Raw genomic sequence first — 57,671 nt, 5'->3', positions numbered from 1 at the left:
GCTGGCGGTGACGTACATCGTGGTGTCGTCGAAGAAGCGGCCGGGACGCGAAGCCGTGGTCGAGCCGGGGGTCTCCGACGGCCCGGTCACGGACACGGCGGCCGTCCAGGACGCGGAGGCCGGCGCCGGCGCCGAGACAGGCGCCGATGCCGATGCCGATGCGGAGGGCGAGGAGAAGGCGGCGCCGGCCGAGAAGAGCTGAACCGTTCGTGGTACGACGCCGAGGGCGCCCGGAGGTCTTCCGGGCGCCCTCGGCGTGTGCGCGGGGTCAGCGCCGGGCAGCCAGCGACAGCGTCCGCCGTGCCATCGCCACCACCGCCGCGTCGATGAAGCGCCCGTCGGGCAGGGCCTGGGCGCCCTCGTTCGCCGAGGCCGCCTTGAGGACCGTCTCCGCGTGTTCGATCTCGGCCCGCGTGGGCAGGTAGGCCCGCTCGATCACCGGCAGCTGGCGGGGGTGGATCGCGGAGCGGCCCAGGAACCCGAGAGCCCGGCCGTGGGCGCAGGAGGCGGCCAGGCCGTCGAGGTCACGGATGTCCGGGTAGACGGTCTGCGACGGCGGGGGCAGGCCCGCCGCACGGGCGGCGACGATCACCCGCGAGCGCGGCCAGTCCAGACCCGCGTCGGCCCGCACCCCGAGGTCGGCGCGGAGGTCGGCCTCGCCCAGGGCGATGCCCCGCAGGGCGGGGTGGGCGGTGGCGATGGCGTAGGCGTGCTCGATGCCGAGGGCCGACTCCAGGAGCGCGTGGAGCGGGACCGGTGTGGCAACGGCGACCCGCCGTACCTCGCCCGGGGCCGTCACCTTCGGCAGCCGCACGCCGGACAGGCCCGGCAGACCGGCCAGGGCGTGGAGGTCGCCGGCGGCCCAGACGCTGTCCAGGGCGTTGACGCGCACGTGCACCGGGACCGGCTGGGACTCCGCCAGGAGTTCCGCGGTGGCCGCGCGGGCGTACTCCTTGCGGTCCGGGGCGACCGCGTCCTCCAGGTCGACCACCACCACGTCGGCGCCCGCCACCAGGGCCTTGGCCACCACGTGCGGGCGGTCGCCGGGGACGTAGAGCCAGGTGAGCGGGAAGGGGGTCACAGGGCGCCCTCCGCGCGCAGCGCCGCGACGGCGGCCGGGGTGAGGCCGAGTTCGGCGAGCACGGCGTCGGTGTCGGCGCCGTGCGGGCGGCCGGCCCAGCGGATCGCGCCGGGCGTGGCGGAGAGCCGGAAGAGGACGTTCTGCATGCGCAGCGGGCCCAGTTCCGGGTCGTCGACGGTGGTGACCGTGCCCAGGGCCCGGTACTGGGGGTCCACGAGGACGTCCCGGACGTCCTGCACCGGGGCCACCGCGGCCTCCGCCTTCTCGAAGGCCGCGAGCACCTCGGCGCGGGTGCGGCCGGCGATCCAGGAGCCGACCGCCTCGTCCAGCACGTCGGCGTGGGCGGCCCGGTCCGCGCCGGTGGCGAACCACGGCTCCTCGATCAGCTCCGGGCGGCCCACCAGCCGGAGCACCCGCTCGGCGACCGACTGGGCGGAGGTGGAGACGGCGACCCAGGTGCCGTCGGCGGTGCGGTAGGTGTTGCGCGGGGCGTTGTTCGCGGACCGGTTGCCGGTGCGCTCCTGGACGTAGCCGAGCTGGTCGTACCAGGTGGCGTGGGGGCCGAGGACCGACAGGATCGGTTCGATGATCGCCATGTCGACCGTCTGTCCCGTGCCGGTGCGCTCGCGGGCGGCCAGCGCCGTCAGCACGGCGTAGGCGGTCGCCAGGCCGGCGATCGAGTCGGCGAGACCGAAGGGCGGCAGCGTCGGGGGCGCGTCCGGTTCGCCGGTGACCGCGGCGAAGCCGCTCATCGCCTCGGCGAGGGTGCCGAAGCCGGGGCGGTGCGCGTAGGGGCCGAACTGGCCGAACGCGGTCACCCGGGCCAGGACCAGCCGGGGGTTGGCCGCGGACAGCTCCGGCCAGCCGAGGCCCCATCTCTCCAGGGTTCCGGGGCGGAAGTTCTCGATCACCACGTCGGTGGTGGCGGCCAGCCGCAGCAGGGTGGCGCGGCCGCCGGGTGTGGACAGGTCGAGGGTGATGGCCCGCTTGTTGCGGCCGAGCACCTTCCACCACAGGCCGACGCCGTCCTTGGCGGGGCCGTGGCCCCGGGACGGGTCGGGCCGCCGGGGATGCTCCACCTTGATCACCTCGGCGCCGTAGTCACCGAGCAGCGTCGCCGCCATCGGCCCGGCGAAGAGAGTCGCGAGGTCCAGCACCCGCAGCCCGTCCAGGGCCGGGGACGTCCGTGCCGACGGGCCCGTCCCGGCCGTCGTGTTCGTCGTGTTCGTCGTGTTCATGCGCTGTACTGGGCCTCGATCTCCGGGCGGTAGGGCATCGACGCCGACGCGCCTTCCCGCTGGACGGAGATCGCCGCCGCTGCCGCCGCCCAGGACAGGGCCTCCCGTACCGGCTTCTCCTCGGCGCGGGCCACCGCGAAAGCGCCGACGAACGTGTCGCCCGCGCCCGTGGAGTCCACGGCCCGCACGGGGGGCGCGGGGACGACGAGCGGTTCGGCGCCCCGGGTCAGGTACAGGCAGCCCGTGGCGCCCAGGGTGACCACGACCTCCGGCACCAGGTCCAGCAGGGCGGCCGCCGCCTCGCGCGGGTCGGTGCGGCCGGTGAGGGTGACCGCCTCGTACTCGTTCGGCACCAACAGGTCGATCGCCGCCAGGAGTCCGGGCGGCAGCGGCTGGACGGGGGACGGGGTGAGCACCGTGCGGACGCCGTGCCGGCGGGCCGCCTCGGCGCCCGCGACGACCGCCGCCGGGGGGATCTCCAGTTGCAGCAGCAGGGCGTCGGCGGTCGCGATCACTCCCTCGTCGCCGGGGCAGAGGTGGTCGACCGTGCCGTTCGCGCCGGGGATGACGACGATCGCGTTGCCGCCCTCGTCGTCCACCACGATGTGCGCGGTGCCGGACGGCCCCTCGACCGTGCGCAGGAAGTCGGTGTCCACGCCGGAGTGTTCGAGGGTGTCGCGCAGCCGCGCGCCGAAGGCGTCGTTGCCGACCGCGCCGATCATCGAGACGGTGGCGCCGGCGCGGGCCGCGGCGATCGCCTGGTTGGCGCCCTTGCCGCCGGGGATCGTACGGAACTCCCGTCCCGTCACGGTCTCCCCGCGCTGCGGGGCCTTGGCGACGTACGTGACGAGGTCCATGTTCGTGCTGCCGAGGACGGCGATGTGGGTCATGGTCGGGTCGCCTCCAGGTGGGTGAGGTGGGCGAGGGCGTCGAAGCCGGTGCCGTCGAAGTCCGCGACGGTCGTGGCGAGCCGGTTCTTCAGCGGGGCCCGCCAGCGGTCGGGGAGCGCGCCGGGGGAGCCGGCGAGCAGGCCGGCGATGCTCCCGGCGGTGGCGCCGTTGGAATCGGTGTCCCAGCCGCCCGACACGGCACGGCAGACGGAGCCGGTGAAGTCGCCGCCGGCGTGGGTGAGGGCGGCGACGGTCAGGGCGGTGTTGGGGACGGCGTGGACCCAGTGGTGGGTGGGGCCGTAGACGGCGTGGAGTTCGTCCACGACGTCGTCGAAGTCGTCCGTGGCGCCGGCCAGCCGGACGGCGTGGTCGATCGCCTTCGCCAGGCGGGAGCGGGCCGGGACCACCGCGCGGCCGGTGCGCAGGCAGGCGTGGACGTCGTGCGTGCCGGTGGCGGCCGTGGCGATGGCGGCGGCCGTGAACATCGCCGCGTAGACGCCGTTCGCGGTGTGGGTGAGGACCGCGTCGCGGTGGGCCTGTTCGGCGGCGGCTGCCGGGTCGCCCGGGTTGCTCCAGCCGTGCATGTCGGCGCGGATCAGCGCGCCGATCCACTCGCGGAACGGGTTGCGGTGGCGGGCCGTGTGCGGGGGTTCGATGCCCGTGAGGAGGTTGCGGTGGGCGACGCGCTCGGCGGTGAAGGTGCGGCCGGGCGGGAGTTCCTCCAGCCAGAGCCGGGCCACGTCGTCGGTGGTGAAGGCCCTCCCGTGGCGCTGGAGCAGGAGGAGGTTGAGCAGGGGGTAGTTCAGGTCGTCGTCCTCGGGCATGCCGTCGATGTTCTCGGCGAGCGAGGTGGCGGCCGAGCGGCGGTTCCACGGGTGGGCGGCCAGCAGGTCGCCGGGGACCCCCCGGGCGGTGAACCAGGTGGAAAGGGGCCAGTTCCCGGTCGCCCGGGCGAGGGCGCGGATGCCGTCGAGCGAGAGTTTCTCGACCGGTTTGCCGAGCAGACAGCCGATGGCCCGCCCGAGCCAGGCGGCCTCCAGGGCGCGGGGGTCCGGTGCGGTGGCGGACCGCCCGGCGGGCCAGTCGGGGCAGCGGGACCTGATGCGGGCCAGATCGGTCGGCTCGTCGTCGGCGAAGCGGCTGGGCAGATCGGCGAGTTCGTCCAGCAGGTCCTCCGCCAGCAGGCGCAGGTAGCGGGAGACGCGGTGCGGGGACGCGCCCGCGCGCTCCGGGGCGTCCGGGCCGCCCGCCGCCCGCCAGCGCGCCTCGACCGCCTTCGGCTCGCGCCCGTCCAGGCGGGCCTGGCGCAGCTCGTGGCCCAGCAGGTCCTCCGGCTGGACCCAGGTCAGTCGGAGCACGGCCGGCCTCCGAGCGCGCTGAACGCCTCCTCGTGGGCGCGCCGGCGGCGGACGTCCCGGTCGAAGATCTCGCACGTGACCCCGGTGAGCGTCCGGGCCGGCGCCCACAGGTCCAGCCGGCTGGCGTCGGCGACCGTCTTCGCCCACTCCTCGGGGGCCGGTGAGCCGAGCGCGCCCGCGAGGGCGCCGGCCATCGTCGCGATCGAGTCGCAGTCACGGCCGTAGTTGACCGAGCCGAGCACGGCCTGCCGGTAGTCGCCGCCGGAGACGACCAGCATGCCCAGCGCGACCGGGAGTTCCTCGATGGAGTGCAGCCGGGACGGGCGGCGGGCGGCGAGGGAGGGGGCGCGGTAGTCCGGGCCGACGGTGTCGTAGGGCTCCACCGCCGCGCGCAGCGGACCGAGCGCCGACTCGAAGTCCCGGTGCCCGGCGGCGACTTCGCACACCCTCTCGATCGCCGTGCGGGTGCCGTCCTTGGCCAGCGACAGGCAGGCGTCCACCACCGAGCCGGGGGTCGCGCCGGGGGCGGTGGCGGCGGCCACCGCCGCGGCGAACACACCGGCCGCCTCCCGGCCGTACGACGACTGGTGCGCGCCCGTGACGTCCAGCGCCTCGGCGTACGCGGCGGCCGGGTTGGCCGCGTTGACCAGGCCGACCGGGGCCATGTACATCGCGGCGCCGCAGTTGACGATGTTGCCGGTGCCCGCCTCCCGGGGGTCGGCGTGACCGTAGGCGAGCCTGGCCACCAGCCACTTCTCGGCGAGGAAGAGGCGGTGCAGCGGCAGGGCCTCGGCCTGAAGCTCGGGGATCCAGCGGGGCGTGGTCATCAGGTCCGGGACCAGGTGCTCGGCGATCGCGTACGCGTCGAGGTGGTCGCGGACGCGGTCGTAGACGCGGATGAGCGCGTGCGTCATCAAGGTGTCGTCCGTGACGTGGCCGTCACCCTTGTGGTACGGCGCGATGGGGCGGGCGGTGCGCCAGGCGTCGCCGTGCCAGGGGCCGACGATGCCGCGCACGCGGCCGCCGTGCCGCTCGGCGATCTGGTCGGGGGAGTAGCCCTCGACCGGGCCGCCGAGGGCGTCGCCTACGGCGGCCCCCACCAGCGCGGCGGTGACGCGGTCGGCGAGCCCGTTCGGGGCGGGGCCGCTGCTTTCTTCTTCTTTGGGCGTCATGCCCCGAATCATCCTCCTGGGCGGGCCGGTTGTGCGGCTTCCAGGAGTCCGGCGAGTTCCACCAGGTCGGTGCCGGTGAGACGGGGCAGGGTGCAGCCGGGCAGGACGCGGCAGGCGTCCCGCCAGGTCGCGGGAATGGCCGCGCCGCCGCCGAGGGCGCCGGTGAGCGCGCCGGCGAGGGCGGGCGCGGAGTCGGCGACCCGGGACAGGCAGGCGGCGGCCGGTACGGCCTCGGCGATCCGGCCCCGGGCCGCGGTGGCCAGGGCGAGCGCGACGGGGACGGTCTCGGCGGCGGCGATGCCGTAGCTGTAGACGTGGTCGACGATCTGGTGTTCCAGGAGGGGGACGAGGGCGAACGCGGACCCGCTGTCCTCGGCCAGGGCCAGGGCGTGGCGGACGTTGCGGCCGATCTCGGTGTCCGCCGGGAGTTCGGCGAGCGCGGCGGTCACGCAGGTGTCGGTGTCCGCGTCGGCGAGGGCGAGGGAGAGGGACGCCGCCATGGCCCGCGCGCCGTGCACGCCGTCGCCGTCCTGGGTGTAGCGGGCGTCGAACTCGGCGAGCGCGGCGGCCTGTCGCGGGTCGCCGGGGTGGGCGACGGCGAGGACGCAGGCGCGGACGCAGGCCGCGTCGTCGAAGTAGTGCGGGTTGTCGTGGCCGGTGGCGGGCGGGCGCAGGCCGGTGGCGAGGTTGCCGAGGCCGGCGCGGACGGAGATGCGGGCGCGCAGCGGCAGGACGGCGGACTCGATCTCCGGGGCGCGGTCCGCCGCGGCGGCGACCTCGGAGGCGACGGCGGTCCAGGTGAGGTCGATGGCGGCGCGCATACGGCGGGCCCGGCTGAGGTCGCCGAGGGCGTCGTCGTCGCCGGCGCGCAGGACCGCCTCCGCGGCGAACGCCGCCCACTCGGCGTCGTCGGAGGGGCCGAGGCGGAGGGGTTCGGGGGGCTGGTTGAGGGCGATCGGCACCGGGAGGGTGGTGGTGGCGTTCTGCTCGGCGAAGGTGTCCAGCTCCCGGGTGAGGCGGCGGGTCCACTCGGGCATGCGGACGGCGCGGTGCCGGGCGGCGGGCCAGCCGGCGGCGTCTCCGGCGGCGAGGCCGAGGAGGAGGCCCTCGATACGGCGCGCTGTCACGGCCGGCCCTCGCCGTCCGGTTGCCCCGCGTGCCCGGTACCCACGAGGGGGCTCCGCTCCCCGGACCCCCGGTCCGCCGCCCGCCCGCCGTCCGGCGCGGCCGGCCGAGAGGCGGGGGGAGGGGGCGGGAGGAGTCCGGTGGGCCGGGCGGCGTCGGGCACGGGGAGGAGTTCGGCCGGCTGGACGGCGTCGGGCAGGGGGAGGGGCCCGGCCGGCTCCAGCGCACCCTCGGCCGCTGCCCGCTCCCCCTTCACCACGGCCGCCGGCCGGACCGCCGCCAAGGGCGCTGCCACGGCCGCCGGGATCACCTCCCGTTTCCCCGCCGCCCCGGCCGCCGTCCCTGCCGTGCCCGCCTGCGCCGCCGTCAGCAGGAGGTCCGCCACGTCCAGTACGTGGTGGCCGGTGATGGACGGCAGGCAGCGGCCCCGGGCCGGGCCGATCGCGGACGACCAGTGCGGCGGGATCGCCGGGAGGCCCTGGGTGGCGCCGGACAGGGCGCCCGCCACCGCCGCCGTCGTGTCCGCGTCACGGCCCATGTTGACGGCCGTCAGGACCGCCTCCCGGAAGTCGCCGTCGGCCGCGGCGTACGCGCCGAAGGCGAGGGCGACCGCTTCCGGGGCCAGGTCGGTCCAGGGGTAGCCGCCGATGACGACCGCGGAGCGCACCGCGCGTTCGCCGCGGTGCGCCACCGACACCGCGCGCCGCAGGGAGCGGGCCGTCCAGGAGTCGTCCGGGATCACCGCGAGGGCGGCGGCGATCACCACCGGGACCGCCGCGCCGGTCATCGCCGCCGCCACGCCCGCCGCGACCGCCTGGCCACCGTAGATGCCCTCCCCCTCGTGGCTGACGGAGCCGTCGACGGCCACCAGCCGGGCCGCTTCGGCGGGACGCCCGGCGGCGAAGACCCCGAAGGGCGCCGCCCGCATGGCCAGCCCGTCGCTCCAGGCGTGCCGGTGCTGCGCCGAGATGGGGGCGGCGAGGCCGCGGCGGAGGTTCTCCAGCGTGCCGCGCTCGCTGAAGCCCGCGCCGCGGAAGTGCCCCTCCGCCCGGTCGGCGATCCACTCGTGCCAGGCCGCCTCGACATGCTCCGGGGTGAGCGCCGAGCCGTGCCGGGCCAGCAGCAGACCGGAGAAGATCGCGTACTCGGTGTCGTCCGTGCCGTACGGCTGCTCGCTGACGTATCCGGTGATCCGGCCCCAGCGGGCGCGGATCTCGGAGGGCCTGAGGTTCTCCGCCGGTGCGCCCAGCGCGTCCCCGACGGCCAGGCCCAGCAGCGCACCGCGGGCCCGTTCGCGGAGTCCGGCGGCGTCACCGGGCGCCGGGGCCCGGGGAGTGCGGGCGATCGATGCCATGGGCGGCCTCCTTCGGCGGGTCCCACGGGACCCTCTGCGGATGTGTCCCACGGGAGGCGGCCGCGTGAGCCGGGGGCGGGGCTCTGTCACCCGGTCAGCATCTGAGATAGCAATCGCACATATGAGCGCTCACGGAAGAAGTCGCAGGTTAGCCCAGCCTTTCCTTGCTGGCGCTAGGGAAATGAAGAGCGTAGGTTCTGTGTTGTCGAAATATAGAACTCGTCCAAAGTTAGCTTTGGCTTAGCTTCCCTGGGGGTCCCGGATGGCCATTCTCGACACCGAGGCCGCGCTGCACGAGGCGCACCGCGACAACCACACGCACCGCGACGTGAACGGCGGATGGCTGCGCCCCGCCGTCTTCGGCGCCATGGACGGTCTCGTCTCCAACCTGGCCCTGATGACGGGCGTGGCCGGCGGATCCGTGAGCCAGCACACCATCATCATCACCGGTTTCGCGGGGCTCGCGGCCGGCGCCTTCTCCATGGCGGCCGGCGAGTACACCTCCGTCGCCTCCCAGCGGGAACTCGTCGAGGCGGAACTCGACGTCGAGCGCCGCGAGCTGCGCCGGCACCCGCAGGACGAGGAGGACGAGCTGGCCGCGCTGTACGTGGCCCGCGGGGTCGAGCCCGGACTGGCCCGGCAGGTCGCCCGGCAGCTCTCCGCGGACCCCGAGCAGGCCCTGGAGATCCACGCCCGCGAGGAACTGGGCATCGACCCCGGGGACCTGCCCTCGCCGCTGGTCGCCGCCGTCTCGTCCTTCGGCTCGTTCGCGCTCGGCGCCCTGCTGCCCCTCCTGCCGTACCTGCTCGGCGCGACCGCGCTGTGGCCCGCCGTCCTGCTGGCCCTCGCCGGTCTCTTCGGGTGCGGTGCCGTCGTGGCCAAGGTGACCGCGCGCAGCTGGTGGTTCAGCGGCCTGCGGCAGCTCGCGCTCGGTGGCGCGGCGGCCGGTGTGACGTACGTCCTGGGCACTCTGTTCGGAACGGCCGTAGGATAGCTCGACCGGTACCTATGCGATGGGCCGCATAACTACCCGTTACTCGCTGGTTTCGAGCGCGTGACCACCGGGCATGAGCCGTAAGCGCTGTGGGCAATGACGCCTGCCGCACCCCCGCGGGGCGGGCGACGACGCCCTCCCCGGACCCCCTCCGGACCGCCGGACGCCGATCCGACCGATCGCGTCCGCAACGGTCCCCCCGTAAGCCGTCGGCCGCCTCCGCGCGGCCCCCGCCGCCACCGCACGGCACCGCCGTCCCGGCACGGCGCCGCGCCGCCCCCGCACGGCACCCGCCGCGTCCGAGCGGCACCCGGCTCGCGACTGCGGCGTCCGCATGCTGGAACGGTGTTTCCGGTTCCCGAGAACCGCTCCATCATGTAACCTGCACGAAATTTTGATCTCATCGCAGATCTCACGCAGAGGGCCAACGTCGTCCCTCGGCACCTGCCACATGCCACATGACGACGACGGGAGAGCCGATGCGTACGCCGCGCCAGCCGTCCCAGCATTCCGCGAATGGCCAGAACTGGTCGTTCATGGATGCTCGCCCTGCTGCGCAGGGTATGTACGACCCCCGCAACGAACACGACGCGTGCGGCGTCGGTTTCGTCGCCACCCTCACCGGCGAGGCGTCCCACACCCTGGTCGAGCAGGCCCTCACCGTCCTGCGCAACCTGGAGCACCGTGGTGCCACCGGTTCCGAGCCCGACTCCGGCGACGGCGCGGGCATCCTCTCGCAGGTGCCGGACGCCTTCCTCCGCGAAGTGACCGGTTTCGACCTTCCCGCGGCCGGCTCCTATGCCGTAGGCATCGCCTTCCTGCCGGAGGACGGGACCGAGGACGCCGTCTCACACATCGAGACGATCGCCGCCGACGAGGGACTGACCGTCCTCGGCTGGCGCGAGGTCCCGGTCGCCCCCGAGCTGCTGGGCGCCACCGCCCGCTCCACCATGCCGGTCTTCCGGCAGGTCTTCGTCACCGCGGGCGCCAGCGAGGGCATCGCGCTGGACCGCAAGGCGTTCGTGCTGCGCAAGCGCGCCGAACGCGAGGCCGGGGTCTACTTCCCGTCCCTGTCCGCCCGGACGATCGTCTACAAGGGCATGCTGACCACCGGCCAGCTGGAGCCCTTCTTCCCGGACCTGTCCGACCGCCGCTTCGCCTCCGCGATCGCGCTCGTGCACTCCCGGTTCTCCACGAACACCTTCCCGTCGTGGCCGCTCGCGCACCCGTACCGCTTCGTCGCGCACAACGGTGAGATCAACACCGTCAAGGGCAACCGCAACTGGATGCGCGCCCGCGAGTCCCAGCTCGTCTCCGACCTGTTCGGTTCCGACGAGAAGAACATCGAGCGGATCTTCCCCGTCTGTACCCCGGACGCCTCCGACTCCGCCTCCTTCGACGAGGTCCTGGAGCTGCTGCACCTCGGCGGCCGTTCGCTGCCGCACTCCGTGCTGATGATGATCCCGGAGGCGTGGGAGAACCACGCCTCCATGGACCCGGCCCGGCGCGCCTTCTACCAGTTCCACTCCACGCTCATGGAGCCCTGGGACGGCCCCGCCTGCGTCACCTTCACCGACGGCACCCAGGTCGGCGCCGTGCTCGACCGCAACGGCCTGCGCCCCGGCCGCTACTGGGTCACCGACGACGGCCTCGTCGTCCTCGGCTCCGAGGTCGGCGTCCTCGACATCGACCCGGCCAGGGTCGTCCGCAAGGGCCGCCTCCAGCCCGGCAGGATGTTCCTCGTCGACACCGCCGAGCACCGCATCATCGAGGACGACGAGATCAAGGCGTCCCTCGCCGCGGAGAAGCCGTACACCGAGTGGCTGGAGGCCGGCGAGATCGAGCTGGGCGACCTGCCCGAGCGCGAGCACATCGTCCACACCCACGCCTCGGTCACCCGCCGCCAGCAGACCTTCGGCTACACCGAGGAGGAGCTGCGCGTCATCCTCGCCCCGATGGCCCGCACCGGCGCCGAGCCGATCGGCTCCATGGGCACGGACTCGCCGATCGCGGCCCTGTCCGAGCGCCCGCGGCTGCTCTTCGACTACTTCACCCAGCTGTTCGCGCAGGTCACCAACCCGCCGCTGGACGCGATCCGCGAGGAGCTGGTCACCTCCCTGCGCTCGTCGCTGGGCCCGCAGGGCAACCTGCTGGAGCCGACCGCCGCCTCCTGCCGGTCCGTCGTGCTGCCCTTCCCGGTCATCGACAACGACGAGCTGGCCAAGCTCATCCACATCAACGCCGACGGCGACATGCCCGGCTTCAAGGCCGCCACGCTGTCCGGCCTGTACCGGGTCTCCGGCGGCGGTGAGGCCCTCGCCGCCCGCATCGAGGAGATCTGCGCCGAGGCCGACGCGGCCATCGGGAACGGCGCCCGTCTGATCGTCCTGTCCGACCGGCACTCCGACGCCGAGCACGCGCCGATCCCGTCGCTGCTGCTCACCGCGGCCGTCCACCACCACCTCATCCGCACCAAGCAGCGCACCCAGGTGGGCCTGCTGGTCGAGGCCGGCGACGTCCGCGAGGTCCACCACGTCGCCCTGCTCATCGGCTACGGCGCCGCCGCCGTCAACCCGTACCTGGCGATGGAGTCGGTGGAGGACCTGCTGCGCGCGGGCACCTTCATCAACGGCATCGAGCCCGAGAAGGCCATCCGCAACCTGATCTACGCCCTGGGCAAGGGCGTCCTGAAGGTCATGTCCAAGATGGGCATCTCCACCGTCGCCTCCTACCGCGGCGCCCAGGTCTTCGAGGCCGTCGGCCTGGACGAGACCTTCGTGGAGGAGTACTTCAACGGCACCGCCACCAAGATCGGCGGCGTCGGCATCGACGTCATCGCCCAGGAGGTCGCCGCCCGCCACGCCAAGGCCTACCCGGCCTCCGGCATCGCCCCGGCGCACCGCGCGCTGGAGATCGGCGGCGAGTACCAGTGGCGCCGCGAGGGCGAGCCGCACCTGTTCGACCCCGAGACGGTCTTCCGCCTGCAGCACTCCACCCGCACCGGCCGGTACGACATCTTCAAGAAGTACACCGGTCGGGTGAACGAGCAGTCCGAGCGCCTGATGACGCTGCGCGGCCTGTTCGGCTTCAAGTCCGGCCGGCAGCCGATCCCCCTCGACGAGGTCGAGCCGGCGAGCGAGATCGTCAAGCGGTTCTCGACGGGCGCGATGTCGTACGGCTCCATCTCCAAGGAGGCGCACGAGACCCTCGCCATCGCCATGAACCAGCTGGGCGGCAAGTCCAACACCGGTGAGGGCGGCGAGGACCCGGAGCGCCTGTACGACCCGGCGCGCCGCTCGGCGATCAAGCAGGTCGCCTCCGGCCGCTTCGGCGTGACCTCCGAGTACCTGGTCAACGCGGACGACATCCAGATCAAGATGGCCCAGGGCGCCAAGCCCGGCGAGGGCGGCCAGCTGCCCGGCCACAAGGTGTACCCGTGGGTCGCCAGGACCCGGCACTCCACGCCGGGCGTCGGCCTGATCTCCCCGCCGCCGCACCACGACATCTACTCCATCGAGGACCTGGCCCAGCTGATCCACGACCTGAAGAACGCGAACCCGCAGGCGCGGATCCACGTGAAGCTGGTCTCCGAGGTCGGCGTCGGCACGGTCGCGGCCGGTGTGTCCAAGGCGCACGCGGACGTCGTGCTCATCTCCGGTCACGACGGCGGCACGGGCGCCTCCCCGCTGACCTCCCTGAAGCACGCGGGCGGCCCCTGGGAGCTCGGCCTCGCCGAGACCCAGCAGACCCTGCTGCTCAACGGCCTGCGCGACCGCATCGTCGTGCAGACCGACGGCCAGCTGAAGACCGGCCGCGACGTGGTCATCGCCGCGCTGCTCGGCGCCGAGGAGTTCGGTTTCGCGACCGCGCCGCTCGTCGTCTCCGGCTGCGTGATGATGCGCGTGTGCCACCTGGACACCTGCCCGGTCGGCATCGCCACCCAGAACCCGACGCTGCGCGACCGCTTCGCCGGCAAGGCCGAGTACGTGGTGAACTTCTTCCAGTTCATCGCGGAGGAGGTCCGCGAGCTCCTCGCCGAGCTGGGCTTCCGCTCGATCGAGGAGGCCGTCGGCCACGCCGAGGTGCTGGACGTCGAGCGCGCGGTCGACCACTGGAAGGCGCAGGGCCTGGACCTGGAGCCGCTGTTCCACGTGCCGGACCTGCCCGAGGGCGCGGTCCGCCACCGGCTGGTCGCCCAGGACCACGGCCTGGAGAAGGCCCTGGACAACGAGCTGATCAAGCTCGCCGCCGACGCGCTCGGCGCGTCGGACGCCACCGAGGCACAGCCGGTGCGCGCCCAGGTCGCCATCCGCAACATCAACCGCACGGTCGGCACCATGCTCGGCCACGAGGTGACGAAGAAGTTCGGCGGCGCGGGCCTGCCCGACGACACCATCGACATCACCTTCACCGGCTCGGCCGGCCAGTCCTTCGGCGCCTTCCTGCCGCGCGGTGTCACGCTCCGCCTGGAGGGCGACGCCAACGACTACGTCGGCAAGGGCCTCTCCGGCGGCCGGATCATCGTCCGCCCGGACCGGGCCGCCGACCACCTCGCCGAGTACTCGACCATCGCGGGCAACACCATCGCCTACGGCGCCACCGGCGGCGAGCTGTTCCTGCGCGGCCGTAGCGGTGAGCGGTTCTGCGTCCGCAACTCCGGCGCGCTGGTCGTCTCGGAGGGCGTGGGCGACCACGGCTGCGAGTACATGACCGGCGGTCACGCGGTCGTCCTCGGCCCGACCGGCCGCAACTTCGCGGCGGGCATGTCCGGCGGCGTCGCCTACGTCGTCGACCTCGACCGCGACAACGTCAACGCCGGCAACGCCGGCTCCGTCGAGGCGCTGGACGACACCGACAAGCAGTGGCTGCACGAGGTGGTGCGCCGCCACGCCGAGGAGACCGGCTCGACGGTCGCCGAGAAGCTGCTCGCCGACTGGGACACGGCCGTGGAGCGGTTCAGCAAGATCATCCCCAGCACGTACAAGGCAGTGCTCGCCGCCAAGGACGCCGCCGAGCGAGCCGGTCTCACCGAGACCGAGATCACCGAGAAGATGATGGAGGCGGCGATCAATGGCTGACCCGAAGGGCTTCCTGAACCACGGCCGTGAGGTCGCCAAGACCCGTCCCGTCGAAGAGCGCAAGAAGGACTGGAACGAGGTCTACGTCCCCGGCTCGCTGCTGCCGATCATCAGCAAGCAGGCCAGCCGGTGCATGGACTGCGGCATCCCGTTCTGCCACAACGGCTGTCCGCTGGGGAACCTGATCCCCGAGTGGAACGACTACGCCTACCGCGAGGACTGGGCCGCCGCCCAGGAGCGGCTGCACGCGACCAACAACTTCCCGGAGTTCACCGGCCGCCTCTGCCCGGCCCCCTGCGAGTCGGCGTGCGTGCTGGGCATCAACCAGCCGCCGGTCACCATCAAGAACGTCGAGGTCTCGATCATCGACAAGGCGTGGGAGACCGGGGACGTCGCCCCGCAGATCCCCGAGCGCCTGTCCGGCAAGACGGTCGCGGTCATCGGCTCCGGCCCGGCGGGTCTCGCCGCCGCCCAGCAGCTGACCCGGGCCGGCCACACGGTCGCCGTCTACGAGCGCGCGGACCGCGTCGGAGGCCTCCTGCGGTACGGCATCCCCGAGTTCAAGATGGAGAAGCGGCACATCAACCGCCGCATCGAGCAGATGCGCGCGGAGGGCACCCGCTTCCGCACCGGCGTGGAGATCGGCCGCGACATCAACGCCCGCGACCTGAAGAAGCGGTACGACGCGGTCGTCCTGGCCGTCGGCGCCACGACCGCCCGCGACCTGCCGGTGCCCGGCCGCGAGCTCAAGGGCGTCTACCAGGCCATGGAGTACCTGCCGCTGGCCAACAAGGTCCAGGAGGGCGACTACGTCACCCCGCCGGTCTCGGCCGAGGGCAAGCACGTCGTCGTCATCGGCGGCGGCGACACCGGCGCGGACTGCGTGGGCACCGCCCACCGGCAGGGCGCGGCCTCCGTCACCCAGCTGGAGATCATGCCCCGCCCGAGCGACGAGCGGCACCCGACGAACCAGCCCTGGCCGACCTTCCCGATGCTCTACAAGGTCACCAGCGCCCACGAGGAGGGCGGCGAGCGGGTCTACTCCGTCTCCACCACCCACTTCGAGGGCGACGAGGACGGCAACGTGCAGTGGCTGCACCTCACCGAGGTGGAGTTCATCGACGGCAGGCTCACCCCCAAGCCGGGCACCGAGCGCAAGATCCCGGCCCAGCTGGTGACCCTCGCCATGGGCTTCACCGGCACCGACCGGGACAACGGCCTGGTGGAGCAGTTCGGCCTGGACCTCGACGAACGCGGTAACATCGCCCGCGACGCCGACTTCCAGACCAACGTGCCGGGTGTGTTCGTCGCCGGTGACGCCGGCCGCGGCCAGTCCCTCATCGTGTGGGCGATCGCGGAGGGCCGCTCGGCCGCCCGCGGAGTCGACCGCTTCCTGACCGGAGCCAGCGACCTGCCGGCCCCGATCCGCCCGACGGACCGCGCCCTGGCGGTCTGACGCGCGCACAACGGACCCCAGGTCCCGCACAGACGTCCCGTACAAAGGCGTACGGAACATGAACGGCGCCTGCCCGCCTGTCCCCGACCGGACGACTGGGCAGGCGTCGTCGCATGTACGCCGTACGGGTACGCTCGGGCGCCGGAACAGCCAAGGGGGGATCATGGCCGCGATCAGCCTGCGCAAGGTGGAGGAGACCGCGCCCGCGCTGGCCGGCGCCTACCGGTCGGCGGGGGTGTCGCTGCGCAAGCACGGCCTGGACGGGCTGCGGGCCGCCGTCTACCTCGTCCTCGACCACTCCGGCTCGATGCGGCCGTACTACCAGGACGGCAGCGTGCAGGCGCTCGCCGACCGGGTGCTGGGGCTGTCCGCGCACCTGGACGACGACGGCCGCGTGCCCGTCGTGCTCTTCTCCACGGACATCGACGCGGTCACCGACATCACCCTCGCCGGACACCAGGGCCGGATCGAGCGGATCGTGGCCGGCCTCGGCCACATGGGCAGGACCAGCTACCACCTGGCGATGGACGCCGTCATCGACCACTACCTGGACAGCGGCGCCACCGCCCCCGCCCTCGTCGTCTTCCAGACCGACGGCGGCCCGATCAGCAAGCCCGCCGCCGAACGCTACCTCTGCAAGGCCGCGCGGCTCCCGCTGTTCTGGCAGTTCGTCGGCTTCGGAGACCCGGACAGCCGGCAGTTCGACTTCCTGCGCAAGCTGGACGAACTCCCCGTGCCCGGCAAACGGATCGTGGACAACGCCGGCTTCTTCCACGCCGGCCCGGAGCCGAGCCGGGTCTCCGACGCCGAACTGTACGACCGTCTCGTCGGCGAGTTCCCCAGGTGGCTCGCGGCCGCCCGCGCGGCGGGCGTCGTACCGCCGGACCGCCACGCGCCCGCCTTCTAGCGCCCGGGACGGCTCGGCGAGGCTACGTGTCGCACTCCAGCACCGACCGGCACAACCCGCACCGCGCCCGTACCCGCCCCCGCACCGGCACCCTGATCCGCTGGTGGCAGGTCGGGCACGGGAAGGTCACCCCGAGCCGGCCGCCGCTGTCGGAGGCGAAGGCGTACGGGGCGGCCGGCGGGGCGCCGGAGGCGTGCCGGCGGTCGTGGGCGTAGCGGCGGCGGCCCGCCCACCCGGCCCCGGTCAGCGGCGGCTGCTGCCCGTCCTGGCGGGCCCGGGCCATCCCCTTGACGTAGGCGGTGTAGGCCTGCGGGCTGGTGAACCACACCGAGGGGTCCTCCTGGAACAGCAGGGCCCGCTTGGCCAGGACGTAACCGAACTCCTCCGGGGTGAGGTAGCCGAGTTTCTGTGACGAGACCCCGTCCTCCCGGTAGGCGTCCAGCAGCAGCCAGCCCGCGCCCAGATAGGTCGTCGTCGTGTCCGTGAGGATCTCGTTCTCCGCCGTGCCGGGGAAGGCGAGACCCAGACGGTGCAGGTAGACGTGCGCCACCTCGTGGGCGAGCGCGGCACCGATGTCCCTGCGATGGGTGCGGAACCGGTCGTTCAGCTCCACGAAGTACTCGGGACCCGCCGCGAGTTCGACGTTCGCCGCGTGGGTCATCTCCCGGAAGCCGACGATCAGCCGCGCGTCCGGCAGCCGGAAGTGCCGCACCATCTCCCGGGCCACGCGCTGCGCGCCCAGATGCAGGTCGTCGGTGTCGCAGAAGGCCACGTCGGCCGGGGCCACGCTGGCCGAGAACGTCTCGATGGTGTCGCGGGACAGGCGCCGGTACAGCGCCGTGACGGCGGCCCGCACCGTCTCCAGGTGCGGGTAGCCGTGCTGGACCGGACCGCCGTTCGCCACGTCGGCACCCCCAGAAGCCGCCGGAACTCCCTACCACTGTAGGGCGGGACGGCAGCACGGGAAGCACGTCGTCGGACGGCCGCCGTACGGTCGCCACCCGGACGGCAGGCGGGAGCGGCCCGGTGGGCGTTCGGCGCACGGACGGCAGCCGGGAAGGGGCCTCCGCCAGTGGCCGTCAGCCGGGCAGCACGCCCGAAGCGTCCCGGCGGGTGGCCGGACACCGGGACAGCGGCAGGGAAGGGCCCAGCCCGGCGGCCGTACCCCCGCCGGCAGGCGGAAGCGGCGCGCTCGGTGCCGCCACACCGGCTCCCGCCGCGGGCCCGGTCCGGACGGTGCGCCGCCGTCCGGATCCGGCAGCCAGACCTCCTCCGCGCCCTCCGCGGCACCGGCCCGGGCACGTCCAGCGACCGCTGCGGGCCCACCGCCCGGCAACGCCCCAGGGCCGCCGGTGATCCACTCTCCGGACACCCCATAGGGCCCTGCCCCCGGAACGCATAGGGTGAACCCCCATGACCACCAGCAACACCGGCACCGGTGCCGGCGACCCCCAGGTCCGCCAGGAACTGGAGCGGCTGCGCGACAGCATCGACAACATCGACGCGGCCGTCGTCCACATGCTCGCCGAGCGCTTCAAGTGCACCCAGCAGGTCGGCCGGCTCAAGGCGCTGCACCAGCTGCCGCCCGCCGACCCGGCCCGCGAGGCCCGGCAGATCGAACGGCTGCGCCGCCTCGCCGAGAACGCCAAACTCGACCCGGCCTTCGCCGAGAAGTTCCTGAACTTCATCATCGCCGAGGTGATCCGGCACCACGAACGCATCGCCGAGGACACCCACAACGGACAGCCGGCGCACGAGGACTGAACAGGGCCCCGGCCGGGACACCGCAGGGGTCCGGCCGGGTGAGTGACCACGAGGGCGCGCAGGGGACAAAAGCCGTGTACCGATCCGCCCCTGTGCGCTGTCGGCCCCATCAGGCAGCATGGCCTGCATGTCCGTACTCACGCGCGACGAAGCGCAGCTCCGAGCACAGTTCCTCGACGTCCACCGGTACACCGTCGAACTCGATCTCACGACCGGTGACGAGACCTTCGCATCGCGTACCGCGATCCGCTTCACGGCGCGGTCCGACGGGGACACGTTCGTCGAGCTGAAGCCCGCCGAGCTGCGCGGCGTCACGCTCGACGGACAGCCCCTCGACCCCGAGTCCCTGAGCGAGGACCGGCTGCCGCTGAAGAACCTCACCGCCGGCGAGCACGAGCTGCGCGTCGACGCGGTCATGCGCTACTCCCGCACCGGCGAGGGCATGCACCGCTTCACCGACCCCAGCGACGGCGAGACCTACGTCTACACCCAGATGTTCCTGGACGACGTCCAGCGCATCTTCGCCGTTTTCGACCAGCCCGACCTGAAGGCCGTCTTCGAGGTCTCCGTCAAGGCACCCGAAGGCTGGAGCGTCCTCGCCAACGGCGTCACCGAACACCGCGGCGACGGCCTCTGGCAGGCCGCGCCCACCCCCATGATCTCCACCTACCTCGTCGCCGTCGCCGCCGGCCCCTGGCACTCCGTGCGCACCGAACACCGCGGACTGCCCTTCGGCATCCACTGCCGCCGCTCCCTCGCGCCCCACCTCGACACCGACGCCGACGAGATCCTCGACATCACGCGCGCGTGCTTCGACCGCTACCACGAGAAGTTCGAGGAGCCCTACCCCTTCGACTCCTACGACCAGGCGTTCGTCCCCGAGTTCAACGCGGGCGCCATGGAGAACCCGGGCCTGGTCACCTTCCGCGACGAATTCGTCTACCGCTCCGCCGTCACCGACACCGAGCGGCAGACCCGCGCCATGGTCATCGCCCACGAGATGGCCCACATGTGGTTCGGCGACCTCGTCACCCTCAAGTGGTGGGACGACATCTGGCTGAACGAGTCCTTCGCCGAGTACATGGGCTACCAGACCACCGCCGAGGCCACCCGCTTCACCGACCCCTGGACCGAGTTCGGCGTCACCCGCAAGTCCTGGGGCTACGACGCCGACCAGCGGCCCACCACCCACCCGGTCGCCCCCGAGAACGTCGACGACACGGCCTCCGCCCTGCTCAACTTCGACGGCATCTCCTACGCCAAGGGCGCCTCCGCGCTGCGCCAGCTGGCCGCCTGGCTCGGCGAGAAGGACTTCCTCGCCGGCATCAACACCCACTTCGCCCGGCACAAGTTCGGCAACGCCACCCTCGCCGACTTCATCGACTCCCTCGCCTCCGCCACCGACCGCGACGTGCACGCCTGGGCCGACAGCTGGCTGCGCACCACCGGCGTCGACACCCTCACCCCGCGGATCGCCCCCACCGGCGGCACCTGCGCGCTGACCGCCGACCGCGCCGGCAGCCGCCCGCACCGACTCAGCGCCGGCCTGTACGACCACGACGTCGCCGAGCAGGGCCGGCTGCTGCTGCGCGAGCGCATCGCCCTCGACGTCCCGCAGAGCACGCCGCAGCCCATCGGCAAGCGCCCCGCCCTCGTCCTGCTCAACGACGGCGACCTCACCTACGCCAAGATCCGCTTCGACACCGCCTCCTTCGACACCCTGCGCACCAGCCTGTCCGGCCTGCCCGACCCGCTCACCCGCGCGGTCGTCTGGAACGCCCTCAGGGACGCCGTCCGCGACGGCGAACTCGCGCCCGCCGCCTACCTGGAGACGGCCCGCGCCCACCTGCCCCGCGAGACCGACCTGGCCGTCGCCGAGGGCGTCCTCGCCTTCGCCGCCGGCCAGCTCGCCGACCAGTACCTGACACCCCAGGACCGCCCGGCCGCCCTGGCCACCCTCACCTCGCTCTGCCGCGACCTGCTGCGGCGCACCGAGGACGGCGACCACCCCGGCCTGCGGCTGATCGCCGTCCGGCACCTGATCGACGTCGCCGCCCACCCGGAGACCATCGCCGCCTGGCTCGCCGACGGCACGGTCCCCGGCGGACCCGAACTCGACCCCGAACTGCGCTGGCGCATCCTCGCCCGGCTCGCCGTCCTCGGCGCCACCGACGAGGACGCCCTCGCCACCGAGCTGGCCCGCGACCCGAGCGCCACCGGCCAGGAAGGCGCCGCCCGCTGCCGCGCCGCCCTGCCCGACCCGGAGGCCAAACGCGCCGCCTGGGAGGCGATGTTCGCCGGCGACGACCTGTCCAACTACCTCTTCACGGCCACCGCCCAGGGCTTCTGGCAGCCCGAACAGGCCGAACTGGTACGGGAGTACGTACCGCGCTTCTACACGGACGCGGTCGCCGTCGCCGCCCGCCGCGGCCCCGCCATCGCCGTCGCCGCCGGCCGCTGGTGCTTCCCGGCCCACGCCGTCGACGCGGAGAACGTCCGCCTCGGCGAGGCCTGCCTGCGCGACGCCGACCTCATCCCGGCCCTGCGCCGCACCCTCGCCGACCGTCTGGACGACCTGTCCCGCGCCCTGAAGGTGCGCGGCGCGGACCGGGCGGAGTAGCAGCCGGCCGGCCCGGGCCGGCACCGCCCCTGTGACCCGGGACCGGCCGGTCCCCGCCGACGACGCGGCGGACCGGCCGCCGCCCCCTCCGGCACGCACGGCCGGGGACCGGCGAAGCCCGCGCGGACGGCACCGCGTTCGTGGCGGCCGGCACGACCGGCTGCCCCAGCCGGCCGACGTGGCGCGGTCGGCTGGTGCGCGGCGCCTTCATGGCGCTGTCCTTCGGGGGTGAGGGGCTGTTCCCGTGCGGCGGCCCGCGAGGGCCACCGCACACGCCGCCGGCCACCGGGCGCGGACCGGGGGAAACCGGCCCCCAACCCCTCGCAGGGGTACGGCAGTACACACTTTCGGGTTCCGTTCGCCCGGCTTCCGGGACACAAGGCCCCCTTCCGGTACAAGCTGGAACTCCACCCACACGCCGGAAGCCCCGGGCCCTGGACGCCCGCCGGACGTCCCCCTGCCCGGAGGAGAGCCCATGAGCGCAGGAGAGCCCACGAGCCTGCCGCCCCTCGCCTCCGGCCCCACCGGCCCCGACGCCCTGCGGCCCCTCCTCGACACCGTGCTCGACGCCCTCGCCGCCGGCCACGACGAACGCGGCGGACCGCTGCCCCCCGGCGGACCCGACGCCGTCGCCACCCGCGTCGCCGACGCCCTCGGCGACGTCCTGCCCGACACCGGCGACCCGGACGCCCTGCGCACCCTCGTGCACGCGCTCGCCGCGGGCTCCGCCGACCCCGCCGACCCGCTGTGCGCGGCCCACCTGCACTGCCCGCCGCTCGCCGTGGCCGCCGCCGCCGACCTCGCCGCCAGCGCCCTCAACCCCTCCCTGGACTCCTGGGACCAGGCCCCGGCCGCCTCCGCCCTCGAAGCCGTCGTCACCCGCACCCTCGCCCGCACCGCCGGGCTCGCCGACGCCCTCGTCACCACCGGCGGCACCGAGTCCAACCAGCTCGCCCTGCTGCTCGCCCGCGAAGCACACGGCGGCGTACGCCTCGTGTGCGGCACGAACGCCCACCACTCGCTGCCCCGCGCCGCCTGGCTGCTCGGCCTGCCCGACCCGGTCGTCATCCCCGCACCGGGCGGCACCCTCGACCCGGCCGCCCTCCACCAGACCCTCACCGCGCTCCCCGGCCCCCTGCTCGTCGCCGCCACCGCCGGCACCACCGACGCCGGCCTCATCGACCCGCTGCCCGAGATCGCCGGCCTGTGCACCGCCCACGGCGCCCGGCTGCACATCGACGCGGCCTACGGCGGCGGCCTGCTCTTCAGCGACCGGCACCGCGACAGACTCGCCGGACTCGAAGCCGCCCACACCGTCACCCTCGACCTGCACAAACTCGGCTGGCAGCCCATCGCCGCCGGACTCCTCGCCGTCGCCCGCCCCCACGAACTCACCGCACTCCACCAGCGCGCCGACTACCTCAACGCCGACGACGACACCGACGCCGGACTCCCCGACCTGCTCGGCCGCTCACCGCGCACCAGCCGCCGCCCCGACATCCTGAAGATCGCCGTCACCCTGAAGGCACTGGGCCGCAGCGGACTCGGCGCCCTGGCCGACCAGGTCTGCGCCCGGGCCCGCGAGTTCGCCGCACTGATCCGCGAACACCCCGGCTTCGACCTCTACGACCGCCCCGCCATCAGCACCGTCCTCTTCCGGCCCGCCGAGACCGACGACGACACCGTGGCCGCCGTACGCCGACGCCTCCTCCACGAGGGCCGGGCCGTCCTCGGCCGCGCCCGGCTCGACGGCCGGCTCTGGCTCAAGGCCACCGTCCTCAACCCCCACACCCGGCCGGACGACCTCACCCACCTGCTCAAACTCGTCGAAATCGCCGAAAGAAGCCTCCCCCGATGACCCACCCCCCACACCCCGAACCCACCTCCCCACGCGACCTGGTCGGCGTCGGCATCGGCCCCAGCAACCTCTCCCTCGCCGCGCTCGCCCAGCCGCTCGCCGAACTCGACGCCGTCTTCTACGAACAGCGCCCCGACTTCGACTGGCACCCCGGCCTGCTCGTCGACGGCGCCACCGTGCAAGTCCCGTTCCTCGCCGACCTGGTGACCCTCGCCGACCCCACCAGCCCCTGGAGCTTCCTCAACTACCTCAAGACCCGCGAACGGCTCTTCCCCTTCTACTTCTCCGAGCACCTCCACATCCAGCGCGCCGAGTACGACGCCTACGGCCGCTGGGTCGCCGGGCACCTGCCCGGACTGCGCTTCCGCCACCAGGTCGACGGCGTCCGCTGGAACCCCGAACAGGACGTCTTCGAAGTCGACTTCACCCAGCTCGGCGCCGACGGGGAGGCCGAGGCCCTCGGCCGCACCTACGCCCGCAACGTCGTCCTCGGCATCGGCACCGCCCCCTACGTGCCCGACCCACTCAAACCCCTGGTGGACGCGCCCGGCGTGCCCGTCGTCCACGCCGCCCACTACCTCGAACACCGCGACGGCATCCTCGCCGCCGGACACGTCACCGTCGTCGGCTCCGGGCAGTCCGGCGCCGAGGTCTTCCTGGACCTGCTCCGGCACCGCCCGGCCGGCCAGGAGAAACTGCACTGGATCGGCCGTACCGAGGCGTTCGCGCCCATGGAGTACTCCAAGCTCGGCCTGGAACACTTCACACCCGACTACACGCGCTACTTCCACGCCCTCGCCGAGCCCGTCCGCGACCGGCTGGTCGCCGCCCAGTGGCAGCTGTACAAGGGCATCGACGCCGGAACCCTCGCCGCCATCCACGACGAGCTGTACCGGCGCACCCTGCACGGCGGCTGGCCCGACGCCGTCCTCACCCCCGGCGTCCGCGTCCGCACCGCCGGCCGGATCGCCACCAGCAAGATCGAGCTGCACCTGGAGCACGTCCAGCAGGACAGCCGCTCCCGGCTCACCACCGACGCCGTCGTCCTCGCCACCGGCTACCGAGAACGTCCCCTCGACCGCATCCTCGCCGGACTCGACCCCTACATCCGCCGCGACAGCGGCGAACGCCCGCGCGTCGACGAGGAGTACCGCCTCGTGCTCGACCCCTCGGTCACCGGCTCGGTCTACGTCCAGAACGCCGAACTGCACACCCACGGCGTCGGCGCCCCCGACCTCGGCCTCACCGCCTGGCGCAGCGCCACCATCCTCAACGCGCTCACCGGGAAGGAGCCGTACCCGCTGCCGGCCCGGACCGCCTTCACCTCCTTCGGACTTCAGGAGCCGGCGGCCCGGGTACCGCAGGGCAGGCAACCGCAGCGGCTCACCCCGCTCGTCGAGGGCAGGTGAGCGCCGCCCCGGAAGGGTGACCCCTAGAACACCGGCTTGCCGTCACGCACCAGCTTCCAGTCCACCGACGCGAAGTCCTTCGGGTCCAGAACACCCTTCGCGGTCACCCACTCGGCGATCCGGGTGCGGATCTCCGTCGACTCCGACCACAGCTCCTTGGCGGTGGCGACGTGCGGGAAGGCACCGCCGCCGTTGGCCCGGTAGTTGTTCACCGCCAGCACGAACTGCTGGGCGTCGTCCAGCGCGGCCCCGCCGAAGTTCAGGTTCCTGATCCGCGACCCGGCCGGCTGGGCGATGTCGATGTCGTACGACAGACCCGAGACGTAGTCGTAGTTGTAGTCCGGGCGGCCACCGGCGTTGGTCAGCTTCTCCACGTCCACCGTGGCGTCCGCGGCCGTCTGGACGTAGTACTCCGCCGAGTACTCCAGGTAGGCGCGGACCTGGGCGCCCGTCAGCAGCTTGGCGACCAGCGTGTTGTCGTACACGTACAGGCTCGACAGGTCCCGGATGGTGACGTCACCGGCCGGGATCTGCGAGGTCCGGGAGAACGGCGACGCCTGGGCGATCACCGGCAGCGAGGCGTACGCCGTACCCGCGAGCGCCGCCTTGACCACGTCCTCCTGGACCTTGGTGATCAGGTCGATGATCGGGGCGTCCTTGTAGCGGGCCTCCACGGTCGTCAGGGTCTCGGTCGCCCGGCCCACGACCTGGTTGACGTACGCCACGACCTTCTCGTGCTCGTCGGTGAGCAGCTTCGTGATCTTCGGGTCGTCGGCGACCGTGTTGGAGTTGCGCAGCGAGGCGGAGACCGACTCGACCTCCCAGCGGCCCTTGCTGAACACCAGCTCGATGTCGAAGAGGCTCAGCCGCTCGGCGAAGCACAGCGGCTCGGACAGCACGACCGTCTTCCCGGTCTGCTCGTTGACGACCTTCAGCTCCGGGATCTCCAGGTGCGCGTGCCCGACCAGGATCGCGTCGATGCCCGGCACCTGCTTGGCCACATTGGCCGCCGCGTCCTCCACGTACGGCACCTGGTCGCCGTACGACGACGTGCCCGAGGTACCCGAGTGCGCCGAGACGACGACCACGTCGGCACCCATCGACCTCAGCTTCGGCACCCACTTGGCCGCCTGCTCCTCCAGGCCCGGGAACGCCAGCTTGCCCTGGACGTACGCCTTGTCCCAGATCGCGATGCCCGGGTTGGTCAGGCCGAGGACGGCGACCTTGACCGGCTTGGCGCCCGGCACGTGGAAGGTCTTCATGAAGTACGGCGGGAAGGCGGGCCTCAGCGTCTTCGCGTCCACCGCGTTGGCGCCGAGCAGCGGGAAGTCGAGCTGGTCCTCGAACTTCCGCAGCGTCTCGATGCCGTAGTTGAACTCGTGGTTGCCGAGCGCCGCCGCGTCGTACCCGATCGCGTTCATCGCCTGCGCCATCGGGTGCACCGGGCCGCCCTTGGCGGTGATCGGGTCCACCTTGGCGTAGTAGTAGGTGAGCGGGGTGCCCTGGATGGTGTCACCGGCGTCCAGGAGCAGGGTGTTGCAGCGGCCCTTCTCCTTGCGCACCTGCTCGACCAGGGTGGAGATCCGGGCCAGGCCCATCGCGTTGCCCGCCTTGTCGGCGTACTCGGCGTCCTTGAAGTAGTCCCAGTTGAAGACGTGCCCGTGCAGGTCGGTGGTGCCCATGACGGTCAGGGAGTACCGCTTCTCGGGATGCCCCGGCTTCCCCTTCTCCGCCGCCTCGGCCGCCGGAGCCGCCGCCGCGCCGGCGATCGCCACTCCCGCTCCGGTGGCGGCGGACTTCTTCAGGAACTTCCGGCGGTTCAACGGCATGTCTCGGTCTCCTTGGCGGTGAACAACAACGCGCGTAGATTCTGACCTGGGCATGACTTGCGGCAACAGGTCCGGAAGGTTGCGATCTGGTGACCATCGCTCATAGGAGCGAACCGCCGCACAATTCAACACTTGTCAATAACCCTTCGCCGAAAGTCCGTTGAGTAGTCATACGGCGCCAATTCCCTACCCGCCGGTAAGCCATAGGCTCGACCCATGCGCCGAGCGAAAATCGTTTGCACCCTGGGGCCCGCCACCGACTCGTACGACCAGATCAAGGCACTGGTCGAGGCCGGAATGGACGTCGCCCGGTTCAACCTCAGCCACGGCACCCACGCCGAACACGAGGAGCGGTACCAGCGCGTGCGAAAGGCGGCCGACGAGACCGGCCGCAGCGTCGGAATCCTCGCCGACCTTCAGGGCCCGAAGATCCGGCTCGGCCGCTTCACCGAAGGCCCCGTACTCCTTGAACGCGGCGACACCTTCACCATCACCGTGGAAGAAGGCGCCGACGGCGACCGCCACCGCTGCGGCACCACCCACGCCGGCCTCGCCACCGACGTCACCCCCGGCGAACGCATCCTCGTGGACGACGGCAAGGTCTCCCTGGAGGTCACCGACGTCGACGGCCCCCGCGTACACACCCGCGTGGTCGAGGGCGGCGTCATCTCCGACCACAAGGGCCTGAACCTCCCCGGCGTGGCCGTCTCCGTCCCCGCCCTCTCCAAGAAGGACGAGGACGACCTGCGCTGGGCGCTGCGCACCGGCTTCGACGTCATCGCCCTCTCCTTCGTCCGCAACGGCGACGACGTCGTGGACGTGCACCGGATCATGGCCGACGAGGGCCGCCGCCTCCCCGTGATCGCCAAGATCGAGAAGCCGCAGGCCGTGGCCGACCTCGACGGCATCGTGGCCGCCTTCGACGGGCTGATGGTCGCGCGCGGCGACCTCGGCGTGGAGATGCCGCTGGAACAGGTGCCGATCGTCCAGAAGCGCGCCATCAAGCTCGCCAAGCGCAACGCCAAACCGGTGATCGTCGCCACCCAGATGCTCGACTCGATGATCGAGAACTCCCGGCCCACCCGCGCCGAGGCCTCCGACGTCGCCAACGCCGTCCTCGACGGCACGGACGCGGTCATGCTCTCCGGCGAGACCAGCGTCGGCAAATACCCCGTCGAGACCGTACGCACCATGGCGAAGATCGTCGAGGCGGCCGAGGAGGACATGCTGGCGGCGGGCCTGCCGCCGCTCACCGAACGGAACAAACCGCGCACCCAGGGCGGCGCCGTCGCCCGGGCCGCCGCCGAAATGGGCGACTTCCTCGGCGCGAAGTTCCTGGTCGCGTTCACCCAGTCCGGGGACACCGCCCGCCGCCTGTCCCGCTACCGCTCCCCGATCCCTCTCCTGGCCTTCACCCCGGAGCCGGCCACCCGCTCCCAGCTCAGCCTCACGTGGGGCGCGGAGACCTTCCTCGGTCCGCACGTGGACTCCACCGACGCGATGGTCGACCAGGTGGACGAACTGCTCCTGAAGTACGGCCGCTGCCAGAAGGGTGACGTCGTGGTCATCACGGCCGGCTCCCCGCCCGGCGTCTCCGGCTCCACCAACATGGTCCGGGTCCACCACATCGGCGAGGACGACAGCCCGAAGTGACGACCGGGCGCCTCTCGGGGGGGCCTGTTCAGTGCTTGGGGCCGACGTGGGTGTCCATGAGGGTGACGGAGGCCTTGCGCGCTATGGAGACGGTCACGGCCGCTCGGCTCTGGTTGAGCGTCTTCCACTCGACACCGACTTCGTCGAGAGTGTCGGTGAAGAGGCGGACGATGTCGGCCGAGGTGTTGGTGAAGAAGTAGCGCGGATACTCGTACCGCTTGCGCTCACCGCCGACGAGCCGGGTCGTCCAGTTGGTGATGCGGCAGCCGTCGGAATGGACGAGGCCCCGGATGAACTCCCACGGGTGGCCGTCGACGATGGCCCGCTGCCAGGGCTCCAGGACGATGGGGCGCTCGTGCTTCTTGCCGGGGCCGTGCTGGGGGAAGAGGCAGTGCAGGTGTTTCGAGTAGACCTTCACGTCGCTGCAGCCGGTCCTGCGGACACGGCAGACCCTGTTGTCCGGGAAGACCGTGCGCATCGCTGTCTCACAGGCGTCCATGAGACCCGGCCACACCTCAGTGCAGCTGATCATCAGATTGGGGACGCGGTGCTGTGAGTAGTGGCTGATGTGCCCGTCACCGAGGTACAGCCCGAGCAGGTAGCTGTACGCAGCCTCGTCCAGCTCCCGTCCGTGGCAACGTGGGCAGGGCGGATCGTGACGACCTGGGCATTCACCCCGTTTCGCCCGGTCCAGATGCTTCCAATAGCCGACCGTCCCCACGGGGACGTTCAGCTCGCGGGCCACGTCGGCGTTCTTCGCACCGCCGCGCAGCAGCGTGAGCGCCCTTTGTCGCACGTCTGTGCCATGAATGTTCATGCGACCACTCTGGGTCACCAGAGACGACCGAATGCAGCAGAAAGCGGAGGACCACGCGAACGTGGTCCTCCGCTTTCATTGGTGGTGCCCGGTGTGGGATTCGAACCCACATGCCCAAAGGGCACGGCATTTTGAGTGCCGCGAGTCTGACCAGTTCCTCCAACCGGGCAAGCTGCTGAGCCGTGGGAAGTGTACCGGTTCCCCGCGCGTCCCCGCAGCTAGGTACCCTGCTGGGAGCAGAGCCCCTGCCCCGTACCAAGGAGCCTCAGTGACCGCCCCCGAGTCGCCCCAGCCCGTAGACGTGCCCGACGACGACAAGTCGCACGTGCCTCCGCTGACGACCCGTGTCGTCATCGCCGAGGACGAGGCCCTGATCCGGCTCGACCTCAAAGAGATGCTGGAGGAGGAGGGGTACACCGTCGTCGGCGAGGCCGGGGACGGTGAGCAGGCCGTCGAGCTGGCCCGCGAGCACAAGCCGGACCTGGTCATCCTGGACGTGAAGATGCCCAAGCTGGACGGCATCTCCGCGGCCGAGAAGATCGCCGGTGAGTCCATCGCGCCGGTCCTGATGCTCACCGCCTTCTCGCAGCGCGACCTCGTCGAGCGTGCCCGGGACGCCGGTGCCATGGCCTACCTGGTCAAGCCGTTCAGCAAGAGCGACGTCGTCCCGGCGATCGAGATGGCCGTCTCCCGGTTCACCGAGCTGAAGCAGCTGGAGAAGGAGGTCGCCGACCTCACCCAGCGGCTGGAGACCCGCAAGCTGGTGGACCGCGCGAAGTCCATCCTCCAGACGGAGTACGGGCTGACCGAGCCGGCCGCGTTCCGCTGGATCCAGAAGACGTCCATGGACCGCCGTATGTCGATGCAGCAGGTCGCGGAGGCGGTCATCGCGGACAGCGAGGAGAAGAAGGCGTCCAAGAAGGACTGAGCCCGTCTCGTACGGCGAAGGCCCGCGCCCCGGAGAAGGGGGCGCGGGCCTTCGCCGTGTCCGAGCGGTCAGTCCTCGCCGAGGTAGGCCTTGCGGACGGATTCGTCGTGCAGGAGGTCCTGTCCCGTGCCGGACAGGACGATGTTGCCGACCTCCATGACGTGTCCCTGGTCGGCGAGGGAGAGCGCGGCCTGGGCGTTCTGTTCGACGAGCAGGATGGTCGTGCCCTGGGCCTTCAGCTCGGCGATGGTCGCCATGATCTTCTGCATCATGATCGGCGACAGGCCCATGGACGGCTCGTCCAGCATCAGCAGCTTGGGCTGGGACATCAGTGCCCTGCCCATGGCGAGCATCTGCTGTTCACCGCCGGAGAGGGTGCCCGCGGCCTGCTTGCGCCGCTCCCCGAGGATGGGGAAGAGGTCGTAGGCGCGCTGGATGTCCTTCTCGATGCCGGGTTTGTCGTTGCGCAGGAAGGCGCCGAGGCGGAGGTTGTCCTCGATGCTCATGCGGGGGAAGATGTGCCGGCCCTCGGGGGAGTGGGCGAGGCCGAGGGAGACCACCTGGTGGGCGGGGACCTTCTTCAGTGACCTGCCGTTGAACTTGATCTGTCCGCCGACGGGCTTGAGCAGTCCGGAGAGGGTGCGCAGGGTGGTGGTCTTGCCGGCGCCGTTGGTGCCGATGAGGGTGACGACCTGACCGGCTTCGACCTTGAAGGAGATGCCCTTGACGGCTTCGATCTTGCCGTAGGCGACCCTGAGGTCCTCGACTTCGAGCAGTGCGGTCATCGGTCGTTCTCCTTGCCGGGCGCGGCGTCGGTCGTGGTGTCGGCGCGTGCGCCGGTGGCCTCGTCCGTAATTCCGGCGTGTGCCTCGGCGTGTGCTTCGGCGGCTTCGACCTCGGCCACTTCGTCGGCGCCGGGTGCGTCCTCGAAGGGTTCGCCGAGGTAGGCCGCGACGACGCGTTCGTCGCCCTGGACGGTGGCGCTGTCGCCTTCGATGAGCTTCTCGCCCTGGACGAGTACGGCGACGCGGTCGCAGAGGTTGAAGATGAAGCGCATGTCGTGCTCGATGACGAGGACGGCGATGCCCATGTCGCGGATGGCGAAGACGAGTTCCTCGGTGGCCCGGGTCTCTTGCGGGTTCATGCCGGCGGTGGGTTCGTCGAGGAGGAGCAGGCCGGGTTCGCTGGCGAGGGCGCGGGCGATCTCGAGTTTGCGCTGTTCGCCGTAGGGGAGGTTGCGGGCGAGGTGGTCGGCCTTGTGGTCGAGGCCGACGAACCGGAGCAGTTCCATGGCCCGGTCCTTGGAGGCCTTCTCGGCCTTGTGGAAGCCGGGGCCGCGCAGGACGGCGGACCAGAAGCCTTCTTTGGTGCGGGTGTGCCGGCCGACGAGCACGTTCTCCAGGACCGTCATGTTGGCGAACAGGCGGATGTTCTGGAAGGTGCGGGCGATGCCGGCCGCGGTGACCTTGAAGGATTTGGGCGGCAGGACGTTGCCTTTGTAGCGGACTTCGCCCTCGGTGGGGACGTACAGGCCGGTGAGGCAGTTGAAGAAGGTGGTTTTTCCTGCGCCGTTGGGGCCGATGAGGCCGACGATCTCGCCGGCGCCGACGGTGAGGTCGACGCCGCGTACGGCGGTGAGGCCGCCGAAGCGCATGGTGACGCCGCGGGCGTCGAGGACGGTCTCGCCGGGCGTGGGGGCGCCGGGGGTGGTGTCCTTGGTGGTGGTGTCGGTGGTCATGGTGGTCAGGCCCCCGCCTTCGTCAGGAGGGTGGGTGCTTCCGCCTCTTCGTGGAATTCGAGCTGGCGGCGCCGGTTGGGGATGAGGCCCTCGGGGCGGAACCGCATCAGCAGGATGAGTGCGACGCCGAAGGCGAAGAGCTGGTAGTTGCCGAGGAACTGGAGTTTGTTGGGGATGAGGAAGAGCAGGGCGGCGCCGATCAGGGGGCCGCTGATGGTGCCCATGCCGCCGAGGACGACCGCGGCGAGCAGGAAGGCGGAGTTGGGCGGGATGGGGCCGGCGAACAGGTATTGCTCGGGGGTCACGGTGTAGGTGACGTGGGCCTGGACGGTGCCGGCGAGTCCGGCGAGGGAGGCGCCGACGGCGAAGGCGATGAGCTTGACGCGGAAGCCGTTGATGCCCATGGCGAGGGCGGCGGTCTCGTCCTCGCGGATGGCGACCCAGGCGCGTCCGATGCGGGAGTTGCCGCTGCGGCGGAAGACCAGGACCACGACGGCGGTGATGATGAGCATCAGGAAGAAGTAGTTGGCGAAGCGGCCGATGGTGAAGCCGGCCATGTCGTGCTGGGCGCCGAAGTCGAAGCCGAGGACGTCGAGGTTGGGGATGGAGGAGATGCCGTTGGAGCCGTTGGTGAGGTCGGGCCCGGAGGTGCCGTCGAGGTTGTTGGCGGTGATGCGGAAGATCTCACCGAAGCCGAGGGTGACGATGGCGAGGTAGTCGCCGCGCAGCCGGAGGGTCGGGGCGCCGATGAGCACGCCGAAGACGAGGGAGGCGGCGGCGCCGACGAGTACGGCGGCCCAGAACGGGAAGTGCACGTCGAAGGGTGAGCTGGGGGAGCCGGAGACCAGGGCCGCGGCGTAGGCGCCGACGCCGAGGAAGGCGACGTATCCGAGGTCGAGGAGGCCGGCGAGGCCGACGACGATGTTCAGGCCGAGGGCGACGGTGGCGAAGATGAGGATGTAGACGCCGAGGGTGGCGTACTGGTCGTTGGTCTGGGTGAAGGGGAACAGCGCGGCTGCGACGAAGGCGCCGCAGGTGGTGATGTTGGTGTGCCGGGAGGCGATCTGCGAGGCGTGGGCGATGAGGCCGGCCTTGTTGAGGGCGGCGAAGCCGAAGCCCGCGGTGATCAGGAAGCCGATGAACAGTTCGTCGTACTCGGTGCCGATGCCGTAGGTGAAGACGACGAGGCCGAGGGTGAGCATCGCGACGATGACGAGGATCTCGGCGTACGAGGGCAGGGTGGGGACGGGCCGGGGGGTGCCGGCGGCGAAGACCGCCTTGGTGGTCTCCCACGTGTGGGCGGCGCCGTGCTTGAACTTCTCCCAGCCGGTGTCGTCGGGGTCGATCGGTTCGGGTTCGGGTCGCTGGAAGGGCAGGGCGAGGGCGCCGGCGAAGGCGGCGAGGCTGCCGAGGGCGACGAGGAAGCCGCCGGGTTCGAGGTTGACGAGTCCGCCGAGCTCGGTGCTGATCGCGAGGACCGTGTACCAGCTGGTGGCGAAGGTGGCGAGGGTGGCGAACCGCAGGGCGGCGTCGGGGCCGGCGGGGGCCAGCCATGCCAGGCCGCGGACGCCGTAGGAGGCGAGTGCGTAGAGGGTGGCGAGGAGGGCGCCGATGAGGACGAGGACCTGGAGGCCGCCCGGGTAGCCGTAGACGGTGAGGTCGCCGGGGAAGTCGGCGGTCCAGGTCCAGGCGAGGAAGGTGGAGACGATCGTCAGCGCGCTGCCGCCGAGGGCGAGGGCGCGGGCGGCCTTCTCGGGCAGGGGGAGCAGGCCGGCCGGGGTGTCGGTCTTGCGGGCGCTGGGTGTGTCGGGTGCGGTGGTCTGTGTGGTCATCGGTCTCACGCCCTGTCCGCGACGCGCTCGCCGAGCAGGCCCTGTGGCCTGAACAGCAGTACGAGGATGAGGAGTACGAAGGCCCAGACGTCGGCCCAGGACTGGCTGCCGAACTTGTCCATGCCGGGGATGTCGGCGATGTAGGCGGTGGCCAGGGTTTCGGCGACGCCGAGGACCACGCCGCCGATCATGGCGCCGTAGATGTTGCCGATGCCGCCGAGGACGGCCGCGGTGAAGGCCTTCAGGCCGAGGATGAAGCCCATCCGGAAGTTGATCTCGCCGTACTTCAGGCCGTAGGCGACGGCTCCGACGGCGGCGAAGGCGGCGCCGAGCGCGAAGGCGATGACGATGATGCGGTCGGTGTTGACGCCCATCAGCTTGGCGGTGTCCGGGTCCTGCGCGGTGGCCTGCATGCCGCGGCCGGTGCGGGTCTTCATCACGAAGTAGGCGAGGACGGCCATGCTGATCGGGGCGGCGACGACGAGGAAGATGTCGCCGGTCTGGATGGTGACGTTGCCGATGTCGAAGGGGCCGCCGGAGATCTGCGGGAAGGTGCGCGCGGACTTCGCCTCGGGGTACCAGGCCCATACGGCTTGCTGGAGTGCCAGCGAGAGGCCGATGGCGGTGATCAGGGGGGCGAGACGCGGGGCGTTGCGGAGTGGCCGGTAGGCGAATCGTTCCGCTCCGACGGCGATGGCGACGGCGACGAGGACGGCGCCGATGATCATGAGCGGCAGCGCGATCCACATGGTGGTGCCGCCGGGGAGCCAGAGCCAGACGGTGAGAGCGCCGAACGCTCCCGTCATGAATATCTCGCCGTGGGCGAAGTTGATGAGCTGGACGATGCCGTAGACCATTGTGTAGCCGATGGCGACCAGCCCGTACATGGATCCTAGTAGCAGGCCGTTGACCAGCTGCTGCGGCAGTTCGTTCACCGCATGTCCTCCGAGCGTTCGGAAAGTGCGAGGGATGTGGCCGGATGCGAGTCCGCGCGGGGCGCCAGTGGAACAGCGCCCCGCGCGGCTCGTGGGGGGTTCGGGCGGGGATCAGCCGGTGTAGGTACCGGACTTGACGGGAGCCCAGGCACCGTTCTTCACGGCGTACACGGTGAGCTGCTTGTTGGTGGCGTCACCGTACTCGTCGAAGGAGACCTTGCCGGTCACACCGTCGAAGGCCACGCCCTGCATGGCCTCGGTGACCTTGGCGCGGGCGTCGGAGGGCAGCTTGCCGCCGTTGGCGTCGACGACCTTCTTCACGGCCTCGATGATCGCCCAGGCGGAGTCGTAGGCGTAACCGCCGTACGCCGAGTACTCCTCCTTGTAGCCGGCGTCCTTGTAGTCGGCGACGAACTGCTTGGCGGAGGGCAGGTCCTCGACCGGGGCGCCGACGGAGGTGGCAAGGTCGCCGGTGGCCTCGGAGCCCGCCAGCTTCATGAAGGTGTCGTCCTTGATGCCGTCACCGCCGACCAGCGGGATCTTGGCGCCGGCGGCCTTGATCTGCTTGCTGAGCGGGCCGGCCTGCGGGTACTCGCCGCCGTAGTAGACGACTTCGGCGCCGGAGTTCTTCACCTTGGTGGCGATCGCGGAGAAGTCCTTGGCGTCGGGGTTGATGTGCTCGGTGCCGACGACCTTGCCGCCGAGCTTCTTGAACTCCGTGGTGAAGGTGGCGGCGAGGCCGGAGCCGTAGGTCTTCTTGTCGTCGATGACGAAGACCTTCTTCTTCTTGGCGGTGTTGAAGACGTACTGGGCGGCGAACGGGCCCTGGATGGCGTCCGTGGTCGCGGTGCGGAAGTACGCCTTGTAGGGGCGGACCTTCTTGTTCTGCCAGTCCGGGCCCTGGGTCAGGGCGGGGCCGGTGTTGGCGGGGGAGACCTGGACGAGCTTGGCGTCGTCGAAGACCTTCTGCATCGACTCGGCGACCGAGGAGTTCAGGGGGCCGACGACGCCGAGGACGTCCTGCTCGGAGACGAACTTCGAGGCGTTCTGCTGGCCGGCGGACGGCTGCGCCTGGTCGTCGAGGGATTCGATCTTGAAGGTGATGCCCTTGACGAGCTTCTGCTTGTTGGCGTTGCGGACGGCGAGGTCCGCGGAGTTCTTGATGCCGAGGCCCATGGCGGACAGGTCGCCGGTCAGGGGGGCGTCGACGCCGATGACGACGGTGCTGCCGCCGTTGCCGGAGTCGGATCCCTTGTCGCCGCTGTCGCGCGAGCCGCAGGCGGTGAGGGTGAGCGCTCCCGCCGCCAGCGCGGCGGTGATGGCGATAAGCGAACGTTGACGCACGATCAGTCCTTTCCCCAGGCACAACCGCCTCCCCGTGGAAGCGGCCGAGTCGCGCGCCGCGCTGAATTGGACAATCCGAAGGCGCGGTGACTGGCCGTGACTCTAAGCGTGTGTGGGGAACGTGGAGGAGTGTCTGACCGAGGCTGTGACGCTCTTGTTATGACACGACGTAATGCAGAGCGGTACGCGGTGGGGTGGAAGGTGGAATTCAGGTGGATTCGCACCGTCCGCATTGTGAGAACCCGCAGGACCCGCCTTGATCGATCCAGGTGTCTCAGCCGTTTTGGTGATTACCTCATTTTGTTGCCGCAGGCTACGTGCAGGGCGCGTGAGAGGTCCTGTGCGTAACGGGGGCCCAGGATGAAGCTCTGTGCCTGTATTGCGCGCGTATTACGCAGAGTTACGTCCAGGAAAGGAAGTCCGGCGTTCTTGGGGACTTTCTCGCATTCCGTGACGTGCATCGTGATCGTGACCTTGCGGGCGGAACCCGACTTCGTCCGAAACGGAGCAGATGGCTCCGCATCCAGGGACAGCCCCGCGTACGGCTGGCTCACCCGGACCACGGTGACCGGCGGCCCCGAGGCCACGCTCAGCAGCACGGCGAAGCTGAAACTGCGCGGCGGGGCGCCCGCGGGAGTGGTCCGGGCGTCCAGGTAGGTCATGTCCACCACCTGGGCGGGGTACGGGACTTGGGCGTGCGCGCGGTCCTCGCGCGGGGGCGGCCGGTGCGGCCTGGTGGCGTACAGACAACCGCCGCCCGCCAGGGCGACGGCCGCGGCGGCGAGTGCGACGGCGATCCGCCGCCGGCGGGCGTACCAGGCGGTCAGGGCGGCGCGTGTCCGGCCGGGCGGACGGGAGTTCCGCGGCCGACGGCCGTCCCACGCGCGCGTGCCCTCGCCGGGCTCCGGCGGGCCGATACCGCTCATGTCCAGGGGCCTTCGCTCGGGGTCCCGTGGCGGTAGCGCGCGGTGCAGGCCGCGCGGGCCTGACGGTTGATCAATCGCTGTGCGGCGTCCGCGCCTTGACGCCGCCGCGCGGAGCGCCCGGCCGTCACGACGTCCATGAGGATCTGGTACTGCCCGTGGGACAGGCCCATCGACTGGTAGTCGCCGTAGGTGTCGTCGGCGAGCATCCTGCGGGCCCAGTAGGTGACGAGCCTGGTGCACAGGTCGGCGTCCGAGGCCGGCCGTGCCGTGGCCGAATCCGTGGCCGTGGCCGAACGCGTGGCGCTGGTGGGGGAGGGAGCGGAGCCGTCCGGTCCGGTGCAGCCCGTCGTGCACAGCAGCGCCGGCAGTGCCAGCCCGAACACCAGGAACCCCACCACCCCCGGCCGGGGGCCTCCTCGCCGTCCCATGTCCCGAAGCTAGAGGGAGGGAGGGCGAGGGGCAACGGTCCGGCGGGGGCCGGGGAGGAACGACCCGGCTCAGCTCGCGGTGGGTTCGGCGGGCGCCGCGTCGCCCGGCCGGACGTCGCGCAGCAGGCAGGTCAGCCGGGCGGTGCAGACGCGGCGGCCCTCCTCGTCGCTGATCACGATCTCGTACGTCGCCGTCGACCGGCCCCGGTGCACCGGCGTGGCCACGCCCGTCACCAGGCCGGAACGGACCCCGCGGTGGTGCGTGCAGTTCAGGTCCACCCCGACCGCGATCTTCGAGACGCCGCCGTGCAGCATGGAGCCGACCGAGCCCAGGGTCTCCGCCAGCACCGCTGAGGCGCCGCCGTGCAGCAGGCCGTACGGCTGGGTGTTGCCCTCCACCGGCATGGTCCCGACGACCTTGTCCGCCGAGGCCTCCAGGATCTGCACGCCCATCCGCGTGCCCAGATGCCCGGCCGAGAACAGGGCGGGCAGGTCCACGCCGAGCGCCGTGTACTCGTCGAGGACCTCCTGCGGGAACTTCACGTGCTGCTGCTCGCCCATGGGCCGGCTCCGTTCGTCGTCCACCTTCTGCTCGCTGAGCAAACGCTCAGTCGGTCGCCGATTGTTCCAGACGGCTCCCGGCGGTGCCGGTGTGCTCCTCCAGCCGTACGACGACGGACTTGCTGGCCGGGGTGTTGCTGGTGTCGGCGGTGGCGTCCAACGGCACCAGCACGTTCGTCTCGGGGTAGTACGCGGCCGCGCACCCCCGGGCCGTCGGATACAGCACGACCCGGAAACCGGGCGCCCGCCGCTCCACCCCGTCCCGCCACTCGCTCACCAGATCGACGTACGACCCCTCGGCGACCCCGAGCGACCGGGCGTCCTCGGGGTGCACCAGCACCACCCGGCGCCCGCCCGTGATGCCCCGGTACCGGTCGTCCAGGCCGTAGATCGTGGTGTTGTACTGGTCGTGCGAGCGCAGGGTCTGCAGCAGCAGCCGGCCCTCGGGCAGCGCCGGGTACTCCACCGGCGCCGCCGTGAAGTTCGCCTTGCCCGTGGCGGTCGGGAAGCGCCGCTCGTCGCGCGGGGCGTGCGGCAGCGCGAAGCCGCCGGGCCGGGACACGCGCGGGTTGAAGTCCTCGAAGCCGGGGATCACGCGCGCGATGCGGTCACGGACGGTCGCGTAGTCCTCGGCGAACTCCTCCCACGGCACGACGCTGCGCTCGCCGAGCACCCGGCGCGCGAGACCGCAGACGATGGCCGGCTCGGAGCGCAGGTGCGGGCTCGCGGGGCGCAGACGCCCGCGCGAGGCGTGCACCATGCCCATGGAGTCCTCGACCGTCACGAACTGCTCGCCGCCGTCCCGCACGTCGCGTTCGGTCCGGCCCAGCGTGGGCAGGATCAGCGCCCGCGCGCCCGTGACCACGTGCGAGCGGTTCAGCTTGGTCGACACGTGCACGGTCAGCCGCGCGCGGCGCATCGCGGCCTCGGTGACCTCCGTGTCGGGCGAGGCGGAGACGAAGTTGCCGCCCATGGCGAAGAAGACCTTCGCCTCGCCGTCGCGCAGCGCGCGGATGGCCCGTACGACGTCGTAGCCGTGCGCGCGCGGCGGCGCGAACCCGAACTCCTTCTCCAGGGCGTCCAGGAACGCCGGCGCGGGCCGTTCGAAGATGCCCATGGTGCGGTCGCCCTGCACGTTGCTGTGCCCGCGCACCGGGCACACGCCCGCCCCCGGGCGGCCGATGTCGCCGCGCAGCAGCAGGAAGTTGACCACCTCGCGGATGGTCGCGACGGAGTGCTTGTGCTGGGTGAGGCCCATGGCCCAGCAGACGATGGTCCGCCGCGAGGCGAGGACCATGCCGAGGGCCCGCTCGATCTCCGCGCGCGTGAGGCCGGTCGCGGTCAGCGTCTCCTCCCAGTCGGCGGCACGCGCGGCCTGCGCGAACTCCTCGAAGCCGTGGGTGTACTCGCGGACGAACTCCTCGTCGACCGCGCCCTCGGTCTCCAGGATCAGCTTGTTGAGCAGCCGGAAGAGGGCCTGGTCGCCGCCGATGCGGATCTGCAGGAACAGGTCGGTGAGGGCGGCGCCCCTGAGGAGGCCCTGCGGGGTCTGGGGGTTCTTGAAGCGCTCCAGGCCCGCCTCGGGCAGCGGGTTGACGCTGATGACCTTCGCGCCGTTCGCCTTGGCCTTCTCCAGCGCGGACAGCATCCGCGGGTGGTTCGTGCCCGGGTTCTGGCCCGCGACGATGATCAGGTCGGCCTTGTACAGGTCCTCCAGCAGGACGCTGCCCTTGCCGATCCCGATGGTCTCGCCGAGCGCCGACCCGGACGACTCGTGGCACATGTTCGAGCAGTCCGGCAGGTTGTTCGTGCCCAGCTCGCGCGCGAAGAGCTGGTACAGGAACGCGGCCTCGTTGCTGGTGCGGCCCGAGGTGTAGAAGACGGCCTCGTCCGGGGAGCCGAGGGCGGCGATCTCCTCGGCGACGATGTCGAAGGCCCGCTCCCAGGAGACCGGCTCGTAGTGCGTGCCGCCCTCGGGGAGGTACATGGGGTGCGTGAGCCGGCCCTGCTGGCCCAGCCAGTAGCCGCTGCGGCCGGACAGGTCCGCCACGGAGTGCGCGGCGAAGAACTCGGGCGTGACCCGGCGCAGGGTGGCCTCCTCGGCCACCGCTTTCGCGCCGTTCTCGCAGAACTCCGCCGTGTGCCGGTGGTCCGGCTCCGGCCAGGCGCAGCCCGGGCAGTCGAAGCCGTCCTTCTGGTTCACGCGCAGCAGCGTCAGCGCGGTGCGCTTCACGCCCATCTGCTGCTGGGCGATGCGCAGCGTGTGCCCGACGGCCGGCAGCCCCGCCGCCGCGTGCCGGGGCTCCGCGACCTGCGGCGCGTCCTGGACCGGATCACCCTTGGGCGGCTTCGTCGCCATCGCACGCTCCCCTTCGACTGCGCGTGACAAGTACGCCGACGATCCTCCCACGACCCGCCGACAACGCCGCCGGACGGACCGGACGCGAGGCGGCGGCATCGCTTGCGGGGGGCCTGCGGCGTTTTCCGCGCAGGCCGAGGTGCGCTCTTGCGCGGGCGCTGCCGCGTCGGCTTGGCGGGCTCTGCGGGGGTGTGCGCGCGGGGCCTGCGGCGTTGGCCGGCGGCGGTTCCAGGGGGGTGTTCGCGTGGGCCGGCGGCTCCCGACGGCGCGGGTCGTACGGCATCGGTTCGCGTCGCAGCGCCCGTTGCACGAGCCGAGGTGCGTTCCTGCGCGGGCCCCACGGCACCCGCTCGCGCCGGCTCCACGGCGTCGTTTGCGCGGGGCGACGGCGCCCGCTTGCGCCTGCCCCACCGCGTGCCCTGCACCCTGCCTCACCCCGTACGCGTGCCCTTCACTCGGCCGCCGCGCCTGCTTCTCGCCTGCCCCGGCGAGCCCTGACGCGCCCGCTTGCTGACCCGCGTCCCACCGCGCCCGTCCGCCCGCGCGCCCCGCCGCGTTCGTCTGCGCGGGTCCTCGTCGCCGTGAGCGACCGGGAGGCGACCGGCTGTGGCCCGCGGGAACCGGCCGGTCCGCGCTGTCAGTGGGTCGTGGCAGGATCGGGGACGTGGCAGAGACAGCATCGAAGCAGACCGACAAGACCCCCGGCGGCTCCCGTCCCCGGCTGATGCTCATGGACGGGCACTCGCTGGCCTACCGCGCGTTCTTCGCGCTGCCCGCGGAGAACTTCACGACCGCGACCGGCCAGCCCACGAACGCGATCTACGGTTTCGCGTCGATGCTGGCCAACACACTGCGTGACGAGGCGCCCACGCACTTCGCGGTGGCCTTCGACGTCTCCCGCAAGACCTGGCGCTCCGAGCGGTTCACCGAGTACAAGGCGAACCGCTCCAAGACCCCGGACGAGTTCAAGGGGCAGGTCGAGCTGATCGGCGAGCTGCTCGACGCGATGCACGCGCACCGCTTCGCCGTCGAGGGCTACGAGGCGGACGACATCATCGCCACCCTCGCCACCCAGGCCGAGGCCGAGGGCTTCGAGGTGCTGATCGTCACCGGCGACCGCGACTCCTTCCAGCTGGTCACCGAGCACACCACCGTGCTCTACCCGACCAAGGGCGTCTCGGAGCTGACCCGGTTCACTCCGGAGAAGGTTTTCGAGAAGTACGGATTGACGCCCGCCCAGTACCCGGACTTCGCGGCGCTGCGCGGCGACCCGTCCGACAACCTCCCCGGCATCCCCGGCGTCGGCGAGAAGACCGCCGCGAAGTGGATCAACCAGTTCGGCTCCTTCGCCGAGCTCGTCGAGCGCGTCGAGGAGGTCAAGGGCAAGGCCGGGCAGAACCTCCGCGACCACCTGGAGTCCGTCAAGCTCAACCGCCTCCTCACCGAGCTGGAACGCCAGGTCGAGCTGGAGAAGACGGTCGCCGACCTGGAGCGGGCCCCGTACGACCGCAAGGCCGTCGCGATGGTCCTGGACACCCTGGAGATCCGCAACCCGTCGCTGCGCGAGCGGCTCTTCGCCGTCGACCCCGGCACGGAGGAGGCCGAGGCCGCCCCGGTCGTCGCCGACGGCGTCGAGATCGACGGCGCGATCCTGCGCACCGGCGAGCTGGCCCCCTGGCTCGCCGAGCACGGCGCCGGGCTGCTGGGCGTCGCCACCGTCGACACCTGGGCGCTGGGCGCCGGCTCGGTCGCCGAGGTCGCCCTCGCCGCGGCCGGGGGAGCGGCGGCCTGGTTCGACCCGTCGGAGCTCGACGAGGCCGACGAGAACGCCTTCGCCGCCTGGCTGGCCGACGCGGCCCGCCCCAAGGTGTTCCACAACGCCAAGGGCGCCATGCGCGTCTTCGCCGAGCACGGCTGGAGCGTCGAGGGCGTGCGCATGGACACCGCGCTCGCCGCCTACCTGGTCAAGCCCGGCCGCCGCTCCTTCGACCTGGACGCGCTGTCGCTGGAGTACCTGCACCGCGAGCTGGCCCCCGCCGCGGCGGCCGACGGCCAGCTGGCCTTCGGCGCGGACGAGGGCGCCGAGGCCGAGGCCCTGATGGTCCAGGCCCGCGCCGTCCTGGACCTCGGCACGGCCTTCGAGGGCCGCCTGGAGGAGGTCGGCGCCGCCGACCTGCTCCGCGACATGGAGCTGCCCACCTCCGCGCTGCTCGCCCGCATGGAGCGCCACGGCATCGCGGCGGACCGGCCGCACCTCGAGGCGATGGAGCAGATGTTCGCGGGCGCCGTGCAGCAGGCCGTGAAGGAGGCGCACGCGGCCGCCGGCCACGAGTTCAACCTGGGCTCGCCCAAGCAGCTCCAGGAGGTCCTCTTCGGCGAGCTGGCGCTGCCCAAGACGAAGAAGACCAAGACCGGCTACACCACGGACGCCGACGCCCTGGCCTGGCTCGCCGGCCAGACCGACAACGAACTGCCCGTGATCATGCTCCGGCACCGCGAGCAGGCCAAGCTGCGGGTCACCGTCGAGGGCCTGATCAAGACCATCGCGGGTGACGGCCGTATCCACACCACGTTCAACCAGACGGTGGCCGCGACCGGGCGCCTCTCCTCCACCGACCCCAACCTCCAGAACATCCCCGTCCGCACGGACGAGGGCCGGGCGATCCGCCGGGGCTTCGTGGTCGGCGAGGGCTTCGAGTCCCTGATGACCGCCGACTACAGCCAGATCGAGCTGCGCGTCATGGCCCACCTCTCCGAGGACGCGGGCCTGATCCGGGCGTTCACCTCCGGTGAGGACCTGCACACCACGGCCGCCTCCCAGGTGTTCGGCGTCGAGCCGGGCGCGGTCGACGCGGAGATGCGCCGCAAGATCAAGGCGATGTCGTACGGCCTGGCCTACGGCCTGTCCGCGTTCGGCCTCTCCCAGCAGCTGAACATCGAGGCGGCCGAGGCCCGCGCCCTGATGGACGCGTACTTCGAGCGCTTCGGGGGCGTGCGGGACTATCTGCGCCGGGCGGTCGACGAGGCCCGGGCGACCGGCTACACGGCGACGCTCTTCGGACGCCGCCGCTACCTCCCCGACCTCAACAGCGACAACCGCCAGCGCCGCGAGGCGGCCGAGCGGATGGCCCTCAACGCGCCGATCCAGGGCACGGCGGCGGACATCGTGAAGTTCGCCATGCTCAAGGTGGACAGCGCGCTGCGGGAGGCGGACCTCAGGTCGCGCATGCTCCTCCAGGTCCACGACGAGATCGTGCTGGAGATCGCCCCCGGCGAGCGGGCGGCGGCGGAGGAGATCGTCCGCCGCGAGATGGCGGGCGCCGTCCAGCTCCGGGCCCCGCTGGACGTCTCCGTGGGCGTCGGCCCGGACTGGGAGTCGGCGGCCCACTAGCCGACGGCGCGTGGGGGGTGACCGAAGCGAGGCGGGCGTCGCGGGCCAAGACCGACCCGACAGCTCCGCCACGACGGCGATCACCCCCCTCGACGCGGCCTGGCGGTCCCTCCTCGACGCGGCCTGGCGGTCCCTCCTCGACGCGGCCTGGCGGTCCCTCCTCCACGCGGCCTGGCGGTCCCTCCTCTACGCGGCCCGGCGTCGCCCCCACGACGGGGCTCAGCGTCCTCCACGCGGCTCGGCGGTCCCTCCTCCACGCGGCCCGGCGTCGCCGGCCCCACGTCACGGCCCGGCGTTGCCGCCCCTGCGAGGCAGTCCGGCGGCCTCCACGATGCGGCCGGGCGTTGCCGCTTCCACGAGGCAGCCTCGGCGGTCCCCACGTCGCCCCCGGCGTTGCCGCTTCCACGAGGCAGTCCGGTGGCCCCCACGATGCGGCCCGGCGTTGCCGTCCCCGCGAGGCAGTCCGGCGGCCCCCACGATGCGGCCCGGCGTTGCCGTCCCCGCGAGGCAGTCCGGCGGCCTCCACGATGCGGCCCGGCGTTACCGCTTCCGCGAGAGAGTCCGGCGGCCTCCACGTCACGCCCCGGCGTTGCCGCCCCCGCGAGAGAGTCGGGCGGCCTCCACGATGCGGCCCGGCGTTACCGCTTCGGCGAGAGAGTCCGGCGGCCTCCACGATGCGGCCCGGCGTTACCGCTTCGGCGAGAGAGTCGGGCGGCCTCCACGATGCGGCCCGGCGTTACCGCTTCCGCGAGAGAGTCCGGCGGCCTCCACATCACGCCCCGGCGTTGCCGTCCCCGCGAGGCAGTCCGGCGGCCCCCCACAACGCAGCCCGGCGGCCTCTCACCGCACAGCCCGGCGCCCCCCGCCACGCGCCCCGACGGCGCCACCCCTGCCGTCCCGGCCGCCTCGCCCCGCTCTCACCGACCCACCCGGGCTCGAACACCCGGCCGATCCCCCAGAGGGATCCGTCACAACCCGAACGGACCCCGCCAGAACGCCTCCCACCCTCCGCAGCCGCAACACTGCGGGCATGGGTATACGCATGCTTCACCGCCGGACGCCCGAGGCATCTGCCGGGGTCTGGGCGGACACCGCCTCGACGCAGGCCGTGCCCGCCGCGCCGGTGCCGGTCCTCGCGGCCGACGCAAGCACCGCCCGCATCCCGGCCGACCTGGCCACGACCGTCCGCAACGTCCCCAAGGACCTCCGGCGCAGGATCGCCGGCCGCGCGGCCCGCACCGCCGACTGGCGTCAGTGGGCCTACCTGGCCCGCGGCTATGCCGCCCTCGTCCTCACCCTGATCCCGAGATCACGCCCCCGGCCGACGCTCACGGTCTTCGTCGCCTCCGTCACCGAGCGACCGGCCGCCCCCGGCCCGCACCGACCACCCCACCGGGATCCCCTGGACCCCCGGGGGGACCGGCGGCCGGACGCCAGACCCTGACGCCGACGGCGTACAGCAGCAACCCCACGACCAGTCCGGCGCCCACCCCGAAGCACAGGGTGGGCACCAGCTCCCACGGTCCCGCGGCCGTACCCCGTCGCTCCCACCACCCCGCCGAGCGCTGCACCGCCCCGGCCAGCGCGCAGCCGCCGATCAGCGTGAGCGCCCGGCACCGGTCCCGCACGGACAGCACCGGCACCCCCGCCGGCACCCCGTCCGGCGCCCGCCGCAGCGCGCGTACCACGAACACGGTGATCACCACGGCAGCCGCCGCCGACGAGCCGTACTGGAGCCACGTGAACAGCGGCACGCCCGCGGGACGGTCCCGCCCGATGGCCGGAACCAGCCGTGTGCCCCACCGGTCGTGATGCGTGAACGCGTCCCACACCACATGGGTGAGCGCGCCGAGGACCGCGGAGGCATACCACCACCCCGTCGACCCGGCCCGTACCCGCGCGCGGGGGGCACCGCAGCGCAGCAGGGCGGCCGGCCGGCCCTGCCGGGCCCGTGGCAGCAGCGCGGGCAGCGGCTCCCGCACCAGCAGCCACAGCCCCGCCAGGGCCCAGGCGATGAGCACGTCGACGGTGAGGACGCCGGCGAACGCGTGCGTGACCGCGCCGAACTCCATGCCGCCCGGCAGCACACCGGCCGCGTAGTAGGGCATGTCGGGTGCGAAGGAGCCGGCGAGGAGCACCGCCGGCACCAGTGGGCCACGGCCGCTGCCGTCCCGGCGGATCGCGGGCAGCACGGCCGCCGCGTGACTGAGCGTGAACGGCACCGGAGCCCCCTGGAGCGGTCGGCGCCCCGGAACCGGGCGCCGGTGATCAGGTCAGCCCAGTATGCGTGACCGCCGCCCGGGGCGGGGCGGGCAACGACAGTTGGCCAACCGGTGAAATCCGGGCGTGAACCGGTGCAGGTTCCAAGCAACTTGTCGTAGGGTCACCTGCGTCGCCGTGCGGGCGCACGGCCGTACACCCGTCGCACGGAGGGAAGGGCGGAACAGGCGCAACCACAGCACCGGGTCAACCGTCACACCAGAGCGAGGCAGACAGAAGGAGACGGACGCACGGGCGTCCAAGGGGAGGGGTTCACTCTATGGCGGCGCATTTCGGCAGGCGGCTGCGCAAGGGAGCGGCGACCACCGCCGTGGCCGCGGCGGCGGTCGCGGCTCTCTCCGCGTCCCAGGCTCCGGGAGTGACTCACGAGGACGAGGGCAGACAGACGGCGGCCGGGGCCAGCGCCCCCGCCACGGACGGGGCCGCAGTCGGCGACGCCACCGGCAACTCGCCGTACTACACGGACCTGCCGCCCCTGAAGAGCCCCAACCCCAGTCCCTCGTCGAGCGCCGGCACCCCCGTCTCCCGCGGCGCGGCCGAGGCGGGCATCCCGGCGACGGTCCTCGACGCCTACAAGAAGGCCGAGGCGGAACTGCGCTCCGCCAAGCCCGGCTGCAACCTCCCCTGGCAACTGCTCGCCGCCATCGGCAAGGTGGAGTCCGGGCACGCCCGCGGCGGCCGGGTCGACGCCGACGGCACCACCGTGGGCCGCATCCTGGGCCCGCAGCTCGACGGCAACGGCTTCGCGCTCATCCCGGACACCGACGGCGGCGCGTACGACGGCAACAGCGCCTACGACCAGGCCGTCGGGCCCATGCAGTTCATCCCGTCCACCTGGGCCTGGGCGGGCCGCGACGGCAACGGGGACGGCAAGAAGGACCCCAACAACGTCTACGACGCCGCGCTCGCCGCGGGCCACTACCTGTGCCGCAACGACTGGGACATGTCGACCGAGAGCGGCCTGCACAGCGCGATCCTCAGCTACAACAACTCGCAGGACTACCTCGGCCTGGTCCTGAACTGGCTGGAGTTCTACCGCAAGGGCAGCCACTCCGTCCCCGACGGCACCGGCGGCATCCCCGAGCACCGCAGCGACGACGACTCCGGCGGTACGCACTCCCCGAAGCCCTCGGACCCGCCGAGGACCAAGCCGGACACGAAGCCCCACAAGCCCGGCGGCGACGGCGGCAGCGACCACGGCGGCAGCGGGAGCCCCGACCCCGGGTCGCCGACGCCGCCCGCCCCGCCCACTCCGCCCGCCCCGCCGACGCCGCCCGCTCCGCCGACGGACCCGCAGACGCCCACCGATCTGGTGGACCACCTGGTGGGCGTGGGCACCGGAAAGCTCAGCGCCATGGCCGGTGACGCCTTCGCCGAGCCGGTCAGCGTCCGTGCCGAGACCAAGGGCGGCAAGTCCGTCGCCAAGATCAGGATCCGGTTCACCATCACCGGTGACACCGACGCCGCCTTCGCCGGCGGCGAGACCGTGGCCACGGTCGCCACCGACGCCAAGGGCATCGCGCTCGCCCCGGCGCTCCAGGCCGGCGAGAAGACCGGCGACTTCAAGGTCACCGCCGCCGTCGTGGGCCGTTCCGTCAAGGGCGTCGACTTCGCGGCGACCGTCACCGCGCGCGCCGCCGACACCCTGGCCCGCACCGACGACACCCCGCTGAGCTGCACGCCGGGCGGCGAGTTCGCCGACCAGGTCCAGGTGAAGGCGACGTACAAGGGCGCCGTCGCGGACAAGGTCGCGGCCACCGCCACGCTGGTCACGTCGGCGGACGACGCCACGGAGAACGACAAGGGCCCCTACTTCAAGGACGCCGACGGCAAGCCCGTACGCACCCTCACCGGCCTCCTGACCGACGACAAGGGCCTGCTCACCCTGCCGAAGCTGTACGCCGACGACACCGCCGGCACGTTCCTGCTCCGCATCACCACCACGGGCGGCGCCACGCTCACGGTCGAACTGAAGGTCGCCGCCGCCGGCTCCCCGGCGAGCCCGGACCCGAGCGCGCCCGCCTCCTGACGCGCGGCGCCGTACAGGGCGCCCGTCCCGCTCCGGCGGACGGGCGCCCTCCTTCGTGTGCGCGGGCGGGACCGGTCGCGGCGGCGACCAGGACGCGCATGGGGGTGCCCCGGCGGACGGTCGGTTCCCGACGGGCCCCTGCTGGAACTTGATGGGTCGTCACGTCGTCCGGCACCGGGGCGACGGGCGGGCGAGACGAGGACAGCGGTCAGTGCCTGAGCCGCGCGGTCGTGTGCCGTGTGGGCTCGGCGGTCGCGGGGTCCTCCGGCCACGGGTGCTTGGGGTACCGCCCGCGCAGCTCCGCGCGGACGGCCCGGTAGCCGTCCGCCCAGAAGGAGGCGAGGTCGGCCGTCACGGCGGCGGGCCGCCCGGCGGGCGAGAGCAGGTGCACGAGCAGCGGCACGCCCGCGACGGCCGGCGTCTCCCGCAGCCCGAACATCTCCTGGAGCTTGACGGCGAGGACCGGGCGTTCGGGATCCCGGTAGTCGATCCGGACCCGGGATCCGCTCGGTACGGCGATCCGCTCGGGTGCGAGCTCGTCGAGCCGGGCGGCCTGACTGCTCGCCCAGGGCAGTAGCCGCGCGAGTGCCTGTCCGGCGTCGATCCGGGCGAGATCGGAGCGCCGCCGGGCCCGGCTCAGCTCGGGTTCCAGCCACTCGTCCACGCGCGCGTGCAGCGCGGCGTCGGACACGTCCGGCCACGGCTCACCCAGGTGCGCCCGCAGGAACGCCAGCCGCTGCCGCAGCAGCTCCGCCTGCGGCGGCCAGCGGAGCAGCCCGAGCCCGTCCTGCCGGAGCCCGTCGAGCAGGGCGCCGCGTACGAGAGCCGGACCGGGGTCCTTCAGGGGCCGTACGGCCAGTTCGATCGCCCCCAGCCGTTCGACGTGCCGGGCCACGACGTCCCCGTCGGCCCAGCGCACCTCGTCCCCCTCCGTCCGCAGCGCGCCGGCGGCGGCCCGCGCCACGTCCTCGTCCACGGCCGCGCCGAGCAGCACGCGCGCGTGGCCCGTGCCGGAGGGCCGGTCGGCGACGGCCACGACGATCCAGGGGGCACCGCGCAGCGCCGATCCCCCGGCCGTTTCCGCCCGCGTCCCGGACGCCATGAGGTAGGACCCGCCGTCGAGCCTGGCGACCCGCTCGGGAAAGGCCAGGGCGACGACGAGCCCGGCGAGCCGGTCGTCACCGGTGCCCGGTCCGACCTGGACGGCGCCTTCCCGCCGGCCGTCACGGGCCGGGCCGGAGAACTCCTCCGAGACGCCCCGCAGCCGCCGGACCTCCGCCGACCACCGTGCGGCGTACGCGTCACCCCCGCGCCGGGCACGGCGCAGCGCACCGGCGAGATCGTCGCCGTACTCGCGGGGCACCTCCTCGGAGAGCAGGGCGACCACCTCGGCCCCTCGACCGCCCGTGTCCAGCAAGGCCCGCCCCAGCCGCGGGTGCACCCCCAGCCGGGCCATCCGCGCGCCGGCCTCCGTGGCCCGCCCGACGCGGTCCACCGCCCCCACCGCCGCCAGGGCCGAGCGCGCCGCGGCCATCGCCCCGCCGGGCGGCGCATCCAGCAACGCCAGCCCGGAGGCGTCCGGATCGCCCCAGCAAGCCGCCTGGAGGGCGAACGCGGTCAGGTCGGCCACCTTGATCTCCGGCGCCGGAAAAGCCGGCAGGCGGCCGTCCTCGGCCTCCGCCCAGCACCGGTACACCGCGCCCGGCGCCTCACGCCCGGCCCGCCCCGCCCGCTGCCGGCCCGCCGCCCGCGACGCCCGCACGGTCGTCAGTCCGCTCAGCCCGCGCGCGTGGTCCACCCGTGGTTCCCGCGCCAGCCCGGAGTCGACCACCACCCGTACCCCCGGCACGGTCAGCGACGACTCGGCCACGGACGTCGCCAGCACCACCCGGCGCCGCTCCCCGGGCGCCAGCACCGCGTCCTGCGCGGCGGCCGGCGCCCGCCCGTGCACCTGGAGCACGTCCACGTCACCGAGATCCCCCAGCAGGCCCGCCACGCGCGCGATCTCGCCGACGCCGGGCAGGAAGCACAGCACGTCCCCGGCCCGCTCGGCCAGCGCCCGCCGCACCACCGACGCCACATGGGCCAGCAGCGCCGGATCCACCCGCATCCCGTTCGGCGGCCGGACCGGACGCGCCGGGGGAGCCCACACGACCTCCACCGGATGCGCCACGCCCGCCGCCTCGACCACCGGCGCCCCGCCGAGCAGCCGCGCCCACCCCTCGGCGTCCGTGGTCGCCGACGCGGCCACCAGCCGCAGCTCCGGCCGCAGCGCCTGCCGCACGTCCCACAGGAACGCGGCCGCCGTGTCCGCGTCCAGGTGCCGCTCGTGGCACTCGTCGAGGACGACGACGTCCACCCCGGCCAGCTCCTGGTCACGCTGGAGCCGCTGCAGCAGGACACCGGTCGTCACGACCTCCACGCGCGTGTGCCGCCCCACGGCCCGCTCGCCGCGCACCGTGAAGCCGACGCTCCCGCCGGGCTTCTCGCCCAGCAGCCACGCCATGCGCCGCGCCGCCGCCCGCGCCGCGATCCGCCGCGGCTCGGCCACCACGACCCGCCGCGCGGGACCGCCGCCGACGAGCCCCGCCAGCACCAGCGGCACCAGCGTCGTCTTGCCGGTGCCGGGCGGTGCCACGAGGACGGCGGTGCCGTGCCCGTCCAGGGCCTCGGCCAGGGCAGGGAGGGCGCCGCGCACGGGCAGGGCGTCCAGGGCGTCGTAACGGATCACGCCCCTAGTGTCGTACGGGGCCCCGGACGGCCGGCACGCGCGTGTGTACCGGCCGGTGCCGGGCGGCGCCCGCGCCACCCGGGGTGATCACTCCCGCTCGCACACGAAGATCGCCGTGCCCGGGATCAGGTTCCCGCGCAGCGGCGACCAGCTGCCCCACTCCGAGGTGTTCCAGGCCGGCCACTCCGGCTCCACCAGGTCCACCAGCCGGAACCCGCAGGCCACGATGTCCCGCACCCGGTCGCCGAGCGTGCGGTGGTGCTCCACGTAGACCGCGCGGCCCTCGTCGTCCTGCTCCACGTACGGCGTGCGGTCGAAGTAGGACGAGGAGACCGACAGGCCCTCCGGGCCCGGCTCGTCCGGGAACGCCCAGCGGACCGGATGCGTCACCGAGAACACGAACCGGCCGCCCGGCCGCAGCACCCGGGCCACCTCGCCCAGCACCAGCCGGGGGTCGGCCACGAACGGCAGCGCCCCGTACGCGGAGCACGCGAGGTCGAAGGAGCCGTCCGCGAAGGGCAGCGCGCCGGCGTCGGCGCAGACCAGCGGGAACGATCCGCCGATCCGCAGCGCGTGCTGCAACTGGCGGTGCGACAGGTCCAGGGCCACCGGACGCGCCCCCTGGGCGGCCAGCCAGCGCGCGCACTGCGCCGCGCCGGCGCCGATCTCCAGGACCGCCTTGCCCTTCAGCTCCTCCGACGGGCCGAGCAGCTCGGCCTCCACCTCGTCCAGGCCCTCCGGGCCCCACACGAAGCGGTCGTCGCCGAGGAAGGTGCCGTGTTCGGTCTGGTACTCGTCGGCGTTGCGGTCCCACCAGCCCCGGTTGGCCCGCGCGCTCTCCGTGACGTCCGCCTCACGCCGCGTGGCCTCGGGTTCGAACCCGTCTGGCCCCTCCGGTCCGTGCGCTTCCGGCTCTTGGATGATCGGCTCCCTCGTCGTACTCTTCCGTCCAGCCCGCCGGGGGTCCGTGCGAGGTGGTTTCCCCTGCCCGCGTGGCCTGTCGGGACGTTTCTTCTGCCGGAAATGCGGCGATCTGCCTCGGGTGTGCGCCTTCGCGCATTGACCATGTCCGGCTGCCCCCGTATGCTACAAGTTGCGCTGCGGGCCTGCGCACCTCAGACGTAGCAGGCTGCGCTCGCATCTGTTGTATGTCCCCTCGGTTGTCGAGGCGCCACCGGGCACCCGGTGCTCAAAGTGGCGCTTCCTAGGCTGTCCGGCTTCTGCAGAGCGAAACGGGCTCCCGGCGTAAGCAGTACCTACGACTTCAATGTCCGTACCGGAGCCCTTTCCCACATGACGAGCAGCACCGAGACCACCGCCACCACCCCGCAGGTAGCGGTCAACGACATCGGTAACGAGGAAGCCTTCCTCGCAGCGATCGACGAGACGATCAAGTACTTCAACGACGGCGACATCGTCGACGGCGTCATCGTGAAGGTCGACCGGGACGAGGTCCTGCTCGACATCGGTTACAAGACCGAAGGTGTCATCCCGAGCCGCGAGCTCTCGATCAAGCACGACGTCGACCCGAACGAGGTCGTCGCCGTCGGCGACGAGATCGAGGCCCTGGTCCTCCAGAAGGAGGACAAGGAAGGCCGCCTGATCCTCTCGAAGAAGCGCGCCCAGTACGAGCGTGCCTGGGGCACCATCGAGAAGATCAAGGAAGAGGACGGCATCGTCACCGGTACCGTCATCGAGGTCGTCAAGGGTGGTCTCATCCTCGACATCGGCCTCCGTGGCTTCCTCCCGGCCTCCCTGGTCGAGATGCGCCGCGTCCGCGACCTCCAGCCGTACGTCGGCAAGGAGCTCGAGGCCAAGATCATCGAGCTGGACAAGAACCGCAACAACGTGGTCCTGTCCCGCCGTGCCTGGCTGGAGCAGACCCAGTCCGAGGTCCGCCAGACGTTCCTCACGACCCTCCAGAAGGGTCAGGTCCGCTCCGGTGTGGTCTCCTCGATCGTCAACTTCGGTGCCTTCGTGGACCTGGGTGGCGTCGACGGTCTGGTCCACGTCTCCGAGCTGTCCTGGAAGCACATCGACCACCCGTCCGAGGTCGTCGAGGTCGGCCAGGAGGTCACCGTCGAGGTCCTCGACGTCGACATGGACCGCGAGCGCGTCTCCCTGTCGCTGAAGGCGACCCAGGAAGACCCGTGGCAGCAGTTCGCCCGCACCCACCAGATCGGCCAGGTCGTGCCCGGCAAGGTCACGAAGCTGGTGCCGTTCGGTGCGTTCGTCCGCGTGGACGAGGGCATCGAGGGTCTGGTCCACATCTCCGAGCTGGCCGAGCGCCACGTGGAGATCCCGGAGCAGGTCGTCCAGGTCAACGACGAGATCTTCGTCAAGGTCATCGACATCGACCTCGAGCGCCGTCGCATCAGCCTCTCGCTGAAGCAGGCCAACGAGTCCTTCGGTGCCGACCCGACGGCGGTCGAGTTCGACCCGACCCTGTACGGCATGGCCGCGTCCTACGACGACCAGGGCAACTACATCTACCCCGAGGGCTTCGACCCGGAGACCAACGACTGGCTGCCGGGCTACGAGAAGCAGCGCGAGGAGTGGGAGCGCCAGTACGCCGAGGCGCAGTCCCGCTTCGAGCAGCACCAGCAGCAGGTCATCAAGTCCCGCGAGGCCGACGCCGCTGCCGCGGCCGAGGGTGGCGAGGCTGCGGCTCCGGCCGCGACCGGCGGTTCGTACTCCTCCGAGGGCGCGGACACCTCCGGTGCGCTGGCCTCGGACGAGGCGCTCGCCGCGCTGCGCGAGAAGCTGGCCGGTGGGCAGAGCTGAACGCTAGCCGCTGGGCTTAGCCGATAGCAGGCTGAGGGGCCGTACCTTCCGGGGTGCGGCCCCTCGGTGTGTCACGGGGTCACCGCGATGTTGGTCAGACCCCTGCCGCCCGTCACCGTGTTGCTGCTGTGGACCGTCGTCGTGCAGCCGGACCCGAAGTTGGTGACGTCGACCGCCAGGCGGGTCGTCCCGGTGGCGGCCGTCAGGTCCGACCGGTTGCCCTGGAAGATCGTGCCGCAGCCCCAGCCGGGCTGCTGGGTGTGGGTCTGGTAGCCGTCGTTGCTGGTCGCGGTGCCGGTGTTGTCCTGGACGAGGACGTCGTTGCCCTTCACGTCGACCCAGGAGTCGTCGTAGTTCGCGCCGGTCAGGCCGCCGCCGTCGAAGGTGTTGCCGATGATCCGGGCGCCGGTCGTGCCCTCCTTGATGTCGACGTTCTCGCCGCCCACGCCGGGACCGATCGTGTTGTCCAGGATCTGGATGCGGTCGCTCCTGTCCGACAGCGTGTTCGCGGTCCCGACGTAGACGCCCTCGCCCATGCCGCGGCCGTCGCCGCCCGTGTCGTAGATCCTGGAGTCCCTGATCACGCCGTCCGTGCTGGACGTGCGGAAGTGCACGCCCTCCATGTCCAGGCCGTGCACCGTGACGCCGTCGACCACGACCCCCCTGGCCGCGTCGATCACGATGCCCTTCTGGCCGCCGGTCACGGTGACGCCCTGGACGGTCCAGTAGGAGGCGCCGTTCAGGTGGAGGCCGTAGCCGCCGCCGGCGGTGAGCACGGCCCCGGGGGAGCCGGTGAGGGTGATGCGGGCCGACGCCGTGGCCGGTGTGGTCGCCTTGAAGTTCCCGGTGTACGTGCCGTCCGCCAGGCGGACCGTGTCGCCGGGGCCGGCGGCGCCGAGCGCGGCCTTCAGCTGGGCGGCGGTCGTCACCTCGATCGTGGTGGCGGCCGAGGCCGGGCCGGTGGCGGTCATGAGCAGGCCGCCGGCGGCGAGGGCGGCGGCGAACAGGGAGGTGAGCGGCGTGCGGATGCGCATGGAGTGCCCTCCTGTCGCGCCGTTCCCCCTAGGTGAACGGCGACCGGCCTGCCGGACTCGGCTGTCGCGAAGGTACGGACCAGGTGACGGACCGTCAAGGTGTCCCGCACCGGATCGCTGATCAGCGGCGTGTCGCGGGAATTCCGCTGTTCCGGGCCACGTTGTCCATGAGCGACACGAGGAGGAGCGGTCACAGTGCTTGATCCGCAGGGTTTGTACGCATGGGAGCCGAAGGGCCTCGCCGTGGTGGACATGGCGCTCGCCCAGGAGTCGGCCGGCCTTGTCATGCTCTACCACTTCGACGGATACATCGACGCGGGCGAGACCGGCGACCAGATCGTCGACCGGCTGCTCGACTCGATGCCCCACCAGGTCGTGGCCCGGTTCGACCACGACCGGCTCGTGGACTACCGCGCCCGCCGGCCCCTGCTGACCTTCAAGCGGGACCGCTGGACCGGCTACGAGACCCCGGCCATCGAGGTCCGCCTCGTCCAGGACACCACCGGCGCCCCGTTCCTGCTGCTGTCCGGCCCCGAGCCCGACGTGGAGTGGGAGCGGTTCGCGGCGGCCGTGCGGCAGATAGTGGAGCGGCTCGGCGTCCGCCTGTCGGTGAACTTCCACGGCATCCCCATGGGCGTTCCGCACACCCGCCCCGTGGGCCTGACCCCGCACGGCAACCGCACCGACCTCGTCCCCGGCCACCGCAGCCCCTTCGAGGAGGCGCAGGTCCCCGGCAGCGCCGAGGCGCTGCTCGAATACCGCCTCATGGAGGCCGGGCACGACGTCCTGGGCGTCGCCGCGCACGTTCCGCACTACATCGCCCGTTCGCCGTACCCGGACGCGGCCCTGACCGTCCTGGAGGCCATCACGGCGGCCACCGGCCTGGTCCTGCCCGGCGTCGCGCACGCGCTGCGCACCGACGCGCACCGCACGCAGACCGAGATCGACCGGCAGATCCAGGAGGGCGACGAGGAACTGACCGCGCTCGTCCAGGGCCTCGAGCACCAGTACGACGCCGCGGCGGGCGCCGAGACCAGGGGCAACATGCTCGCCGAGCCCGTGGAGATCCCGTCGGCCGACGAGATCGGGCGTGAGTTCGAGCGCTTCCTGGCGGAGCGCGAGGGCGACAACTGACCTCCGCCGGTCCCGCCGGCGGAGGCAGGGCCTAAGCTTCCGCTCATGCTGACAGTTGGCCTGACCGGCGGGATCGGCGCCGGCAAGAGCGAGGTGTCGCGGCTGCTCGTGCGGCACGGGGCCGTACTGATCGACGCGGACCGCATCGCGCGCGAGGTCGTCGAGCCCGGCACGCCCGGTCTCGCGGCCGTGGTCGACGCCTTCGGAACGGACGTCCTCGCCGCCGACGGCAGCCTCGACCGGCCCCGGCTCGGTTCCGTCGTCTTCGCCGACTCCGACAAGCTCGCCCTCCTCAACTCGATCGTGCACCCTCTGGTGGGCGCCCGCTCCGGCGAGCTGGAGAGAGCCGCCGCCGGGGACGCCGTGGTGGTCCACGACGTGCCGCTGCTGACCGAGAACGGCCTCGCCTCGCTCTACGACGTCGTGATCGTCGTGGACGCGAGCCCCGCGACCCAGCTCGACCGGCTGGTACGGCTGCGCGGGATGAGCGAGGAGGACGCACGCGCGCGCATGGCCGCGCAGGCGACCCGTGAGCAGCGCCGGGAGATCGCGGACATCGTGATCGACAACGACGTTCCCCTGGACGAGCTGGAGAGGCGCGTCGCCGAGGTGTGGGACGACCTCGCACGCCGGGCACGCCGGGCACGCCAGGCCGACGCGGCCCCGAAGGGCACGGAGGACGCCGACGGCGCGGACACTATGGGATAGAAGGTGCGAAACGACCGGCAGGGCATGCCGGTACGGAATAGCGGCCCGGCCCGGGGCGTTGAAGCGCGGGAGTGAGGGAAGGACTCTGCCGTGCCCGAGACCAGCGGTTCCACCGGACGTACTCCGGAAACGCATGTCATCGATTTCCGTGCCGCCGAGCAACTGCTCAACGCGCGGGACCCGCGGGGCGCGGTGAAGCTGCTCGACGGCGTCATCGCCGCGCACCCCGAGAACACCGCCGCCCGGCTGCTGCGCGCCCGCGCCTTCTTCGCGGCGGCGCAACTGCGTCCCGCCGAACTCGAGTTCACCATCGTGCTGGAGCGCGAGCCGGACAACGCGTACGCGCACTTCGCACTGGCCCGCACCTACGAACGCCAGGGCCGCCCCGACCAGGCCAAGCGCCACTTCCGGCTGGCGGCGGCGCTGGACCCCAACCCGCAGTACCTGAAGGCGGCACGCTTCGAGGAGTGACGGAGCGGCGTGACGGAGCGGCGGCGTGACGCGCCGGCGGTGACCGTCCGCGTCGGCCGGTCACGGGTGGCGGTGTCGCGACATCCCCCGGTACGGGTGGCGGTGTCCCGGCCGCTGCGGATACGGCGGGCCGTCCGGCGGCGGGTACGGGGGTACGTCCCGGCCCGGCTGGTAGTGCGGGCCCTGCCGGATGTGCCGGAGGATCACGGTCATGTCGACGGTGACCAGCAGCCACAGCACCCCGCAGGCCGCCGCCCAGCCCGGACGCCCGGCCAGGGCGAACGCCGCCGTGCCGAAGACCGCCCAGCCCAGACCCCACAGACTCAGCCAGAACCGCGCTCGCAGCGCACTGCGCGCGGTCGCCGGTTCACTGCCCGTACGCATCGGACCACCACTCCTCCTTTGCAACGTACTCTTCGACGACGACGCGCATCAACACTCGACGAGGCGACGGGAACCCCCGGTGAGGGGGCGTGCCGATGCCGCCCGTCGAGGCCGAAGGGGGACCGCCCGTGCTGCCGGACGCCGACGACCTGCCCGCACTGCTCCTCGACCTGGCCGTACCGCACGAGGACGTCAACGACCTGGTCGCCCAGTGGCGCGGGCTGACCGGTGATCCCGGCACGCTCCGGCTCCTGGCGCAATGCGTCGAGGAGCTCTTCCGGGAGCCGGAGGACACCGGCCGCACGCCCGACCTGCCCGGTCTGCTCGCCTCGGCCCCGGCCGGTCTGACGGACACCTTCGCCGTGCACGTCCTCCTCGCCGCGCTGCCCCGCACCCAGGCGTACCACCGGGCGCGCGGCATCCCGGCCGAGATCTCCCGGCGCACCCTGGCCGACCTCGGCCGTCACCTCGCCCTCCACCGCAGACGTCAGGGCAGGGCCGGGATGCAGTCACTGCGCTGGCTCGTCCGGCACTTCCGCGGCGAGCTGTACCAGCTCGGGCGGCTTCAGTTCGAGCGGGCGAGGCTCGAGGACCGCGACGCGCGGCTGACGGCGCCGGCCGGACTGGACGCGGCGCCCGGAACACCCTGTCTGAGCCTGCACATCCCCGACTTCCACGGCCCGCTGACCCCCTCCGCCTGCGACCGCTCCCTGGTGCTGGCCCGTGCGTTCTTCGCCCGGCACTTCCCCGAGGAGCGACCGGTGGCGGTGCTGTGCCACTCCTGGCTGCTGGACCCGCAGTTGCGGCGGTATCTGCCCGCCGGCTCCAACATCGTGCGCTTCCAGGAACGGTTCCGCATCGCCCGCGAGGAGAGTGAGCCGGCCGACGCCGAGCCCGTCCAGTTCGTCTTCGGAGACCCGGACCTGCCGGTGGCCACGCTGCCCCGCCGGACGTCCGTGGAGCGGGCGGTCGGGGACCACCTGCGGGCGGGCGGCCACTGGTACATCGGGCACGGATGGTTCCCGTTCCGGACTGAATAGCTCGAACGAGTGAAGTGGGGGAGGGTGGGAA

The 57,671-nt window shown here is 72.5% G+C and carries 43 protein-coding genes and 1 tRNA gene (1 of these 44 cut by a window edge); 19 read left to right on the top strand and 25 right to left on the bottom strand.

All coding sequences use genetic code 11. From position 1 onward, the window contains the following. Nucleotides 1-202 carry the 3' end of a prolipoprotein diacylglyceryl transferase gene (gene lgt / locus ACZ5DC_RS22645; RefSeq protein WP_468655332.1) on the top strand. It extends 743 nt beyond the left edge of the window, so the window shows 202 of its 945 coding nt (coding positions 744-945); its start codon lies off the left edge, out of view; its stop codon occupies nucleotides 200-202. A 66-nt stretch (nucleotides 203-268) separates the two neighbouring features. Here the strand turns inward: lgt and ACZ5DC_RS22640 are convergent, their stop codons facing one another. Genes ACZ5DC_RS22640 through ACZ5DC_RS22610 form a run of 7 tightly spaced genes read right to left on the bottom strand, consistent with a single transcriptional unit; the run spans nucleotide 269 to nucleotide 8,218 of the window. After that, entirely contained in the window at nucleotides 269-1,081 is an 813-nt protein-coding gene (locus tag ACZ5DC_RS22640) for an HpcH/HpaI aldolase/citrate lyase family protein (protein WP_468655330.1), read from the bottom strand. Next, on the bottom strand, nucleotides 1,078-2,319 hold the full coding sequence (locus ACZ5DC_RS22635; protein WP_468655328.1) for a CaiB/BaiF CoA transferase family protein: 1,242 nt from the start codon (nucleotides 2,317-2,319) through the stop codon (nucleotides 1,078-1,080). Before ACZ5DC_RS22635 ends, ACZ5DC_RS22640 begins: the two co-directional genes overlap by 4 nt. Continuing rightward, nucleotides 2,316-3,209 carry a ribokinase gene (gene rbsK / locus ACZ5DC_RS22630; protein ID WP_468655326.1) on the bottom strand — a complete coding sequence of 298 codons (894 nt, stop codon included), beginning with the start codon at nucleotides 3,207-3,209 and terminating at the stop codon, nucleotides 2,316-2,318. The genes ACZ5DC_RS22635 and rbsK overlap by 4 nt, the downstream gene beginning before the upstream one ends. Beyond that, the gene (locus ACZ5DC_RS22625; protein ID WP_468655324.1) at nucleotides 3,206-4,567 is read right to left on the bottom strand and encodes an ADP-ribosylglycohydrolase family protein; all 1,362 of its coding nucleotides are present in this window, start codon (nucleotides 4,565-4,567) and stop codon (nucleotides 3,206-3,208) included. The genes rbsK and ACZ5DC_RS22625 overlap by 4 nt, the downstream gene beginning before the upstream one ends. Further along, nucleotides 4,555-5,739 (bottom strand): ADP-ribosylglycohydrolase family protein, encoded by a 1,185-nt coding sequence (locus tag ACZ5DC_RS22620; protein WP_468655322.1) that lies wholly within the window; start codon nucleotides 5,737-5,739, stop codon nucleotides 4,555-4,557. Before ACZ5DC_RS22620 ends, ACZ5DC_RS22625 begins: the two co-directional genes overlap by 13 nt. Before the next feature lie 8 nt (nucleotides 5,740-5,747). Beyond that, the gene (locus ACZ5DC_RS22615) at nucleotides 5,748-6,866 is read right to left on the bottom strand and encodes an ADP-ribosylglycohydrolase family protein (RefSeq protein WP_468655320.1); all 1,119 of its coding nucleotides are present in this window, start codon (nucleotides 6,864-6,866) and stop codon (nucleotides 5,748-5,750) included. Beyond that, nucleotides 6,863-8,218, bottom strand: a complete 1,356-nt coding sequence (locus ACZ5DC_RS22610) for an ADP-ribosylglycohydrolase family protein (protein WP_468655318.1) — start codon at nucleotides 8,216-8,218, stop codon at nucleotides 6,863-6,865. The genes ACZ5DC_RS22615 and ACZ5DC_RS22610 overlap by 4 nt, the downstream gene beginning before the upstream one ends. Nucleotides 8,219-8,480: 262 nt before the next feature. Between ACZ5DC_RS22610 and ACZ5DC_RS22605 the strand changes: the two genes are divergently transcribed. The 4 genes from ACZ5DC_RS22605 to ACZ5DC_RS22590 all read left to right on the top strand — a co-directional run bounded on the left by ACZ5DC_RS22605 (nucleotide 8,481) and on the right by ACZ5DC_RS22590 (nucleotide 16,653). After that, the gene (locus ACZ5DC_RS22605) at nucleotides 8,481-9,212 is read left to right on the top strand and encodes a VIT1/CCC1 transporter family protein (RefSeq protein WP_468655316.1); all 732 of its coding nucleotides are present in this window, start codon (nucleotides 8,481-8,483) and stop codon (nucleotides 9,210-9,212) included. Nucleotides 9,213-9,691: 479 nt separating this feature from the next. Beyond that, nucleotides 9,692-14,290 carry a glutamate synthase large subunit gene (gltB, locus tag ACZ5DC_RS22600; RefSeq protein ID WP_468655314.1) on the top strand — a complete coding sequence of 1,533 codons (4,599 nt, stop codon included), beginning with the start codon at nucleotides 9,692-9,694 and terminating at the stop codon, nucleotides 14,288-14,290. After that, complete coding sequence (locus ACZ5DC_RS22595; RefSeq protein WP_468655312.1) at nucleotides 14,283-15,746, top strand: glutamate synthase subunit beta; 1,464 nt, start codon at nucleotides 14,283-14,285, stop codon at nucleotides 15,744-15,746. The genes gltB and ACZ5DC_RS22595 overlap by 8 nt, the downstream gene beginning before the upstream one ends. Nucleotides 15,747-15,909: 163 nt before the next feature. Continuing rightward, a complete protein-coding gene (locus ACZ5DC_RS22590; RefSeq protein WP_468655310.1) occupies nucleotides 15,910-16,653 on the top strand; it encodes a vWA domain-containing protein in 744 nt (247 codons plus the stop codon). Nucleotides 16,654-16,675: 22 nt separating this feature from the next. On the opposite strand, the gene ACZ5DC_RS22585 is transcribed toward ACZ5DC_RS22590, so the two are convergent. Continuing rightward, nucleotides 16,676-17,557, bottom strand: coding sequence for a hypothetical protein (locus ACZ5DC_RS22585; RefSeq protein WP_468655308.1), 882 nt, complete (start codon nucleotides 17,555-17,557; stop codon nucleotides 16,676-16,678). Nucleotides 17,558-18,066: 509 nt separating this feature from the next. Here ACZ5DC_RS22585 and ACZ5DC_RS22580 point away from each other — a divergent pair. The 4 genes from ACZ5DC_RS22580 to ACZ5DC_RS22565 all read left to right on the top strand — a co-directional run bounded on the left by ACZ5DC_RS22580 (nucleotide 18,067) and on the right by ACZ5DC_RS22565 (nucleotide 24,304). Beyond that, the gene (locus ACZ5DC_RS22580) at nucleotides 18,067-18,417 is read left to right on the top strand and encodes a chorismate mutase (protein WP_366751377.1); all 351 of its coding nucleotides are present in this window, start codon (nucleotides 18,067-18,069) and stop codon (nucleotides 18,415-18,417) included. Between the two features lie 127 nt (nucleotides 18,418-18,544). Beyond that, nucleotides 18,545-21,037, top strand: coding sequence for an aminopeptidase N (gene pepN, locus ACZ5DC_RS22575; RefSeq protein ID WP_468655306.1), 2,493 nt, complete (start codon nucleotides 18,545-18,547; stop codon nucleotides 21,035-21,037). Between the two features lie 475 nt (nucleotides 21,038-21,512). Beyond that, the gene (locus tag ACZ5DC_RS22570) at nucleotides 21,513-22,895 is read left to right on the top strand and encodes a pyridoxal phosphate-dependent decarboxylase family protein (RefSeq protein WP_468655304.1); all 1,383 of its coding nucleotides are present in this window, start codon (nucleotides 21,513-21,515) and stop codon (nucleotides 22,893-22,895) included. Further along, entirely contained in the window at nucleotides 22,892-24,304 is a 1,413-nt protein-coding gene (locus ACZ5DC_RS22565) for a lysine N(6)-hydroxylase/L-ornithine N(5)-oxygenase family protein (RefSeq protein ID WP_468655302.1), read from the top strand. The genes ACZ5DC_RS22570 and ACZ5DC_RS22565 overlap by 4 nt, the downstream gene beginning before the upstream one ends. 23 nt (nucleotides 24,305-24,327) lie before the next feature. Here ACZ5DC_RS22565 and ACZ5DC_RS22560 read toward each other — a convergent pair whose 3' ends face one another. Beyond that, nucleotides 24,328-26,133, bottom strand: a complete 1,806-nt coding sequence (locus tag ACZ5DC_RS22560; protein ID WP_468655300.1) for a bifunctional metallophosphatase/5'-nucleotidase — start codon at nucleotides 26,131-26,133, stop codon at nucleotides 24,328-24,330. A 216-nt stretch (nucleotides 26,134-26,349) separates the two neighbouring features. Between ACZ5DC_RS22560 and pyk the strand changes: the two genes are divergently transcribed. Then, on the top strand, nucleotides 26,350-27,786 hold the full coding sequence (pyk, locus tag ACZ5DC_RS22555) for a pyruvate kinase (RefSeq protein WP_366751372.1): 1,437 nt from the start codon (nucleotides 26,350-26,352) through the stop codon (nucleotides 27,784-27,786). A 28-nt stretch (nucleotides 27,787-27,814) separates the two neighbouring features. Here the strand turns inward: pyk and ACZ5DC_RS22550 are convergent, their stop codons facing one another. Both ACZ5DC_RS22550 and ACZ5DC_RS22545 read right to left on the bottom strand, forming a co-directional pair. Further along, nucleotides 27,815-28,603: a helix-turn-helix domain-containing protein gene (locus ACZ5DC_RS22550; protein ID WP_468655298.1), complete on the bottom strand. Its 789-nt coding sequence runs from the start codon at nucleotides 28,601-28,603 to the stop codon at nucleotides 27,815-27,817. Nucleotides 28,604-28,685: 82 nt separating this feature from the next. Continuing rightward, a tRNA-Leu gene (locus ACZ5DC_RS22545) sits at nucleotides 28,686-28,772 on the bottom strand. A gap of 99 nt (nucleotides 28,773-28,871) precedes the next feature. Here ACZ5DC_RS22545 and ACZ5DC_RS22540 point away from each other — a divergent pair. Continuing rightward, entirely contained in the window at nucleotides 28,872-29,531 is a 660-nt protein-coding gene (locus tag ACZ5DC_RS22540; protein WP_468655296.1) for an ANTAR domain-containing response regulator, read from the top strand. A gap of 68 nt (nucleotides 29,532-29,599) precedes the next feature. On the opposite strand, the gene ACZ5DC_RS22535 is transcribed toward ACZ5DC_RS22540, so the two are convergent. From ACZ5DC_RS22535 to ACZ5DC_RS22495, 9 genes are all read right to left on the bottom strand, one after another. Beyond that, nucleotides 29,600-30,316, bottom strand: a complete 717-nt coding sequence (locus ACZ5DC_RS22535) for an ABC transporter ATP-binding protein (RefSeq protein ID WP_366751369.1) — start codon at nucleotides 30,314-30,316, stop codon at nucleotides 29,600-29,602. Then, nucleotides 30,313-31,269, bottom strand: coding sequence for an ABC transporter ATP-binding protein (locus ACZ5DC_RS22530; RefSeq protein WP_468655294.1), 957 nt, complete (start codon nucleotides 31,267-31,269; stop codon nucleotides 30,313-30,315). The genes ACZ5DC_RS22535 and ACZ5DC_RS22530 overlap by 4 nt, the downstream gene beginning before the upstream one ends. 5 nt (nucleotides 31,270-31,274) lie before the next feature. Continuing rightward, nucleotides 31,275-33,101, bottom strand: a complete 1,827-nt coding sequence (locus ACZ5DC_RS22525; protein WP_468655292.1) for a branched-chain amino acid ABC transporter permease — start codon at nucleotides 33,099-33,101, stop codon at nucleotides 31,275-31,277. A 5-nt stretch (nucleotides 33,102-33,106) separates the two neighbouring features. Next, nucleotides 33,107-34,036, bottom strand: a complete 930-nt coding sequence (locus tag ACZ5DC_RS22520; RefSeq protein ID WP_468655290.1) for a branched-chain amino acid ABC transporter permease — start codon at nucleotides 34,034-34,036, stop codon at nucleotides 33,107-33,109. 111 nt (nucleotides 34,037-34,147) lie between these two features. Beyond that, complete coding sequence (locus ACZ5DC_RS22515; protein WP_468655288.1) at nucleotides 34,148-35,380, bottom strand: branched-chain amino acid ABC transporter substrate-binding protein; 1,233 nt, start codon at nucleotides 35,378-35,380, stop codon at nucleotides 34,148-34,150. 290 nt (nucleotides 35,381-35,670) lie between these two features. After that, entirely contained in the window at nucleotides 35,671-36,306 is a 636-nt protein-coding gene (locus ACZ5DC_RS22510) for a Tat pathway signal sequence domain protein (protein WP_468655286.1), read from the bottom strand. Further along, nucleotides 36,303-36,734 (bottom strand): hypothetical protein, encoded by a 432-nt coding sequence (locus ACZ5DC_RS22505; protein ID WP_468655284.1) that lies wholly within the window; start codon nucleotides 36,732-36,734, stop codon nucleotides 36,303-36,305. The genes ACZ5DC_RS22510 and ACZ5DC_RS22505 overlap by 4 nt, the downstream gene beginning before the upstream one ends. A 69-nt stretch (nucleotides 36,735-36,803) precedes the next feature. After that, nucleotides 36,804-37,295 (bottom strand): hotdog fold thioesterase, encoded by a 492-nt coding sequence (locus ACZ5DC_RS22500; RefSeq protein WP_366751362.1) that lies wholly within the window; start codon nucleotides 37,293-37,295, stop codon nucleotides 36,804-36,806. A gap of 46 nt (nucleotides 37,296-37,341) precedes the next feature. Further along, nucleotides 37,342-39,654 (bottom strand): FdhF/YdeP family oxidoreductase, encoded by a 2,313-nt coding sequence (locus ACZ5DC_RS22495; protein WP_468655282.1) that lies wholly within the window; start codon nucleotides 39,652-39,654, stop codon nucleotides 37,342-37,344. Between the two features lie 664 nt (nucleotides 39,655-40,318). Here ACZ5DC_RS22495 and polA point away from each other — a divergent pair. Beyond that, nucleotides 40,319-43,045, top strand: coding sequence for a DNA polymerase I (gene polA, locus ACZ5DC_RS22490; RefSeq protein ID WP_468655280.1), 2,727 nt, complete (start codon nucleotides 40,319-40,321; stop codon nucleotides 43,043-43,045). 1,030 nt (nucleotides 43,046-44,075) lie between these two features. Continuing rightward, complete coding sequence (locus ACZ5DC_RS22485) at nucleotides 44,076-44,489, top strand: hypothetical protein (RefSeq protein ID WP_468655278.1); 414 nt, start codon at nucleotides 44,076-44,078, stop codon at nucleotides 44,487-44,489. Here the strand turns inward: ACZ5DC_RS22485 and ACZ5DC_RS22480 are convergent. Then, nucleotides 44,395-45,267, bottom strand: a complete 873-nt coding sequence (locus ACZ5DC_RS22480; protein WP_468655276.1) for a DUF4184 family protein — start codon at nucleotides 45,265-45,267, stop codon at nucleotides 44,395-44,397. The two genes, ACZ5DC_RS22485 and ACZ5DC_RS22480, sit on opposite strands and share 95 nt — an antisense overlap. A 317-nt stretch (nucleotides 45,268-45,584) precedes the next feature. On the opposite strand from ACZ5DC_RS22480, the gene ACZ5DC_RS22475 reads away from it, so the two are divergent. Next, the gene (locus ACZ5DC_RS22475) at nucleotides 45,585-47,354 is read left to right on the top strand and encodes a lytic transglycosylase domain-containing protein (protein ID WP_468655274.1); all 1,770 of its coding nucleotides are present in this window, start codon (nucleotides 45,585-45,587) and stop codon (nucleotides 47,352-47,354) included. A 208-nt stretch (nucleotides 47,355-47,562) separates the two neighbouring features. Here ACZ5DC_RS22475 and hrpB read toward each other — a convergent pair whose 3' ends face one another. Both hrpB and ACZ5DC_RS22465 read right to left on the bottom strand, forming a co-directional pair. After that, a complete protein-coding gene (hrpB, locus tag ACZ5DC_RS22470) occupies nucleotides 47,563-50,085 on the bottom strand; it encodes an ATP-dependent helicase HrpB (RefSeq protein ID WP_468655272.1) in 2,523 nt (840 codons plus the stop codon). An 87-nt stretch (nucleotides 50,086-50,172) separates the two neighbouring features. After that, the gene (locus ACZ5DC_RS22465; protein ID WP_468655531.1) at nucleotides 50,173-51,009 is read right to left on the bottom strand and encodes a class I SAM-dependent methyltransferase; all 837 of its coding nucleotides are present in this window, start codon (nucleotides 51,007-51,009) and stop codon (nucleotides 50,173-50,175) included. Nucleotides 51,010-51,378: 369 nt separating this feature from the next. Here ACZ5DC_RS22465 and rpsA point away from each other — a divergent pair, with 369 nt between their 5' ends. After that, nucleotides 51,379-52,869, top strand: a complete 1,491-nt coding sequence (gene rpsA, locus ACZ5DC_RS22460; RefSeq protein ID WP_014672073.1) for a 30S ribosomal protein S1 — start codon at nucleotides 51,379-51,381, stop codon at nucleotides 52,867-52,869. A 71-nt stretch (nucleotides 52,870-52,940) separates the two neighbouring features. On the opposite strand, the gene ACZ5DC_RS22455 is transcribed toward rpsA, so the two are convergent. Continuing rightward, on the bottom strand, nucleotides 52,941-53,903 hold the full coding sequence (locus ACZ5DC_RS22455; protein WP_468655270.1) for a right-handed parallel beta-helix repeat-containing protein: 963 nt from the start codon (nucleotides 53,901-53,903) through the stop codon (nucleotides 52,941-52,943). 195 nt (nucleotides 53,904-54,098) lie between these two features. Between ACZ5DC_RS22455 and ACZ5DC_RS22450 the strand changes: the two genes are divergently transcribed. The 3 genes from ACZ5DC_RS22450 to ACZ5DC_RS22440 all read left to right on the top strand — a co-directional run bounded on the left by ACZ5DC_RS22450 (nucleotide 54,099) and on the right by ACZ5DC_RS22440 (nucleotide 56,216). After that, on the top strand, nucleotides 54,099-55,037 hold the full coding sequence (locus ACZ5DC_RS22450) for a PAC2 family protein (protein ID WP_468655268.1): 939 nt from the start codon (nucleotides 54,099-54,101) through the stop codon (nucleotides 55,035-55,037). A gap of 45 nt (nucleotides 55,038-55,082) precedes the next feature. Then, complete coding sequence (gene coaE / locus ACZ5DC_RS22445) at nucleotides 55,083-55,745, top strand: dephospho-CoA kinase (RefSeq protein WP_468655266.1); 663 nt, start codon at nucleotides 55,083-55,085, stop codon at nucleotides 55,743-55,745. 90 nt (nucleotides 55,746-55,835) lie between these two features. After that, the gene (locus tag ACZ5DC_RS22440; protein ID WP_014672069.1) at nucleotides 55,836-56,216 is read left to right on the top strand and encodes a tetratricopeptide repeat protein; all 381 of its coding nucleotides are present in this window, start codon (nucleotides 55,836-55,838) and stop codon (nucleotides 56,214-56,216) included. Between the two features lie 60 nt (nucleotides 56,217-56,276). On the opposite strand, the gene ACZ5DC_RS22435 is transcribed toward ACZ5DC_RS22440, so the two are convergent. Then, the gene (locus ACZ5DC_RS22435) at nucleotides 56,277-56,600 is read right to left on the bottom strand and encodes a DUF6343 family protein (RefSeq protein ID WP_468655264.1); all 324 of its coding nucleotides are present in this window, start codon (nucleotides 56,598-56,600) and stop codon (nucleotides 56,277-56,279) included. Nucleotides 56,601-56,728: 128 nt separating this feature from the next. On the opposite strand from ACZ5DC_RS22435, the gene ACZ5DC_RS22430 reads away from it, so the two are divergent. After that, nucleotides 56,729-57,640: an acyltransferase domain-containing protein gene (locus ACZ5DC_RS22430; protein ID WP_468655529.1), complete on the top strand. Its 912-nt coding sequence runs from the start codon at nucleotides 56,729-56,731 to the stop codon at nucleotides 57,638-57,640. The last annotated feature ends 31 nt before the right edge of the window (nucleotides 57,641-57,671 follow it).

The organism is Streptomyces sp. NPDC031445 (assembly GCF_055581365.1).
The sequence above is the reverse complement of the archived record's forward strand: the minus strand, read 5'-3'. Positions and strand labels throughout refer to the sequence as shown.

Bases quoted from the DNA above. Each gene is read 5' to 3' on its own strand.
- ACZ5DC_RS22530 (WP_468655294.1), bottom strand. From the start codon at position 31,269: ATGACCACCGACACCACCACCAAGGACACCACCCCCGGCGCCCCCACG.
- ACZ5DC_RS22560 (WP_468655300.1), bottom strand. From the start codon at position 26,133: ATGCCGTTGAACCGCCGGAAGTTCCTGAAGAAGTCCGCCGCCACCGGA.
- ACZ5DC_RS22455 (WP_468655270.1), bottom strand. From the start codon at position 53,903: ATGCGCATCCGCACGCCGCTCACCTCCCTGTTCGCCGCCGCCCTCGCC.
- ACZ5DC_RS22550 (WP_468655298.1), bottom strand. From the start codon at position 28,603: ATGAACATTCATGGCACAGACGTGCGACAAAGGGCGCTCACGCTGCTG.
- ACZ5DC_RS22475 (WP_468655274.1), top strand. From the start codon at position 45,585: ATGGCGGCGCATTTCGGCAGGCGGCTGCGCAAGGGAGCGGCGACCACC.
- ACZ5DC_RS22495 (WP_468655282.1), bottom strand. From the start codon at position 39,654: ATGGCGACGAAGCCGCCCAAGGGTGATCCGGTCCAGGACGCGCCGCAG.
- ACZ5DC_RS22595 (WP_468655312.1), top strand. From the start codon at position 14,283: ATGGCTGACCCGAAGGGCTTCCTGAACCACGGCCGTGAGGTCGCCAAG.
- ACZ5DC_RS22635 (WP_468655328.1), bottom strand. From the start codon at position 2,319: ATGAACACGACGAACACGACGAACACGACGGCCGGGACGGGCCCGTCG.
- ACZ5DC_RS22435 (WP_468655264.1), bottom strand. From the start codon at position 56,600: ATGCGTACGGGCAGTGAACCGGCGACCGCGCGCAGTGCGCTGCGAGCG.
- pyk (WP_366751372.1), top strand. From the start codon at position 26,350: ATGCGCCGAGCGAAAATCGTTTGCACCCTGGGGCCCGCCACCGACTCG.
- ACZ5DC_RS22610 (WP_468655318.1), bottom strand. From the start codon at position 8,218: ATGGCATCGATCGCCCGCACTCCCCGGGCCCCGGCGCCCGGTGACGCC.
- gltB (WP_468655314.1), top strand. From the start codon at position 9,692: ATGCGTACGCCGCGCCAGCCGTCCCAGCATTCCGCGAATGGCCAGAAC.
- ACZ5DC_RS22505 (WP_468655284.1), bottom strand. From the start codon at position 36,734: ATGGGACGGCGAGGAGGCCCCCGGCCGGGGGTGGTGGGGTTCCTGGTG.
- ACZ5DC_RS22580 (WP_366751377.1), top strand. From the start codon at position 18,067: ATGACCACCAGCAACACCGGCACCGGTGCCGGCGACCCCCAGGTCCGC.
- ACZ5DC_RS22500 (WP_366751362.1), bottom strand. From the start codon at position 37,295: ATGGGCGAGCAGCAGCACGTGAAGTTCCCGCAGGAGGTCCTCGACGAG.
- ACZ5DC_RS22485 (WP_468655278.1), top strand. From the start codon at position 44,076: ATGGGTATACGCATGCTTCACCGCCGGACGCCCGAGGCATCTGCCGGG.
- ACZ5DC_RS22605 (WP_468655316.1), top strand. From the start codon at position 8,481: ATGGCCATTCTCGACACCGAGGCCGCGCTGCACGAGGCGCACCGCGAC.
- ACZ5DC_RS22510 (WP_468655286.1), bottom strand. From the start codon at position 36,306: ATGAGCGGTATCGGCCCGCCGGAGCCCGGCGAGGGCACGCGCGCGTGG.
- ACZ5DC_RS22565 (WP_468655302.1), top strand. From the start codon at position 22,892: ATGACCCACCCCCCACACCCCGAACCCACCTCCCCACGCGACCTGGTC.
- ACZ5DC_RS22620 (WP_468655322.1), bottom strand. From the start codon at position 5,739: ATGACGCCCAAAGAAGAAGAAAGCAGCGGCCCCGCCCCGAACGGGCTC.
- coaE (WP_468655266.1), top strand. From the start codon at position 55,083: ATGCTGACAGTTGGCCTGACCGGCGGGATCGGCGCCGGCAAGAGCGAG.
- ACZ5DC_RS22570 (WP_468655304.1), top strand. From the start codon at position 21,513: ATGAGCGCAGGAGAGCCCACGAGCCTGCCGCCCCTCGCCTCCGGCCCC.
- ACZ5DC_RS22525 (WP_468655292.1), bottom strand. From the start codon at position 33,101: ATGACCACACAGACCACCGCACCCGACACACCCAGCGCCCGCAAGACC.
- ACZ5DC_RS22590 (WP_468655310.1), top strand. From the start codon at position 15,910: ATGGCCGCGATCAGCCTGCGCAAGGTGGAGGAGACCGCGCCCGCGCTG.
- rpsA (WP_014672073.1), top strand. From the start codon at position 51,379: ATGACGAGCAGCACCGAGACCACCGCCACCACCCCGCAGGTAGCGGTC.
- ACZ5DC_RS22535 (WP_366751369.1), bottom strand. From the start codon at position 30,316: ATGACCGCACTGCTCGAAGTCGAGGACCTCAGGGTCGCCTACGGCAAG.
- rbsK (WP_468655326.1), bottom strand. From the start codon at position 3,209: ATGACCCACATCGCCGTCCTCGGCAGCACGAACATGGACCTCGTCACG.
- pepN (WP_468655306.1), top strand. From the start codon at position 18,545: ATGTCCGTACTCACGCGCGACGAAGCGCAGCTCCGAGCACAGTTCCTC.